This window comes from Shewanella chilikensis (assembly GCF_037953065.1).
GTDB classification, from domain to species: domain Bacteria; phylum Pseudomonadota; class Gammaproteobacteria; order Enterobacterales; family Shewanellaceae; genus Shewanella; species Shewanella chilikensis.
The window spans coordinates 1-57,671 of the sequence record NZ_CP149966.1; the positions used below are offsets into that span (position 1 = coordinate 1).

Consider the following 57,671-nt stretch of genomic DNA (forward strand, 5'->3'; position numbering starts at 1 on the left):
GTGGCGGTTTCACTTTGGCAGCAATGTATCGGACGACTGCAAGATGAGCTTTCTGCTCAACAATTCAGTATGTGGATCAGACCGTTACAAGCCGAAATGGATGGGGATACCCTGGTGCTTTATGCGCCAAACCGGTTCGTGCTTGATTGGGTTAGAGATAAATATCTCAACATTATCAATCAGTTTTTTACTGAGCATTTGGGCAATGATGCACCCAAACTCAGGTTTGACATAGGTAGTCGTCCGTCGGCCAAGCCTCAGGTACAGGCCCCAACAGCGACCAAGGCCTCTGTCAGCGCACCCAAGAGCGCAGCCGGCAAAGGTGCTACTTTTAATACTGCTGCCGAGCCGGCTGTAAACCACAGCTATCGCAGCAATATTAATCCTACTTATCAGTTCGATAACTTTGTTGAAGGTAAGTCCAACCAACTGGGTAAGGCGGCCGCATTGCAGGTGGCAGAAAACCCGGGTGGCGCCTATAACCCGCTGTTTTTGTATGGCGGCACCGGCCTGGGTAAGACTCACCTGCTGCACGCCGTAGGCAACGGCATTATCAAGAATAATCCCAACGCCAAAGTGGTCTATATGCACTCAGAGCGTTTTGTGCAGGACATGGTCAAGGCGCTGCAAAATAATGCCATTGAAGACTTCAAGCGTTACTACCGTAGCGTAGACGCCCTGTTTATCGATGACATTCAGTTTTTTGCCAATAAAGACAGATCTCAGGAAGAGTTTTTCCATACCTTTAATGCTTTGCTTGAGGGCAATCACCAGATCATTTTGACATCGGATCGGTATCCGAAAGAGATCGATGGTGTGGAAGATCGGCTCAAGTCGCGCTTTGGCTGGGGTCTTACCGTGGCCATCGAGCCGCCTGAGCTGGAAACCCGGGTCGCCATTTTGATGCGCAAGGCGCAGGAGAGTGGGATCAACTTGCCGGATGAAGTGGCCTTTTTCATTGCCAAGCGCTTACGCTCCAACGTGCGTGAATTGGAAGGGGCATTGAACCGGGTTATCGCCAATGCCAACTTTACCGGTCGGCCAATAACCATTGATTTTGTGCGCGAAGCCTTGCGTGACCTCTTGGCTCTGCAGGAAAAATTAGTCACTATAGACAACATTCAGAAAACAGTGGCTGAATATTACAAGATCAAGATGGCCGATATGCTGTCCAAGCGCCGTTCCCGCAGTGTGGCGAGACCGAGGCAGATGGCCATGGCGTTATCTAAAGAATTAACCAATCAGAGCTTGCCTGAGATAGGTGATGCCTTTGGTGGTCGTGACCATACAACTGTGTTGCATGCCTGCCGCAAGATTGCGCAGCTGCGGGAAGAGAGTCACGACATTAAAGAAGATTATGCCAACTTGATTAGAACCTTATCTTCTTAATCAGGGAACAGGACCATGAAATTTTCGATCGATAGGGATGCCCTATTAAAGCCGCTCCAGTTGGTCAGTGGCGCGGTGGAAAGACGCCATAACTTGCCCATTCTGGCAAACCTCCTGGTGGAAGTAAGTAATCACTCACTCAAGATGACGGGTACAGATCTTGAGGTGGAACTGGTTGGCAGTGCTGAGGTCAGTGGCGAAGTGCAGGAAGGGCGCACCACAGTGCCGGCCAAGAAACTGCTCGATATCGTCAAGTCACTGCCTGAGCAGAGCGAAATCAAAATCGAACAGCAGGAAAACAAGTGGCTGCTCCGCAGCGGTCGCAGCCGTTTCTCGTTGGCGACGCTACCGGCGGAAGAATACCCCAATGTCGAGAGTTTCCAGCCTGCCATCGAATTTAACCTCAAGCAGGGCACACTCAAGTCACTGATAGATGCCACTCAGTTTTCCATGGCCAACCAGGATGTGCGTTACTATCTCAACGGTTTGCTGCTGGAAACCGAGGGTAATGTACTGCGTGCCATTGCAACAGACGGCCACCGCTTGGCTCTGAGTCACAGAGAGATAGCAGCCTCTTTGCCGGAAAATCAGGTGATCGTGCCTCGTAAAGGGGTGATGGAGCTGGCTCGCCTGCTGGACAGTGAAGATCAGGATATCCATATTGCCATTGGTGATAACGCCATTCGTGCTACCACAGCCAGCGCCGTGTTCACCAGTAAGTTGGTGGATGGTCGCTTCCCGGATTATCGCCGGGTATTGCCCAAAGGCGGCGACAAGATAGTGCTGGCCAGTCGCAATCAGCTTAAACAAGCGCTATTGCGGGCATCTATCTTGTCCAATGAGAAGTTCCGTGGTGTCAGGGTGCAGCTGGAAAATGCGCTGCTCAAGATCACCGCCAACAACCCGGAACAGGAAGAAGCCGAAGAGATCATCGATGTGGATTATGCCGGTCAGCCGCTCGAAATCGGCTTCAACGTCTCTTATCTGCTGGATGTGCTCAATGGCCTCAAGGCCGATGAAGTCAGGATTACCCTCAGTGATGGTAACTCCAGCGCCTTGATTGAAAACCACGTCGAGGAAGACTCCATGTACGTGGTGATGCCGATGCGCCTCTAGGGGCGACTTTGGGCCATAAATGAGTCTAACTCGTCTCAATATCCAAGCTTTTCGTAATATCGATTCAGCCCAACTGCTCCCCGGCACTGGGCTGAATCTTATTTACGGCCAAAATGGCAGTGGCAAAACCAGTGTCCTGGAAGCGATTTACTTTCTGGGGATGGGGCGCTCGTTTCGCAGTCATCTGTCTCAGAGGGTGATCAATAATCAGCAGGACCAGTTGACCCTGTTTGCCAATTTGAGCCTGCCATCCGGTGACAGTAAGTTGGGACTGCGACGATTTCGCAGTGGCGAGACCGAAGTCAGAATGGATGGCGAGAAGATAAAGCGCCTGTCTGTGCTGGCCGACACCCTGCCTATTCAGGTAATAACCCCAGAGAGCTTTTCACTGTTGTTTGAAGGCCCCAAGGCCAGGCGCCAGTTTATCGACTGGGGTGCGTTTCATTGCGATCCGCAGTTTTATCAGGCTTGGGTTAATGTCAGACGAATTCTTAAACAGCGTAATCAGTTACTTAAGGATGGTGCTGCCTATCAGCAAATCGCATTCTGGGACCGGGATTTTGTCCGTTACACCGAGTTGGTCACCGAGATACGAAAGGCATATGTAGACTCGTTAAATGAACTACTTAAGGGTATAATCGGGGAGTTTCTACCACAGGTTGATATCAAGGTTTCTTTTACCCGTGGTTGGGATAGTAAAACTGAGTTTGCGGCCCTGTTGCAGGCGTCTTATTCCCGGGATCTATCCATGGGGCACACAGTCAGTGGCCCCCATAAAGCTGACTTGAGACTCAGAGTGGGTAATCTGCCCGCTCAGGATGCTTTGTCTCGTGGTCAACTGAAGTTGTTGGTGTGTGCATTACGAATAGCACAGGGAAAGTTGCTTAAACAACAAATAGATAAGAATAGTATCTATCTGGTCGACGATCTGCCGTCAGAGCTGGATGCGAAACACAGGAAGTTATTGCTGCGGCAGTTGAGCGAAACCGGGGCGCAAGTGTTTGTCACTGCGATTGACCCGGCGGCAATATCAGATTCATTAAGCACGCCCCCCAGCCGAATTTTTCAGGTGGAACAGGGGCGGGTAACGGTCATTGAATAACCGATGAGAGAATAATATGTCAGAGAACAGTTACGATTCTTCGAGTATTAAGGTCCTTAAGGGCCTTGATGCGGTACGTAAAAGACCTGGGATGTATATTGGTGATACCGACGATGGCACGGGTCTGCATCACATGGTATTCGAAGTCGTCGATAACTCTATCGATGAAGCTTTGGCGGGTCATTGCAGTGACATAGTGATCACCATTCATGTTGATGGTTCTGTCTCTGTAAAAGATGATGGTCGTGGTATTCCGGTTGCCATTCACCCTGAAGAAGGAGTTTCGGCGGCTCAGGTTATTATGACAGTACTGCACGCCGGCGGTAAGTTCGATGACAACTCCTATAAAGTTTCCGGTGGTTTGCACGGTGTGGGTGTATCCGTGGTTAACGCTCTGTCGGAAAAACTGCAACTGACCATTCGCCGCGATGGTAAGGTTTATGAGCAGTTTTACAAACATGGTGAGCCGCAAGAGCCTATCAAGGAAATCGGTGAAGCGACCAAGACTGGTACTGAAATTCGTTTCTGGCCCAGCCATGAAACCTTTACTGATACCGAGTTTCATTATGAGCTGCTGGCCAAACGTATTCGCGAGCTGTCATTCTTGAACTCAGGCGTGGGTATCCGTCTGGTTGACGAGCGCGATAATAAAGATGAATTATTCCATTATGAAGGCGGTATCAAGGCCTTCGTAGAGTACCTGAACCGTAATAAGACCCCGGTGAATAAGGATGTTTTCCACTTTTCTCAAGAGCGGGAAGATGGCATCACTGTTGAAGTGGCTATGCAGTGGAACGACGGTTTTCAGGAAAGCATTTTCTGTTTTACCAATAATATTCCCCAGCGTGATGGTGGTACTCACTTGGCAGGTTTCCGGGCGGCATTGACCCGTAACCTGAACAACTACATGGAGAAGGAAGGCTTCAACAAGAAGGGCAAGACCAACGCCACGGGTGATGACGCCCGTGAAGGCCTTACTGCGGTGGTTTCTGTGAAGGTTCCAGATCCCAAATTCAGCTCCCAGACCAAAGACAAGCTGGTTTCCAGTGAGGTCAAAGGTGCCGTGGAACAGACCATGGGTGAGAAGCTGAATGACTATCTGCTGGAAAACCCAGCTGATGCCAAGATGATTGTTGGCAAGATTATCGACGCTGCCCGCGCCCGTGAAGCGGCCCGAAAAGCCCGCGAGATGACCCGTCGTAAAGGAGCCCTGGATTTGGGTGGTTTGCCGGGTAAATTGGCAGACTGTCAGGAAAAAGACCCAGGTCTTTCTGAAATCTACATAGTGGAGGGTGATTCGGCCGGCGGTAGTGCCAAACAGGGCCGGAACAGAAAGAACCAGGCTATTTTGCCACTCAAGGGTAAAATTCTTAACGTAGAGAAGGCTCGCTTCGACAAAATGCTGTCTTCTCAGGAAGTGGCGACTCTTATCACCGCCCTAGGCTGTGGTATCGGCCGCGATGAATATGATCCGGACAAGACCCGTTATCACTACATCATCATCATGACAGATGCTGACGTCGACGGCTCGCACATCCGTACGCTGCTGTTGACCTTCTTCTTCCGTCAGATGCCAGAGCTGATTGAACGTGGCTTTGTTTATATTGCTCAGCCTCCTTTGTTCAAAGTGAAGAAAGGCAAGCAGGAGCAGTATCTGAAAGATGAACCTGCATTGACTGAATACTTGACCACTCAGGCTCTTGATGGCGGCAGCATCTATCCATCCAAGGATGCACCGGCCATGTCTGGTGAAGGTCTGGAGCGTCTGGTTTACCAATATCGTGAAGTGGAAGCTATCATTGAGCGCTTGGAAAAACGTTATCCAACCAATGTGACCAACCGCATGCTGTATCGTCCGCGGGTGACCGCCGAAATGTTGGCAGACGAAGCCGCTATGACCACTTGGTGCAAAGGCCTGCTGCAGGATCTCGAAGATGAAGAGAACGGCGGCGTTATCTACAAGATGGAAACAGTGCTGGATCCTGAGCGTAAGGTGTATCTACCGCAGCTCATTGTGCGCAAACACGGTATAGATACCCATTATCTGTTTGGTTATGACTTTTTCCATTCCAGCGATTATGAGCGCATTGCCAAGCTCGGTGAGCAGATCTGTGATCTAATTGAAGATGGTGGCTATGTTAAACGTGGTGAGCGGGTCAAAGAGGTCAGCAGTTTTGTTGAAGCACTTGACTGGCTGATAGCCGAGTCCAAGCGCGGTCTCTATATCCAGCGCTATAAAGGACTGGGTGAAATGAACCCCGAACAGCTATGGGAAACCACCATGGATCCCGAGAGCCGCCGCATGTTGCAAGTCACCATTGAAGATGCGATTGCGGCCGATCAGCTGTTTACCACTCTGATGGGCGATCAGGTTGAGCCAAGACGCGACTTTATTGAGGCCAACGCCCTCAACGTGGCTAACCTCGACGTTTAATCAAACTGCTTATTGTTTTTAAAAGGAAGGCTTCTGGCCTTCCTTTTTTATTGGATGTTCGCCGCGTTTACTTTGTTAAATAGTGATTATACTGAACCATCTTGGGTAAAATAATTGCGCAGGAAATCAATTGATAGGACTCTTCAGGAAACTGTTTAATCTCAGGGAAAACGTTGAAGTAGAGCGACCGAAAAGCTTCAACGAAGCACCGCCCAATATTCAGTATGAGCAGCAAATCTTGAGTCGCTCGCGGGAGATCACCGCCGAGAGCGATGAGCTGGTGGCCGCCGTCGATGCTACGGCTCTGTTTTACAGTTTACTGTTCTCCGTCAGCAGCCAAAATAACGGTGGTGTTGCCAATAAACTCGAAAAGCGGGTCATGAGCGACATTGAGCAGGCTCTGGCCTCACCGCAGCAGATAGCCGATTCTGTACTGCAGATCCCTGGCCGAATACTGGAGCTGGACAACAAACTCAGCGATCCTGAATTTGATAATCAGGATATAGTCGCGCTTATTCAGCAAGATCCCGTGTTGAGTGCCGAGGTTATCCGCATCTGTAACTCGGCGGCATTTCGCCGCAGCGAGCGGCAGATAACCAGTCTTCAGCAGGCTCTGGTTCAATTGGGTAGCAACAGACTGAGACGGATAGTGACTACCTGCATGATGAAAGAGATGATAGATATCAAACCCATCTACTTTCGCCGCTTTGGAGCCCATTTGTGGCGCCATTCACTGCAGGTGGCTTTCCTGGCGGGAGAACTGGAAACCGAAGAACCGGATACTGCTTTTATGGTGGGCCTGCTGCACGATGTCGGCAAGATAGCCATCTTCAAGCTGTTGCTCGATGCATTTATTCAAGTCGAGCCTGGCGAGCAGCCCAAGTCCTGGCTGTTTCGTCAGGTGATGACGGCGCGCTCCTTGTCATTGAGCAGTCTACTGGTGAGCTGCTGGCAGTTGCCCAAGGCATTTGAGACTGTATTGCAACCTTTGGCCAATGTCGGTGCCAAGCCGGAAAATCGTTTAAGCCAGCTGATTTGGCAAGCCAATCTGCTCAGTGAATGTTCTATGCTGGTGCAAGAGGATAAGTTGCCCCCGGAATTGCTGGACGCCTTGTTGAAAGAAGCCAATATCAGCCGGGAAATGTTTGAACAGTGGCATCAGAAACTGCTTGAAATAAAATGAAAAAACGCGCCTTTCGGCGCGTTTTTTAGCTGTTTGGCATCACTGCAACTGCCATCACTGCAACAGTGATATATCGGCCACCCGCAGGAACTGATTTCGCAGCTGGTTCAGCAGTGCCAGACGATTGCGGCGCAGCGCCTCATCGTCGGCCATTACCATCACATCTTCAAAGAAGGTATCTACCGGCTCTTTCAGCGTCGATAACAGGGTCAATCCCTGTTGATATTCCCCTTTGGCAAACAAGGGCTCAAGTTGTGGCTGAAGTGAGCTCAGAACTTGATTCAGGGCCTTCTCGGCATCTTCCTGCAGCAGGGCTGTATCGACTTCGCTTGGCAACTCACCTTCAACCTTGGCGAGAATATTGGAAACCCGCTTGTTGGCTGCGGCCAGAGAGGCGGCCTGTTCCAAGCTGCGGAAATGGCTGACGGCCTGGATACGGCTGTCAAAGTCGGCCGGACGAGTCGGACGACGGGCCAGAACCGCCAGAATGACATCGGTACTGATGCCTTTATCCTGATACCAGGCGCGGAAACGGCCCATCAGGAATTCCAGCACCTCTTCGGCGCAGTTCTGATTGCTGAGGTTGCTGCCGTGGGCCTTGATGGCGCTGGCAATCAGCTCGACCAGATCCAGTGGCAGTTTGTTCTCAACAATGATCCTCAGTACACCTATGGCCGCGCGGCGCAGGGCAAAGGGGTCGGCAGCGCCTTTAGGTGCCTGGCCGATACCGAATATCCCGCTCAGGGTATCCAGCTTTTCTGCCAGTGCAACGGCGCAGGATACCGGCGCTGTAGGCACAGTATCACCGGAGAACTTGGGCTTGTACTGTTCTTCCAGTGCCAGGGCAACCGCTTCGGTTTCCCCTTCGAGGCGCGCGTAATGCATGCCCATGGTGCCTTGGGTGTCGGTAAATTCCATGACCATATTGGTCATCAAATCGGCCTTGGACAACAGACCGGCACGCTTGGCATCGGCTTGGTTGGCATCGATTTTGGCCGCAATGGCTTCGGCCACACAGGAGATGCGCTCCACTCTGTCTTTAAGGGTGCCCAATTGTTTCTGGAATACCACGGTTTCCAGGCTGGCAATGCGGGACTCGAGTGATTGCTTTTTATCTGTGTTAAAGAAGAATTCGGCATCGGCCAGGCGAGGGCGGACAACTTTCTCATTCCCGGCAATGATTTGCGCCGGATCTTTGGACTCAATATTGGTCACAAAGATGAAGTTGGGCATCAGCTTATTGTTGCCATCAAATACCGGGAAGTATTTCTGATCGCCTTTCATTGTGTAGACCAGGGCCTCGGCAGGCACCTGCAAATACTTCTCTTCAAAAGCCGCTGTCAGTACCACTGGCCACTCAACTAAGGAGGCGACTTCTTCAAGCAGTTCGTCGGCGATATCGGCACGGCCCCCCAACTCGGCAGCGGCTTTTTCGGCGTCTGTCTTGATGATATCCATTCTGGCCTGATAGTCGGCAATCACCTTGCCGCGCTCTTTCAAGCTGCTGAGGTAGTTGTCGGCATGATCCAGCTCGAAGCTGGCTTCACCCATAAAGCGGTGACCACGAACGGTACGCGCCGAGGTGATACCCAGCAGCTCACCGGCAACCAGCTTGTCACCCAACAAGATGGTAACTGTGTGCACGGGGCGGATAAATTGAGTCTTGTTGCTGCCCCAGCGCATAGGCTTGGGGATAGGCAGCTTGTCCAGGGCGCGCTGTGCCATGGTCGGGATCAGGCTTTCAGTGGTCACACCTTCAACCTTGGCGCGGTGCAGCAGCCATTCCCCCTTGTCTGTCACCAGACGCTCGGCTTCGGCAACGCTGATACCATTGCCGCGGGCCCAGCCTTCGGCGGCCTTGGTTGGCTTGCCGTCGGCATCAAAGGCTGAACTGACCGCTGGGCCTCTTTTTTCAACCACTTTATCCTGTTGTGCCAGGGCCAGTTGCTCTACGTAGAGCGCCAAACGGCGCGGCGCGGCATACCAGTGTGCCTTGCTATAGCTGAGTTCGGCCTTGTCCAGCTCTTCGCAGAAGTTGTTTACAAAAGACTCTGCCAGAGTGCGCAGGGCTTTTGGTGGCAGCTCTTCGGTACCTATCTCTATGAGTAAGTTGTCAAAATTCATTAGTTTCTACCTCACTTGCACATTGGGAAGCCCAGGGCTTCACGCGCCTGGTAATAAGCTTCGGCTACCGCCTTGGCCATGGTGCGCACCCGCAGGATATAACGCTGACGCTCGGTCACAGAGATGGCGTGACGGGCATCGAGCAGGTTGAAGGCGTGTGAGGCCTTCATCACTTGCTCATAAGCGGGCAGAGGCAGAGGTTTTTCCAGTGAAAGCAGGTGCTGACAGGTTTTTTCGCACTGATCGAACAGACCGAAAAGGAAGTCGACATCGGCATGTTCAAAGTTGTAGGTCGACTGCTCCACTTCGTTTTGGTGGAACACGTCACCATAGGTGATCCTTCCCATTGGGCCGTCGGTCCAAACCAGATCATAGACGCTGTCTACGCCCTGAATATACATGGCAAGACGTTCTAGACCATAGGTGATTTCGCCGGTTACCGGGCTACACTCTAGGCCACCAACCTGTTGGAAATAGGTGAACTGGCTGACTTCCATACCGTTGAGCCAAACTTCCCAGCCCAGGCCCCAGGCACCCAGGGTAGGTGATTCCCAGTTGTCTTCAACGAAACGGATATCATGGATACTGGGGTCCACACCCAGGGCCTGCAGTGAGCCCAGGTACAGCTCCTGAATATTATCCGGTGAAGGTTTCAATACGACCTGAAACTGATAGTAGTGCTGAAGACGGTTGGGGTTTTCGCCATAGCGGCCGTCGGTAGGGCGGCGCGATGGTTGGACATACGCGCTGCTCATCGGCTCAGGGCCCAATGAACGCAAAAAGGTTTGCGGATGGAAGGTGCCGGCACCGACCTCCATGTCCAGGGGTTGAACTATGGCGCAACCTTGCTGCGCCCAGTATTCTTGCAGGGTTAAGATAAAACCCTGGAATGTCTTCACGTCGTGTTTCGTCGTCATATCTACTGCTGTCAGCTATTAATAGAAAATGGTTTCGATTATACCTTGTCGATATAGGCTTATGTAGGTTATTTTTTATCGGATTTAACGATTTAAGGGATTTTGAGTAATGGATATAGTTCGTTGTGGCTGGGTGACCGATGATCCTCTCTATCAGGAATATCACGACAAGGTATGGGGAAGGCCGGTTTATGATGCCAAGGAACTGTTTGCCAAGCTCTGTCTCGATGGTCAGCAGGCTGGTTTATCTTGGCTGACCATTCTCAAAAAGCAGGCCAACTATGAACGCGCCTTTGCCGGGTTTGATCCCCAAGTTATTGCCGGGTTCGACCAAGCCAAGATAGAGGAATTGCTACAAGACCCAGGGATAGTACGCAATCGAGCCAAGGTGAATTCCATAGTTCGAAACGCCAAGGCATATCTGGCATTTGTGGAACAAGGCAATGATTTTTCAGAATTTCTTTGGGGTTTTGTCGGCGGGGTACCCAAAGTGAATCGCTTTGAAACCCTGACTCAGGTTCCGGCTCAGACAACCGAGTCAGAGGCTATGTCCAAGGCGCTGAAAAAACTGGGGTTTAACTTCTGTGGCCCGACGATTTGCTATGCCTTTATGCAGGCTGTAGGCATGGTCAACGATCATCTGTTGGATTGCTGTTGTTATCCCCATGATTAAGTTTTCCCGGCGTCGCCGTTTTTTGCTGCTACTGTTTAGTTCTGGTCCGGGGCCTGGGCCCTTTGCGACGATAATCTATCTGCCATTGTGCATGCTATTCTGGATGTTTATCGCATTTGCTTTGGGTCGTTTATTGACGCTTAGTGATGGTGTTAGTGTGTTTATTGGAGCGCTATTTACATTGCCAACTCTGGCGCTGGTGAACTTGTGGGCCGTTCGGGTGGGTGATACTTTACTGCGACTCAGCTTTGGCAAACAAGCCATCATGCCTACACTCATCCGCTTCCTGTTGCCGGCGCTTGTTAGCTACCTATTGTTATCTTTGGTATTGCTACTGCTTATAAAATAAAAGGATGTTCCACGTGGAACATCCTTCCGTTTTACGTCGGGCTTAATCTTTTTTAAATATCTTCAAAGAAGAAGGGCTGGCGCTGCTTCCTATCACCATTGAGTTGATTCATGGTTTCGGCATCATAGAGTTTACCATTGACCATAGTATGAGTGACCCTGTCTGTGACCCTAATATCCTCCAGTGGGTTACCGTCGATAACAATAAGGTCGGCTAATTTGCCCGGCGTTATCGAACCAAGCTGATGGTCCATAGCGAAGGTCTTGGCGGGATAAAGCGTTGCTGTCTTCAGCACTTCCATATTGCTCATACCGCCCTGGGCAAACATCCACATCTCCCAATGAGCAGCCAAGCCTTCGCGCTGACCATGGGCACCAATGTTGGGATGAATCCCCAATTGATTCACCTCATTGGCGACTCTGGCCACATTGAAGTGGTTGTAATGTTCATCCGGTGCGGTAGGCCTTCTCATGGAGCGAGCCCGCAACAGATCGGCTGGAACATATTTTGACAATCGTGGATGAGCCCAGACATCAGTCTTGTCGTACCAATAGTTTTCACCCGAAATGCCGCCATAGGCCACCACCAGCGTGGGGGTGTAACCCACTTGGGTTTGGCTCCAGAACTGCTTAATATCGTTGTAGATTGCTGCTGCCGGCAGGGAGTGTTCCACTGTGGTGTGACCATCGGCAATCATGGTGAGATTATGTTGCAGCAGGCTTCCTCCTTCTGGAACCACCATCATCTCCAGTTCTCTGGCTGCGGCTATGACTTGTTGACGCTGATTGCGTCTGGGTTGGTTATAGCTCTTGACGCTGAAAGCACCGACTTTTTTAAGTCGTTCGAGGTGGAATTTGGCATCATCCAATGAGTCTATGTGGCTGGTGTAGCCAGGTAAGTTGGCACCATAGAGTATGGTGCCGGTTGAGAAGATTCGCGGGCCAACAATCTTTCCGGCTTTTTGTTGCTCGCTGGCAGCAAAAATTTCGGTAGTGTCATTGGAGGGATCATGGATGCTGGTAACCCCCAAGGCCAAGCCGGCATATAACTGCCAGTTCTGCTGGGGGATGATTTCGCTTTCACCTTGAGCGCCATGGGCATGGGCGTCAAACAGACCCGGCATCAGTGTCTTACCTGAGATATCCACTAGCATGGCATCATCCGGAATTTCCATGTCGGCTTCACCCACGGCTTGGATATGGTTATCTTTCACCAACACCACACCCTTATCTATGACCCTATCATTCTCCATTGTGATGATCTTACCGCCGACGAAAGCGATTGTTCCACGTGGAACATCCATCTCTGTCTGAAAACCAATCTCAGTAACTTGGACCTTGTTCTTAGCATTCTTCTCTCGATAGTCGTTATTCAGGCTCACTTGATAGAGTTCTGGGCCAAGGGTCCAATAGAGTTGATCGCTGTTGGCGCCCCAACTGATACTCTCACCGGCGCGGGTACTGAGCTGTGTTACTGGTAAATTAGTCGCCTTAGGCCCGATATCAACGGTTTCACCATGCTTGGCGAATGGGGTGACCCAAACACGGAAACGTTCGGCAAATGCGAGTTGCTTACCATCGGGAGATACCCTGAATTCTGTGGCGTGTTTGCTGGTGTAGTGTACCCGCTTATCGAAACCACTAAGCGATATAGAGGCTAGCTGCGGCGTTTCACCATTCTCCATAAAGTAGACTCTGTCGTTGTCGGCACCAAACTGTGGTTGGAAGCCCTGAGCTGAGAGTTTCTTTAGTCCTTTACCATTGCTGTCAACCAGGTAGAGCCCGGGATCCTGACTCCAAGTTTTGGGGGTAATATAGCCACCGGCAATTTTACGAAACACAACTTGTTTGCCATCGGGAGAGAAGGTGGGCTCGATATATTTCCCCGGCTCTTGGGTAAGTGTTGTGGTTTTTCCTCCTCGGGCACTGATGGTTCTAACGCTGCCTTGTTGCTGATCATTCCATGTGGTAAACACCACTCGCTTACCGTTACGGGACCATTGAGGGAATAACTCTTCCAACTGTTCATCCAAACGGGTCAGGCGTTTCGGTTTGCCGTCCGGCAGTTGCTTTACCCAGATTTTTCCCAGAGCTTCGTAGATGACTTTGGTTCCATCTGGCGACACCTGAGCCATGCGCAGCATTTTGACATCCAGTTGCTGCTGATCTATATCCTGCTTAAAGCGCACCGCCGGCTGCACAGCAAGCTCTGTGGTGACATTGAATGGGATCTCTGCCGCTTGCTTGGAAGCCAGTTCGAGCTTGTGGATTTTGCCTTTTGCCCAGAAATAGATCTCTGCACTATCTGGGCTCCAGGCCATAGTGGGATAAACACCGTGTATCGCCCAGGTTTCCTGCATGTCTCTGTCAAGGTCGCCATAGAGCTTTTGCTCTTTACCGGAAGCCAGATCCAACAGGTATAAGGTTGACTGAAAACCGTCGCGTTTGATGTAGGCCAACTGTTTACCATCCGGGCTCGGGGTCGGCCTGATGGCGCCACCAGTGCCCTCGACAAGCACTTCGATATTCCCGGTTTGGGTATCGTAGCGTTTTATCTTGTATATGCCTTTGACCGAGTCTTTGGAGTAGTGGAAGGTTTTACCCGGGGTGGCATCTTGGCTGAAATAGATATATCGGCCGTCAGGGGAATAGGCGGGTTCACCCAGGTCTTTCTGATCATTTGGCCGCTCGGTGAGTTTAACTCCTTCGCCACCGGCAATATGATAAAGCCAGACTTCACCGGCACCTAGACTGCGGCTGGCTGTGAAGTGCTTTCGCGCCACCAGATATTGGGAGTCTGGGCTCCAGGCCGGGCTGTTGAGCAGGCGGAATGTTTCATTGGTTACCGGACGCGGATTACTGCCGTCAGCATTCATTACCCAGATGTTGTCGCCGCCATCTTGATCCGACGTAAAGGCAATGTATTTGCCATCAGGGCTGTAGACGGGTTGCATCTGCCAGGCTATGCCTTGTGCCAGAGGTTTGGCTTCGCCGCCCTGAGCGGAAATTCTGTAGATGTCACCCAGCAGATCAAAAACCAGATATTTGCCATCCGGGCTCAGGCTCAGATTCATCCAGGTACCTTCAGATACCTGAATTTTGGCTTGTTCAAGAGGAGCATTCAGCGGGGCATTGACATCCCACTTGGGGGCTTGATCGTCACTGAATGCCGAAGCTGAAAAGAGCAATGAAACAGCTGTGTACAGAGGGGTTAGTTTAGGTCTCAACATGACAGCGGCCTTATTTTAGTTATCGGTTACCGACTGTCTGTTATCTCACAAATTTGTTAACAGTAAAACCTCAATACTGTATCAATTGGTTTTCTGTTTTTTATAAGTCTAAGTTGCGATTTGGCCAACTATCGAGTATCTGGACCGGGTCCTGAGGTCTGATTTTTCCCGGATTGATCACTTTGGCGGTACAGCCACCACGCCAAGCAGGCATTAATGCTGCTTCCAACCCTGGGTGTGCTCGCTCCATTTTGCCGCAAGGGTCTGTTTCTCCGGTAAGTTCAAGCACCAGATGCTCACCAATCTTCAGGTATTTCCCCACCAACTCAGGTGCAAACTCCAGACCATCCAGCAGCAAGTTGGCTCTGCGGCTCGTCCAGGGAAGCTCTGTCTGCAATTGAGCCAGGCTTGTTGCCACTGTTGTTGAGACAATAGTGTCACTTGACGCTTTCCCGGTTTACCGAAAATGTCGCCCTCTACACCTTGAGCCAAACTGACTTCGGCATAAGGTAATAAATCCATTGGGGCGTTTCTTTGCTTTTTATGGGCGATAGCGAGCAGGGTAATCATTAGGTTCCTTCCTGGTAAGTGGGTTAGAGACCTTTCTTAATCAAATATTGATAAGGTAGGTTATCCGTTTGGCTGGCCACCAAGGTGTGGTCCATAAACTGGCAAAAGCTGGGAATATCTCTGGTGGTAGCCGGATCATCGGCGATAATGAGCAGAGTTTCTCCCTCGGCCATATAACGGACTTTCTTGCGAACCATCATGACAGGCTCCGGACACCTCAAACCTAAAGCATCCAGTTGATGTTGGGCACTGGCAAAAACCTGACTCATATAACCTCTTACAACGAGAACAACAGAAGTGGCTAATATTACTCCAAGGCAGCGGTCAAACCAAGTTGGCAGCTATTTTTTGTGCTCTACCGCATTGTTCCACGTGGAACAATGTCTTACTCGTTATTCAGCTCGGGGTTCTACTTCTCATTCAATCAAAGCGCTTTATCGTCAGAGAGCTAACCTCGTATTTGTGGACATCAGGTTAATTAAAGGGGTATCTCTGTGATGGGGATAAACAGCTTTTACATAAAAAAACCGCTTAAGAAATAAGCGGTTTTTCATTGAGAAGGGCAGCTTTTCTATGCCCCTCTGTGTTGGCGATATTTACTCAGACACGCTCAAATACAGTGGCAATACCTTGGCCGAGACCAATACACATGGTTGCCAGACCCAAAGTCGCGTCTTTACTCTCCATCAGATTGATCAAAGTGGTAGAGATTCTGGCTCCCGAGCAACCCAGAGGGTGACCCAAAGCGATGGCTCCACCGTTGAGGTTAACCTTCTCATCGACCAACTCCATAAGACCTAGGTCTTTCACGCAAGGCAGAGACTGCGCGGCAAAGGCTTCGTTCAGCTCAACCAGATCGATATCCGCTATGCTGAGGCCTGCGCGAGTCAGTGCCTTTTGTGTGGCTGGAACCGGGCCATAGCCCATGATTGATGGGTCACAACCGGCAACCGCCATCGACTTGATACGAGCTCGGATAGGCAGTCCCAGCGCCTTGGCTTTCTCTTCTTCCATCACCAGCATGGCAGATGCGCCATCGGACAGGGCCGAAGAGGTACCAGCGGTAACAGTGCCGTTAGCCGGGTCAAACACGGGACGCAGGCCCGCCAGTGATTCCATACTGGTTTCAGGGCGGATCACTTCGTCATAATCTATTTTGATCAAGGCACCATTGGCATCATGGCCTTCGATAGCCTGGATCTCTCTGGCAAAACGGCCTTCAACTGTGGCTGCATGCGCACGTTTGTGCGAGCGAACGGCAAACTCATCCTGCATTTCACGGCTGATACCGTGCATGCGACCGAGCATTTCCGCCGTTAGTCCCATCATACCGGCTGCTTTGGCAACCCGGGTTGCCAGGCCAGGGTGGAAGTCGACCCCATGACTCATGGGAACATGACCCATATGTTCAACACCACCAATGATGAAGGTGTCACCCATGCCTGTCATGATGGCCCTGGCTGCTTGGTGAATGGCTTCCATGGAGGAGCCACAGAGACGGTTTACGGTAACTGCGCCAACCTGCTTGGGGATACCCGCGAGCAGAGAGGCATTACGGGCGATATTGAAACCTTGCTCCAGAGTCTGCTGCACACAGCCCCAGATAACGTCTTCTATGGTGCCGGGATCCAACTGGGGATTACGTACCAGCAGGGCCTTCATCAACTCGGCAGAGAGTGTCTCTGCACGAACATTTCTAAATACACCGGCCTTGGAACGGCCCATGGGTGTACGAATGCAATCTACGATAACTGCTTGTTTCATGGTTAAAATCCTTTCCGCAAATTAGGCCTGATAGTAAGAACCGTTGTTGGCTGCCAGTTCACGCATGCCATCGGTCACTTGGTAGAGTCCCCCCAGGTGGGCGTATTTGTCAGCCAGGGCGACAAAGTTGGCAACGCCCATGGTATCCAGATAGCGGAACACACCGCCTCTGAATGGTGGGAAGCCAAGACCATATACCAGACCCATGTCGGCTTCGGCCGGGGTGGCGACTATGCCTTCTTCCAGGCAGCGTACGGTTTCAATAATCATGGGGATCATGGTGCGGGCGATGATTTCATCGCTGCTGAACTCTTTGAGTTCACCGTATTCGGCCTGCAGTAATTCGTAGCTGACAGGATCCTTGTCTTTCTTCGGCTTACCACGCTTATCCACAGAATACTGGTAGAAACCTCTACCGTTCTTCTGCCCCAGGCGCTCATGACCAAACATGATATCTATGGCGTCTTTGCCTGTTTTGCCCATACGGTCCGGGAAGCCTTCGGCCATGACGGCCTGGGCGTGATGGCCGGTATCCAAACCGACTACATCCAGCAGATAAGCCGGGCCCATAGGCCAACCAAACTGTTTCTCCATCACCTTGTCGACGGCGATAAAGTCTGCACCATCGGCCAGCAGGCCGTTAAAGCCGGCGAAATAGGGGAAGAGTACCCGGTTAACAAAGAAGCCGGGGCAGTCGTTGACCACAATCGGCGTCTTACCCATCTTGCTGGTATAGGCCACTACAGAGGAGATGGTTTCTTCCGAGCTGTGTTCGCCACGGATCACTTCCACCAGAGGCATCTTGTGCACTGGGTTAAAGAAGTGCATGCCGCAGAAGCGGGAAGGGTCTTTCAGACTCTTGGCAAGCAGATTAATCGAGATGGTTGAGGTGTTGGACGCTATGATGGCATCGGCAGCTAGCTGCTGCTCGACTTCGGCCAGCACAGTCGCCTTAACCTTGGGATGTTCTACTACCGCTTCTACTACTATATTGGCGTCTTTGACAGCGCTGTAATCGAGCGATGGGGTGATGTTATTGAGCACTTTGGCCATCTTGGCCGGGGTGGAGCGACCACGCTCTACCTGGGCCGTCAGTAGCTTGGCCGCCTCGTTAAGGCCGAGATCCAGCGCCTTCTGCGCTATGTCTTTCATCACAATCGGTGTACCTTTGCTGGCACTTTGGTAGGCGATACCGCCGCCCATAATGCCTGCGCCCAATACAGCGGCTTGCTCTATGTTTTTCGCTTGTTTGGCGGCCTTCTTGGCTTTGCCTTTGACCAGTTGGTCATTGAGGAAGATGCCGATCAGCGCCTTGGCCACATCAGTCTTGGCCAGTTGAATAAAGGCTTGATGTTCTACCAATAAGGCTTCTTCGCGCCCCAGACCGGCTGCCTTTTCCACAACGTTAACCGCCGCCATTGGCGCCGGATAGTGCTTGCCGGCAACGGAAAAAACCATGCCCTTGGCTGTGGTGAACGACATCATGGCTTCTAGCTTTGGCAGTGTCAGTGGCGACTGTTTACGTTGACGGCGGCTCTGCCAGTCAAGTTTGCCAGCCAGCGCGTCCTGTAGCATCTGTAGTGCTGCGGCCTGGAGCTGCTCTGGAGCCACGACGGCATCTACTGCGCCAACTTTGAGAGCGGCTTCCGGGCGTTGGTCTTTGCCTGTGGTGATCCACTCCAGTGCATTGTCTGCACCTATCACTCTGGGCAGACGCACTGTGCCACCGAATCCCGGGATGATCCCCAGCTTGGTTTCCGGCAGGCCGATTCGGGCACTGGTGTCGGCAATGCGGAAGTCTGTGGCCAAAATGGTTTCGCAACCACCGCCCAAGGCAAAACCATTGATGGCAGAAGCGGTTGGGAAAGGCATGTCTTCCAGCTTGTTGAATACCGCATTGGCTTGCTGCAACCATGACAAGAGTACTTCATCTTCCTGAGCGAACAACCCGAGGAACTCAGTAATGTCGGCGCCGACTATAAAGGCAGCTTTAGCCGATGTCAGCAGCAGTGCTTTCACGCTGGATTCTGCTTTGATGGCGTCCAGAGCCTCATCCAGAGAGGTCAGGGTGGCGCGGTCGAATTTGTTTACCGATCCTTCGGCATTGAAGCAAAGGCGGGCGATATTATTCTCGAGTAACTCAACTTGAATCATCGAATTTTGGTAGATCATTGCTTGCATCCTTATTGCTTAGGAGTAGGGCAGCTCAGGCCATCATTTGACCAGTTGTTGCTCAGTGTGCTTCGAAAAAAGGAAAAATACAACACCCAATTTAAACGATCGTTTAATTGCTTGCCGGTTAGCTGCAAATTTCAGCTTTGTGATACACTGCACATTGGCTTTTGTTGTAACTGTGAACAGCGTCCAATGGCAAGGGGAACCTTGATTTCAGATAACAGGAACGGCTTATTATGCAACTGGCTCAGCATTATCAATCACATATAAATATTCTTAATCAAAGAGTTGCCGAGATTTGTGCCCGTGAGGGACTGTCTGGGTTGGCAATTCATTCGGGTCAACCCCACAGGCAGTTTCTGGACGATATCGATTACCCCTTTAAGGTGAATCCCCATTTCAAGGCCTGGGTGCCTTTACTGGAAACGCCTCACTGTTGGCTGCTGGTCAATGGTCGCGATAAGCCAATACTAATCTTCTACCGGCCCGAAGACTTCTGGCATAAGGTGACAGATCTGCCGCAAAGCTTCTGGTGTGACAGCTTTGATATCCGTATTTTGACCAAGGCCGATAAGGTGGCGGACCTCCTGCCTGTGGCAGAGGGTTGCTGGGCCTATATTGGTGAACACCTGGAAGTGGCTTCTGTGCTCGGATTTAACAACTGTAATCCAGAAGCCGTAATGAGTTACATGCATTTTTATCGTGCCTGTAAGACAGATTACGAGTTGGAATGTATGCGTCAGGCCAACCATATTGCGGTCGAGGGCCATCGCGCGGCCAAGAACGCCTTCTACAATGGTGCCAGTGAGTTTGAAATCCAACAGCAATATCTGAATGCCATAGCACAAGGGGAGAATCAGGTTCCTTATGGCAACATCATTGCCCTCAACCAAAATGCGGCTATTTTGCATTACACTGCGTTGGAGCATGAAAGCCCACAGCAGAGGTTGTCTTTTCTGATCGATGCCGGTGCTTCTTTCCACGGCTATGCCGCCGATATCAGCCGTACCTATGCTTTTGAAAAAAATAGGTTCCACGATCTTATCCTGGCGATGAATCAACTGCAGCTTCAACTGATTGAGCACTTGCGACCCGGCAAACGTTATACCGAACTGCATCTGCAGGCTCATCAACAGCTGGCGACTCTGTTACTTGAAGTCGGTCTGGCCAATGGCTCACAAGAGACGCTGTTGGAGCAGGGCATTACCCGGGCGTTCTTCCCTCATGGGCTGGGGCATATGTTGGGATTGCAGGTGCATGATGTCGGTGGTTTCTTCAATGACGAGCGCGGCACTCATGTGGCCCCTCCTGAAGATCACCCGTTTCTGCGCTGCACCAGGACTATGGCGCCCGGGCATGTAGTAACCATAGAACCAGGACTCTATTTCATCGATAGCCTGTTGGTGCCTCTTAAGCTAGATGGCCGTAAGAAGTTGGTGGATTGGGACCTCGTCGCCAGTTTACGTCCGTTTGGTGGGATCCGTATCGAAGACAATGTCATAATCCACGCCCATGGCAACGAAAATATGACTCGAGAGTCAGGTCTCATTGATTGAAAGTTATCCCATTGCGGCAGAAGAGCTGGAATATGAAGAAGAGATAAAGCACAGCCGCTTTATCTCTCTGGTATTTCCCTGTCATTCGCCGGAAGAGTTTAAACAGCAACTACAACAGATAAAGCTGCGTTATCCGGGGGCTAGTCATTATTGCCAGGCATTTATTTGTGGTGCAGCCATGGGGCAGTCGGCCATGGGTTCGAGTGATGATGGCGAGCCTGGCGGTAGTGCCGGTCGCCCCATGTTGGCGGTATTGCATGGGGCTGGCATAGGTGAGATTGGCGCGGTTGTCGTGCGTTACTATGGCGGCACCAAGTTGGGTGTGGGTGGGCTGGTTCGTGCCTACAGTAGTGGGCTCAAGCAGATGCTGCCACAGCTGGCGACCAAGACAAAAATGCTCAGGGAAAAAGGCCGTTTGGTTTGCCGTTACGACCAATTGGCCGATATCGAACATCTGCTGCAAAGGCTTGACGTGTTGATAGAGGAGCGGGAGTTTTCCGACCAGATTCGCCTGACTCTGGCTGTGCCCTTATCTGTTACCGAGAGTATCAATAACGAGTTGGCTCCCATGAGCCAAGGACAATTAAAGATAGATTTTTCACAGTGAACACTCTGATAACTTGTGCGACAATGCTGGGTTTTATTGGCCAATGGACTGATTGAAAAACGGCATGCATTACCGAACAATTACCCGTATTACCGGGTTACTGATAGGGCTTTTCTCCATCACTATGCTGCCCCCGGCATTGGTGGCCCTTATCTATGAAGACGGCGGTGGTACGGCGTTTATTAAAGCCTTCTTTATCAGTCTATTTATCGGTTTCTGGCTCTGGTATCCCAATCGCCACAATAAGGCAGAACTCAAGACCCGAGAGGGTTTTTTGATAGTGGTGCTGTTCTGGACCGTACTTGGTGCCATAGGTACCTTGCCCTTTTTGCTATCGAAACAGCCGGACTTGTCACTGGCCGACAGTATTTTTGAATCTTTTTCGGCGCTGACAACCACGGGGGCCACTGTGATAGTCGGCTTGGATAACCTGCCAAAGGCGATACTCTTTTATCGTCACTTGCTGCAATGGTTAGGTGGCATGGGGATCATTGTACTGGCGGTAGCTATTCTGCCGGTTTTGGGTATTGGGGGGATGCAGCTTTACCGAGCCGAGATCCCAGGGCCCGTCAAAGACTCCAAGATGACCCCAAGGATTGCCGAAACTGCCAAGACGCTCTGGTATATCTACCTGATGTTGACCCTGGCCTGTGCCGGCGCCTACTGGCTCGCTGGTATGAGTGCCTTCGATGCCATCAGTCATTCATTTTCTACTATCGCTATTGGCGGTTTCTCCACCCATGACGCCAGTATGGGCTACTTTCAAAGCCCAACCATCAATTTGATTTGCGTGGTATTTCTACTGATTGCGGCAGTGAACTTCAGCCTGCACTTTGCGGCGTTTTCCCGCCGGGGGATCAACTTCAGGGTTTATTTTCGTGATGCCGAATTCAAGGCGCTTATCGCTATTCAGTTACTGCTGACCGCCATCTGTTTCGCCACCTTGTATCACTCAGGCATCTATGACACACCGGAGCAAACTCTGGATCATGCGCTGTTTCAGGCAGTCTCTATTTCCACCACAGCCGGTTTTGGTACCGAGAGCTTCCATGTTTGGCCGCTGTTTCTGCCCATCCTATTGATGTTTTCCAGCTTTATCGGCGGCAGTGGCGGTTCTACTGCTGGCGGGATCAAGGTTATCCGCGTGGTGTTACTGCTGTTGCAGGGGTCGCGCGAGCTTAAGCGTCTAATTCACCCCAGGGCTATGTTCTCGATTCGTATCGGTTCCAAGGCGTTGCCGGATAGAGTTATAGATGCTGTTTGGGGCTTCTTTTCCGCCTATGCCTTAGTGTTTGTCATTTGTATGCTGATCCTGATGGCCATGGGAATGGATGCGATAACGGCCTTCAGCGCCACCGCAGCTTGCCTCAACAACCTGGGGCCAGGCCTTGGCGAAGTTGCCAGCAACTACGCCAGCATAGAAGATGGCGCCAAGTATGTGCTTGTGGTTGCCATGTTGTTTGGGCGCTTGGAAATCTTTACCTTATTGGTGTTGTTTACCCCGACTTTCTGGAAGAACTGATGAGCAAAACTCTGATTATTTATTCGACCGTTGATGGCCAGACCAAGGCGATATGCCAGACAATGGCTGATGAATTGAGCAAAGCGGGTGAGACAGTCTCTATGGTATCGCTGGCTGAGGCGGAAGCTGAGCCTCTGCAGACTTTCGATAAAATCTTGGTGGGTGCCAGCATACGTTATGGTAAGCATAGGCCGGAGCTGTATCGTTTCGTCAATAACCACCATGCGCTGCTGAACGCCAAGAAGAACGCCTTCTTTACCGTGAATGTCGTGGCCCGTAAGCCGGAAAAGAATACCCCGGAAACCAACCCTTATATGCAGAAGTTTTTGCAGTTGTCCCTGTGGCAGCCGCAATTGCAAGGCGTGTTTGCCGGCAAGATAGCCTATCCTAACTACGGCTTATTTGACCGTAGCATGATTCGGCTGATCATGTGGATAACCAAGGGGCCAACTGATATCAGCGGTACTTATGAATTCACCGATTGGCAGCGGGTGAAGGCCTTTGCCGCCGAGTTTGCCGAGCTTTAAGACCCAAGGGCGTGGCTTACAGGCCAGCCTGCTGTGTTGTGCTTCTTGCAAAGGACTAGGCCATTTGCTGCGAACCACGCCTTGCATCCAGGCCCGTAAGCCGACGCAGAGCACACATGGGACTTGTTCGCACCTTCCCTAAGCGCAGTACTTGCGGTGCAGGATAGAGATGACCTCTGTGACCTGCTGGTTCTTGAGCGAGTAGTAAACAACCTGCGAACTCTTGCGGGTTGCCACCAGATCTTCGGCGCGCAGTACTGCCAGATGTTGTGACAGAGCAGATTGGCTCAGGGGCACGGTTTCATTCAACTGAGTGACGCTCAGCTCTTGATCCAGTAGTAGGCAGAGGATCATCAGGCGGTAAGGGTTGGCGATGGCTTTGAGCCATTTGGCAGCATTTTCCGCATTGGAAAGCATGGCTGCGATATCAATATCTTTTTGCATCAGCTTGGAACCTCTTCGCCTTTTGATTAGGTTATTCTAATTGAATGGGGAGATGAGCACAATCATCAGTCTTTTATCTGGATCGCAATTCTAGCCTGAAAACTACCGATTCAGCGCAATTTGCGGCAATATTCTCAAGAGTTGAAGCCGATTATGTGATCTCTCAACTTGTTCAATCCGGGCGACAAGCTACACAATTTAAGTTACAGACACTCAATAGGCGAACTTATGAAATCCATTCTTGTGCTCTACTTCTCCCGTGGTGGCCACACTGCCAAGATCAGTCGCTGTATAGCTGAAAGACTACAGCAGTTGGGTCATGAGTGTGACAGCATGGATTTGGCTGCAGCCGAGGCGGAAAACATCGACTGGCAAAAATATGATGCCGTGGTACTCGGTGCCTGTGTGCTTTATGGCACCTACGACAAGAGTGTGTTCGCTTTTTGCAGCAAACACCAACAGGTGTTGACAGAGAAAGGACTCAGCTTCTTCTCTGTTAATGTGGTGGCCCGCAAGCCGGAGAAACGGATCCCGGAAAACAACAAGTATCTGCAGAAGTTCATTGCCCTGTCGGATTGGAAACCCAAGGATGTGAAGATTATCGCCGGTAAGGTGGATTACCCCTCTTGGGGCTGGCTGGATAGCTTTATGATCCGGTTGATCATGAAGATGACCGGCGGCCCAACCGATCCCAAGACGGTTATCGACTACACGGACTGGGAAGATGTAAAGCGCTATGCCGAGTATTTGAGTGATTTGGCATCCTGATAGAGCCGATGTTTTCCAAGCGCAGTCATGGTACTGCGCTTTTTTGTATGTGTGAAAAAGGTGGCTGCAAGGTCAGCACTGTGTGCCTGTTGCCCGCTTAATATGGGCGGCTTTATTGGTACGACTTTTAGGGGGTGTCATGAAAGACGGTGAGATTCGCCTGCGTGCGTTGGAAAGAACAGACCTGAGATTTATTCATCAACTAAATAACAATCGCATCATAATGGCTTATTGGTTTGAAGAGCCTTATGAATCGTTTGATGAGCTTGAAGAGCTCTACAACAAGCATATCCATGACAAGACAGAGCGGCGCTTTATCGCAGAAAATGCTCAGCAACAGACTATAGGCCTGGTTGAGTTGGTGGAGATCAATGACATTCATCGTAACGCCGAGTTTCAGATAATCATAGCGCCGGAGTTTCAGGGGCGAGGCTATGCCAGAGCTATGGTCAACAAGGCGCTCAATTACGCCTTTACCATACTAAACCTTTACAAGGTTTATCTGCATGTGGCACTGGAGAATGACAAGGCGTTACAGCTCTATCAAAAGTGCGGCTTTAAAGAGGAAGGCCATTTGGTACAGGAGATCTTTATCAACGGCCAATATTCGGATGTCAAACGTATGTATGTCTTGCAAGCCGATTATCTACAGTTGAATAATATTCATCTATAATGGGGTTGTCAGTATTTCCAGAAACTGGGGTGGAACAATACGGCGACGGTCAGGATCTCCAAGCGGCCCAATAACATGCCTATCGACAGCGCCCATTTGGCCAAGTCCGGCAGGCTGGAAAAGTTGCCTGCAGGGCCAATAACCGGACCAAGTCCTGGGCCGACATTGGTCACAGCCGTGACTGCACCAGACAGGCTGGTGATAGGATCCAGACCACAAAGTACCAATACCAGCGTCAGCATCACGATAACCAGCATAAACAGCAGCGCGAAGGTCACCAGGGAACGCACAATCTCTTCGTTGATAGGTCGGTTGTTGTAGCGCTCGCGGAAAATACCGTTGGGATGAAACTGCTGCTTCAATTGTTCACGCATGATGGCGCCGGCGATCTGGAAGCGGAATATTTTTATGCCGCCGGAGGTTGAACCTGAGCAGCTGCCGACAAACATCAGGAATAGAAAGGCGATATTTGCCAGCGCTCCCCAACTGCCATAGTCGGTCAGACCATAGCCTGTGGTGGTGACCACGGAAACCACGTTAAAGCTCGAGAGCCGCAGGGCATCAATAAAGGCTATTTCCCGCGAACTGTAGAGCCAATAGGCCAGAGAGAAAGACACTAGCAGCAGAAAAAGAATAAAGCCTTTTACTTGGGCATCATTCCACACCTTGATACTACGTTGTTGTAGACTCTGAACAAACATCAGTAGCGGCAGACCACCGGCAGCCATAAATACCACCCCGACCCAGTGCGCCGCCTTGGGAAAGGCCGCCATGGAACTATCCGAAGTCGAGTAGCCCCCAGTGGAGAGCGTGGTCATGGCATGGTTGAGCGCCTGAAACCAGTTCATCCCCGCCAGGTGATAAGCCAAACCGCAGCATACCGTCAGTCCCAGATACACCAGAAACAGGTATTTAGCCAAGCTCTGGGTGCGAGGGATGGCTTTCTCGGACCAATCTGAGGATTCGGTTCTGAACAGCCGCATCCCCCCTACGTTGAGAAACGGCAGAATGGCTACCGCCATCACAATAAAGCCTATGCCACCGAGCCACTGCAACAGCGAACGCCAGACGAGAATGCTGTGATCCATGCTGTCCAGGCCGGATAATACTGTGGATCCTGTGGTGGTGATCCCCGACATGGTTTCAAAGAAGGCATCGGTATAGCCAATACCGTGATACAAGGTAAAAGGCATGGCGGCGAATAAGCTGACAATAAACCAGGTGAGGCTGGTCAGCAGGAACATATCGCGGATATTCAGATTGAGTTTTTGTCCTTGCCCCCTATGCATACAAAGGCTGGAGATTGTGCCAGTGACCAGTGCCGATGCCATGAAGGCCGCCACTGTTTCTTCGCCGTAAAACAGGGCGAAGAAGAGTGGAATAAACATAAAGGCCGTCAGCATGGATAAAAACAGGCCTAGGATGAATAGCAGTGGGCGAAAATTCAGCATGGCCAGAGCCTTAGAAGAAAAACGCGCTCGGCTGGAACAGTTTTTCCACTTCACCGATAAACTTCTTGTTCACCAGAAAGAGAATGACATGGTCTCCCTGTTCAATAACTGTCTTATCGTGGGCCATCAAGACTTCATCATCGCGGACTATGGCACCTATGGTGGTGCCCGGCGGCAGCTTGATTTCGCCTATCTGTTTGCCGACGACTTTGCTGGTGCTGGAATCTCCATGGGCTATGGCCTCAATCGCCTCGGCAGCACCGCGACGCAGTGAGTATACGTTGCAGATATCCCCTTGACGGATATGGGTCAGCAGAGCCGAGATGGTGGCTTGTTGCGGCGAAATGGCAATATCGATATTGGCTTCCTGAACGATATCGACATAGGCTTCACGCTGAATAAGCACCATCACTTTCTTGGCACCCATACGTTTGGCCAACAGCGCCGACATGATATTGGCCTCGTCGTCGTTGGTGACGGCGATAAACACATCGGTTTGATCTATGTGCTCTTCCATCAAGAGTTCCTGATCGGAAGCATCGCCGCAGAATACCGTGGTATTTTCCAGCTTTTCCGACAGTGCCTCGGCTCTGTCCTGACGGTGCTCTATCAACTTGACCGAGTGATTACGCTGTAGCTTCTTGGCCAGTCCCAAACCTATGTTACCGCCACCGGCGATCATGATATTGCGGTAGCTGTTATCCAGCTTCTGCATCTCACTCATTACTGCCCGCACATGGCGACTGTCGGCGACAAAGAACACTTCATCATCGGCTTCTATGATAGTGGTTCCCCTGGGCATAATCGGCCGTCCCTGACGGAAAATAGCCGCCACCCGGGTATCAATATTCGGCATGTGTTCGCGCAGCGTTGCCAGCGCGTTACCCACCAAGGGGCCACCATAATAGGCGCGAACCGCCACCAGACTCAGTTTGCCTTCGGCGAACTCTAAAACTTGTAAAGCCCCTGGATAATCTACCAGACGCTGTATGTAAGCGGTTACTAACTGCTCAGGGGCTATCAGCTCATCTATGATGAAACCACCCCGGGTACGAGGTTCATTACTCTTGGTTTCACTATCGATAAACAGTTTATCCTGCATCCCCAAATACTGCTCTGAGCGAATACGGGCTATCTTGGTTGGTGTGCCAAACAGGGTATAGGCAATTTGACAGGCGGCCATGTTGCATTCGTCGCTGTTGGTTACAGCGATCAGCATATCGGCATCTTCGGCGCCGGCTTCTTTCAAGACGCCGGGGTGAGCTCCGTGACCGACAACCACTCGCAAGTCATATTTGTCTTGCAGAGCCCTAAGGCGGTTTCTGTCACTGTCGACTATGGTGATATCGTTGTTTTCACCCACCAGGTTTTCTGCAAGGGTGCCACCGACCTGACCTGCGCCCAAGATGATTATTTTCATGGCCTCGTCTTATCCCTGAAGTTTCGACTTAACGATTCGCGCGTAGTAAAACCCGTCCATATTGTCCTGTCCGGGCAAGATTTGCCAGCCTATCGCATCTGGCTGGTCTGCCTGAGTGATAGTCTCCAGCCGTGCATCCGGCGTACGTTCCAGAAAGGCGGCAACTTGATCGCGGTTTTCCTGGGGCAGGATAGAGCAGGTGGCGTATAACAGCACACCGCCTGGCTTTAACCACTGCCAGCAGTGATCCAATATCTGTTGCTGCACCTTAGCCAACTCCTCAATATCCTGCGGCTTACGCAGCCACATGATATCCGGATGGCGCCGAATAACGCCGGTAGCCGAGCAGGGAGCATCCAGTAATATGCGATCAAACTTGCCACCCTGCCACCATGAAGCAATATCGGCGGCATCGCCGTGCACCAACTTGGCATTTAGCTGCAACCTTTGCAGGTTCTCGGCAACTCTCTGTAACCGCTTGTTGTCGTTGTCGACCGCCACCAGCTCTATGTCCGGACACAGCTCCAGCAGATGGCAACTCTTGCCTCCCGGAGCGGCGCAGGCATCGAGAATGGTTTCGCCCGCTAGAGGTGCCAGCAGGGCGGCGGCCCATTGAGCAGCACCATCCTGCACAGACACTGAGCCCTCGCCAAAGCCGGGCAGAGTGGTGACATCGCAGGCTTGCTCGAGCAATATACTGTCTTCCCCCTGACCTGGAGTGGCGACAATTTCGGCGTCAGTCAAGAGTTGCAGATATTGCTCACGACTTTGGGATAAACGGTTGTTGCGCAGCCACAGGGGCGGTCGCTGGTGACTCTGTTGCACCACCTGCTGCCAGTTTTCCGGATAGGCAGCAGCGAGCGCCTTGAGGATCCAGTTGGGCGTATTGTATTCCAGCACAGGGTTATCTGTGGCCAGTGGACTATTGTCTCGCTGGATATTGCGTAAAACGCCGTTGACTACCTTGACCAGGTTTTCAAACTTCAGCTGACGACAGGCTTCGGCAGTTTCCGAAATAGCTGCATGGGCCGGTATCCGGGTGAAATACAGCTGGTAACAACCCACAAGAAGCAGCTGGTGGACGATACGCTGTTTCCCTTTGAATTGTTTACTGAGGCAGTCGCTGACTCTCTTGTCCAGTTGTGGCAGGGTGCGCATTACGCCATAGCAAAGCTCGGCCAAAAGCGCCTTGTCTTTGCCGCTGTGAAGTTGCTGCTGTTGTTCGGGCAAGGCAACCGAGAGGGACATGCCCCGCTCCAGCACCTGAAAGATGGCCTTGGCGGCAAGAGCTCTGAGATTCTGCCTCATGATGCTTGAGCCAAATTTTTTCCGGGCTGGAACCATTCGCCCCTGGCGTTGAGAATATCGGCGATATCCAGCGGTTTTTTCCCTGGCAGTTGTGCCTTTTTCAACACCAATAGGCCATCGGCAGTGGCAATGGCTAATCCTCGCTTGTCGGCGCGCACCACAGTGCCAGGCGCAAACTGCTCGGCTGACTCTTCCACTTCGGCCTGCCAGACCTTGATATTTTGTCCCTGGCATTCAAAGTAGCTCACCGGCCATGGGTTAAAGGCGCGGATCTCCTGCCACAGATTGCGGGCAGCTTTATGCCAGTCGATGCGGGCTTCCTCTTTACTGAGTTTTTCGGCGTAGTTGGCCAGTGATTCGTCCTGTGGCTCGGCGGTGAGTTTGCCTTCGGCCAGACCTTGCAGAGCTTGGATCAGTGCCACCGGTCCCTGCTGAGCCAGCTTTTCATACAGGGTTGCTGAAGTGTCGTCATCGGCTATCGGTAGCGAAGTCTTGAGCAACATGTCGCCGGTATCCAAACCGACATCCATCTGCATTATGGTGACCCCGGTTTCTTTGTCCCCGGCCCATAATGCCCTTTGGATAGGCGCCGCACCGCGCCAGCGCGGCAGAATAGAGCCGTGAACATTGATGCATCCCAGGCGAGGAGCCTGCAACACTGCCAATGGCAGGATCAGGCCATAGGCGACCACCACCATGATATCAGCTCCCAGATCTGCCAGCTCCTGCTGGGCTTCTTCATTGCGCAGTGATTTGGGTTGATAGACGGGAATATCGTGTTCCAACGCCAGTGCCTTGACCGGGCTGGGTGTTAGCTTTTGGCCTCGTCCGGCGGGCTTGTCCACTCGGGTATAGACGGCGATGACTTGATGCTCTGAGTCCAGCAGCGCCTGCAGGTGGCGCGCTGCAAAGTCCGGAGTTCCGGCAAAAATGATCTTCAGTGGTTTCAAAATAGATCCTAATGATTCGGGATTAATTCAGGCTTTAGCTTCCTGACGTGCTGCTTTTTCCAGCTTTTGTCTGATCCGCTGACGTTTCAGTGGTGACAGATAATCAACGAAAAGCTTGCCCTTTAGATGATCCATCTCATGCTGAATACAGATGGCAAATAAACCGTCTGCTTCAATAGTAAATTCATTGCCATCGCGGTCGAGTGCCGTCACGGTAATAAATTCGGCTCTGTCCACCTTGGCATAAATACCGGGTACAGACAGACAACCTTCTTCATTACAGAAGTCGCCGCTGGCACTGATAATTTGGGGATTGATAAAGACTTTTGGACGTTCAACGTCATCCTGCAAGTCCATCACTATCAGTTGCTTATGAAAATCGACTTGAGTCGCGGCCAGACCAATACCCTTTTCTTCGTACATGGTCTCGAACATATTATCGATTTGCGTCTGCAGGTCAGAATCAAATTCTGTCACTGGTTGGGCAATCGTGCGTAATCTCTCGTCTGGGAATCGTAATACTTTTAACAGGGTCATAGATAAACTCTTAACAAGTCTGTCAAATCCGTGCCAGTTGGTTATACTGACTTGTGCTATTGCGTTAATTTTAATCCTTAGCGGCTATCAATAACAGCAAAAGCTCTCACTAATGAGCCAGACAACATGGAAGCCCCCATGAAACGGTTAATTTTACTCGCGTTACTGACATTTAATTGCACCTTCGCTGCTGCAGATACCCTGACATTAAAACCCGGTCACCCTGATACTTACGTGGTCAAGAAAGGCGATACCCTTTGGGATATATCGGCTCTGTTTCTCAAAGACCCCTGGCGCTGGCCGAAACTTTGGGGCGCCAATCCCCAGATAGCCAATCCACACCTTATTTATCCCGGCGATCGATTGACATTGGTGTTTATCGACGGTGAACCCAGGCTGGTCAATAAACCCCATGTTCGCAAGAGCCCCGCAGGAAGAGCTCAGCCCAAAGGCGGTGCCATTCCCGCGGTGGATTTGGCCTTGATTCAACCTTACCTGGTGCAAAACCGGGTAGTTGACCCTGAGTGGTTCAAGGAACAACCTATGGTGCTGGGGGGAGAAAGAGATTCCCGTCACCATGTGATGGACGACATCATCTATATCCAGGCCAATCTGCCACAAGGCGATAAGGTCGGGATGTATCAGCCCGGGCGTGAATTTACCAATAAGGAAAGCGGTGAGTTGCTGGGTCAGGAAGTAATCCTCAGTGCCAGTGGCCGAGTGGTGGAGTCGGGTGAAATCTCCAAGGTGAAGCTGCTCAACAATTTCCGCGAAACCAAAGCCGGTTTCCGAGTGTTGGCGATAGAAGATGACTCCTTGTTGTCTGCCTACTTTATTCCCAAGGCCAGCGATTTAGAGGGCGCCAAGGTGTTGGCATCTGAGCGTAAAATTCGCGCCATGGGTAAACTGGATGTGTTTTATCTGGACCGGGGCAACCGAGAAGGTGTTGAGCCCGGCGATGTGTTCTCTATCTATAAGGACGGTGCCGAGGTGGTTATCAACGGCGAGGGTATCCCGGTGCCGCCGACCGAACGCTCTGCTTACGACAACCTGATGGCCAAGATGGGTTCAGACAATGCCGTTAAGCTGCCCGACCTCTATCGCGGTCAGGTCATGGTGTTTAAGGTATTCGACAAGACAGCTCTCGGGCTCATCATGGTGAATGAAAGCCCTGTCAGGGTAGATGACCTTTTGGTCAGGCCTGACACATTATTGAAAGGTGAATGACGCATAATAGTCTGGTTGATTGGTTGGTTGTCGCTGCGGTATCTGGACTGGGACCCCTCCGGATAAGGCAATTGCTCTTGCACATGGATGTGGCTGAGTTGAGACAGAGGCTGGAACATGAACCCCGGTCTTTGCCAATAAACCAGACACAGCTCCAGCGCTTGGAGTTGGCTCCTGAAAAAGTTGACCAAGCCTTGCAATGGCAGCAGGGTGCCGAGGGTAGATATCTAATCTGCCCCGACGATCCTTTTTATCCGCCCCTCTTGAAACATATTCCTGATTTTCCTCCGATTTTGTTCCTCAAAGGACAGGTTGAAACCCTGCTGCAACCTGCGCTGGCCGTTGTTGGCAGTCGCGATGCCAGCCGAGCCGGTTTATCACTTGCCTGGCAGTGGGGCGCCGAATTGGATGCCTTGAACATCAGCGTATGCAGCGGCATGGCTGCCGGCATAGATGGCGCTGCTCATCGGGGAGCTTTGTCGGCAACCGGCAAAACCATTGCGGTACTGGGTACCGGAATTGACGAAATTTACCCTCGAAGGCATAGGGTTCTTTATGATGATATTCAAGTACATGGTGCAGTTATCAGTGAACTTTGGCCCTCTGTCGGCGTATTTTCCGGGAATTTTCCCAAGCGAAACCGTATAATCAGCGGCCTTGCAATGGGAACCTTGGTGGTAGAAGCTCGTCGGCGCAGTGGCTCACTGATCAGTGCACGCCTGGCAGCAGAGCAAGGTCGAGAGGTTTTTGCGGTTCCAGGTTCAGTCATGGGCGATGAACATCAGGGATGCCACGATTTAATTCGCAATGGGGCAAAACTTGTGGAGTCGGTGGCCGATATAATGGAAGAGTTGGCGCCTTTATGTAGCTGCCACCTTGAAGACTTGCGCAAGAGTCACCATATAAAACCAAGTGAGAACTCTGAGTTGCCATTTAAAACGCTGTTAGCTAGTGTAGATTATGAGACCACACCTTTGGATGTGGTGGTTGAGCATAGTGGAATAACGTTGGATCTGGTGTTGGAACAATTGCTTGAACTTGAGTTGCAAGGTTGGGTTGCCGCAGTACCCGGTGGTTACGTTAGACTTAAGAGGAAATAGCCATGTTTGATATCCTCATGTATCTGTTTGAAAACTATGTTCATAGTGAAGTTGAAATGTTGGTCGACGAAGATGAGTTGACCAAAGAACTCACCCGTGCCGGTTTCCATCAGTCCGAAATCATCAAGGCGCTTTCCTGGCTTGAGCGGTTGGCCGAACTACAGGAGAGCGATACTCCCTACCTTAGAGGGCATACTCAACATTCCTTTCGCATCTACACCAAAGATGAAATGGAAAAACTGGACGTCGAGTGCCGTGGTTTCCTATTGTTCCTGGAGCAGATTCGGGTATTGAATGTGCAAACCCGGGAAATGGTTATTGATAGGGTGATGGAATTGGACGAGCCAGCTATGGTGTTGGAAGACCTCAAGTGGGTGATTCTGATGGTATTGTTCAATGCGCCCGGTAATGAGTCTGCCTATGAGCAGATGGAAGATCTTATCTTCGAGCAACCAGAAGAAGGTCGATTACACTCCTGAACGGCAGTTTACATTCGACAATCTCAGCACGGATAGTATGGCTAATGTGAGGTGGTTTTATATCGCTCTGGCGCCAAACGAGATGTGCTGAGATTCTTGAGCAAAAAGAGAAACTGCAAGATGTATGTGCCGTTATTGCCTGTCTTGGCCGGTATCTATTTAATTTGCTTTCAGGATATTCTCAGAAAGTTGGGCAATCTTTTTTGGCTGCGGTGATCTTCATTTCCCCATTGTCTGGATACTTCAATTTTTATCATTTCGCAAACGAGAGCGATAAGCCTTTCTGAAAAAGACCACGACAGTTTCCAACCTATGTAACTTTTTCCTGAAGTGAAGGCTATTTTACTATCTGTTCTTGCCGGCTGAGTCTTTCAGTGAGTGTGGTCATCAACTCGACTCCCTTTATCCGTGTGGCGCTGGTAAAATGTTCGCCTAACTCTTTTAACAGCGAGATGTGTCATGGCCAAGATAGACCAGCAGTTGTTCAATGCTCGGGCGCACGCGCTCGAAAAAGAATATGAACTTTGTCCCAAGTGCGGCAGTGAGCTCTCCGTGCGCCACAGTAAGCATGGTGGCTTCATTGGCTGCAATAATTATCCAGCGTGTGATTACACCCGACCTTTGGTGCAGCACGAATCCATCGACTCTCAGCCTATTCCAGGCTCCGAGTGTCCCCAGTGTGGCCACGAGTTAGCGGTCAAATCGGGGCGCTTTGGTATTTTTATTGGTTGTACCCAGTATCCACAATGCACCCATATCGAGCGACACGATCAGCAGGAAGAGGCTGAAAAAGTGCCTTGTCCTCAGTGTAATAGCGGAGTGCTTGAGCATAGGACCAGCAAGTTCGGCAAGAGCTTCTATGCCTGCAGCAACTACCCCAAGTGCAAGTTTCTGGTGAATTTTCCTCCTCGGGCAGAAGCTTGCCCTGAATGCGGTTTCGGGATTCTGGTAGAGCGCAAGGGCGCTGCCGGCGACAGACTGGAATGTCCCCGTAAGGAATGTAAGTACAAGCGAACTCTGTGATCCGGCTCAATATGTGACTATAATCACCTCCGCTGTCGCCGAGGGCGTTCAGCCGTCTTTGTCTCTATAAAAGGTACACTCAATGCTGCACTTGCTCGCCGCCGGGAGTAAGCAACTGCTTCTGGATGGAGGGGTCATAGCATATCCCACCGAAGCTGTTTATGGTTTGGGATGCGATCCCGATAATGAAGCCGCCGTTTCCCGAATTCTCGACATCAAACAGCGTCCCTGGCACAAGGGGCTTATCATGGTCGCCAGTGACTATCGGCAGTTGCAACCCTATCTGGACGAGTCTCAACTGAGTGATGAGCAACTGCAGCAGGCGTTTGCCAAATGGCCCGGACCTTACACCTTTGTTATGCCGGTGCGTCAGGGGATGAGCCAACTGCTTTGTGGCCATTTTGACTCTATAGCCGTCAGGGTGTCGGCTCACCCTATTGTCAGGGAGTTGTGTGATACCTTGGGCAAGCCGCTGGTATCCACCAGTGCCAACTTGGCGGGTGAGTCGCCGGCTCTGACAGTGAATGATATTGAAACAACGTTTGCCGGGCAGATAGATGCCCTTATCGAAGGAGAGTTGGGGCAGCAGCGCCAGCCTTCCACCATCATAGATATTCGCAGCGGCCAGATCCTGCGTAATGGCTAATAATTCCAAGCAAGAAGGAGCGAGCATGACGGCACCAGATTCCCACCAGGTAAAAACATTCTTGATGCAACTGCAACAACAGATTTGTGAAGGACTGGAACGACTGGACGGCAAAGCTGAGTTTGCTACTGATTCTTGGAAACGGGCCGAGGGCGGTGGCGGTATCAGTAAGGTACTTAACGGCGGTGAGGTGTTTGAACAGGCCGGGGTGAACTTCTCCCATGTAGAAGGCGCGGCCATGCCGGCCTCGGCTACGGCGCACAGGCCTGAGCTGGCCGGACGAAGCTTTGAAGCCATGGGGGTTTCACTGGTTATCCACCCGCGTAATCCCTATATCCCAACCACTCATGCCAACGTGCGCTTTTTTATTGCCCGCAAAGAAGGCGCCGATCCCGTCTGGTGGTTTGGTGGTGGCTTCGACCTGACCCCCTATTACCCCTTCCTCGAGGATGTGCGCGAATGGCATCAGCAAGCCAAAGCGATTTGTGAGCCTTTCGGCGAAGCGGTATACCCCGAGTACAAAAAATGGTGTGATGAGTATTTCTTTCTGCCACACAGAAACGAAACCCGTGGTGTCGGCGGCCTTTTCTTCGATGACCTCAATCAAGGTGGCTTTGAACACTGCTTTGCTTTCATGCAAGCGGTCGGAAATGGTTTCTTACCTGCCTATGCCCCCATTGTTGAGCGGCGTAAGGATACCGAATATGGCGAGCGTGAACGTGAGTTCCAACTTTATCGCCGTGGTCGCTATGTAGAGTTCAATCTGGTCTATGACAGAGGAACGCTGTTTGGGCTGCAAACCGGCGGCCGAACCGAGTCAATACTCATGTCGATGCCGCCCTTGGTTCGCTGGCAATACGCCTATGAACCCGAAGCCGGCTCTGCCGAAGCCAAGCTCTACAGTGACTTTTTGCACCCCAGGGATTGGCTCACTGAATAGTTAGTGAGGGTAACCAATAAGCCTTAATCTGGCTTATTGGTTACGCATATGGTCTGCTAACTGAGCGATAGCATTGAAAATCACCTTCCTGTGCTCTGGATCCTTCAGGTTGGCCTCCAGCGAGGCCCTCATGCATAACAGCCACTGATCGCGCATTCTTTCATCAACGGCAAACGGCATGTGTCTGGCTCTCAGCGCCGGGTGGCCATATTTGGCTTGATACAGCTGAGGCCCTCCCAACCAACCGCTGAGAAACTCATATAGTTTCTGCTCCGATTGTGCCAGCGGAGCCTGATGTATGGACAGGAGTTCCTGAGTATCCGGCCGCGTTTGCATCTGCTGATAAAAGCTCTTGGCTATGGCGCGTATCGTCTCGTCGCCACCAATCAGATCATAGGCGTTGGACTGGGTGGGGTCCCGCTCGGCCTCGGGTTTGCGATTGATTATTTTCTTTAGCCAGTTCATTTTCGTGTTGAATCTTGTTGTCGATTTTGGCGCCAGTATACAATGAAAACCCCATAGGTCGGCAGCCTTGCCTGGCCTAGGGCCGCTGAGTAGACTGATATATCTTCCATTGCTCTGGAGCACAGATGACCGACAGCTATGCCGTCTTTGGCAATCCCATTCATCACAGTAAATCACCGGCTATCCATGCAGCCTTTGCCGCTCAGACCGGGCAAGCCCTAAGCTATCAAGCGATTCTGGCACCAATCGATGACTTCAGCGGCAGTGTCATGGCTTTTTTTGCTGCCGGGGGGAAGGGCGCTAATGTCACTGTGCCTTTCAAGGAACAAGCCTTTCAACTCTGTGATGAGTTGAGCCAGGAAGCCGAAACCGCCGCCGCAGTGAACACCCTGATTAAACTGGATGATGGCAGAATTCGGGGCGATAATACCGATGGCTACGGCTTGGTGGCCGATCTCAGTCGTTACCTGACGCTGCAAGATAAAAAGGTCTTGCTGCTCGGCGCTGGTGGGGCTGCCAGAGGTTGTCTGCTTTCTCTGTTGGCGGCCGGTGTCGGCCATATTGATATCTATAATAGAACATACAGTAAGGCCGAGGTGCTGGCGGCTATTGCGCCACAGCAATTGCAGGCGTTGAGGCGAAATGAACTCTATGAGGGTTATGATCTCATTATCAATTCCACCTCAGCCAGTTTGCATGGTGAGCTACCGGATATTCCCGTAACCGTGGTTGCCAATCATAGCTATTGCTACGACATGATGTATTCGGCACAAACAACTACGTTCAATCGCTGGGCTGCCGAGCAAGGGGCGGCAAAAACACTGGATGGCTTAGGAATGTTGGTGGGGCAGGCGGCTAGAAGTTTCTATTTATGGCGAGGTGTCATGCCCAAAGTTGAGCCTGTACTCGAGAGTCTGCGGCAAGAATTAAAAGGAGAGGCCTCATGAATCAGGGGATCATCTTCAGCGACTTGTGTCAGTGGCAAGCCGAATCAAACAGGCTCAAGTTTATGGCCCAGCAGCAAGGGGTCAATATTCCTTGCTATGTTGGCTTACAACGTATGCAGCAACTAAGTGGCAAGGTTTTTCTCGAAGAGCAAGAGATCCTGAGCCTGTTTGAACAGTGGCGCTTCGACTTCGAAGATGAAGCCGAGGCGCTGATTGAGCAGGAATGCTTCAATGACTCAGGTGAGATAGAGTTACCTGAGTCAGTATAACTTTCTTAGTCAGTACTACTTTGCTCGGCCAGGTACTCATCTTTAAGGCGGACATAGTTGTCTGCCGATTGTGGCAGAAATTGGCGTTCGGCTTCGGTCAAGGGGCGAGCCTGCTTGGCCGGGCTGCCTATATAGAGAAAGCCACTCTTTAGCACCTTGCCGGGAGGCACCAAGGAACCAGCACCTAAAATCACATCGTCTTCGATGATGACGCCATCCAAAATAATGGCTCCCATGCCAACCAATACACGATTACCTACCTTGCAACCATGAAGCATGGCTTTGTGGCCTATGGTGACATCATCGCCGATGAGCAATGGGTGTCCCTCTGGGTTGGCCGGCGACTTACGGGTAACATGCAAGACAGTGCCATCCTGAACACTACTGCGTTTGCCGATGCGAATATGATTGACGTCACCCCGGGCAGCCACCATGGGCCAAACGCTGGCGTCCTGATCCAAAAAGATGTCACCTACCAGAACCGCAGCTTCATCAACATAGACGCCTTCGGCCAACTTTGGCTTGGTACCTTGGTAAGATCTGAGAGAATTGGCCATAAAAAGTCCTTATATGATTGGTTTTCGCCATTATAAAGATTAAAAAGTGGCAGGTCAGGACAAATTCTCAGCAAGTAAGCCAAAAACAGCAGTTTTCTTTTAAAAAGCCCTTGCACAAAAGTTCAGGCTCCCTATAATGCGCTCCCACTGACACGGCACAGCGACAACGCGAAAGACGTGGCAGGGTCGAAGAAAAGAGGCTCTTGAGTCCTTTCAACGACAGGCGAAAAAAGATGGTAAATACCTCTTGACGCCGCAGCAGGAAAGCGTAGAATACGCAGCCCTGACCCGATGGCCGCAGCGCCTAGGGGATTGCTCTTTAACAAGATAAACAAGCAAATCTGTGTGGACACTCACAGGCATTGAGAAATCGACAAAACGATTTAACTCGATGAAGAGTGTTCATACGAACAGAATTCATTGAGTCGAACCTTCGGGTTCAACCAAAACTTTAATTGAAGAGTTTGATCATGGCTCAGATTGAACGCTGGCGGCAGGCCTAACACATGCAAGTCGAGCGGTAACATTTCAAAAGCTTGCTTTTGAAGATGACGAGCGGCGGACGGGTGAGTAATGCCTGGGAATTTGCCCATTTGTGGGGGATAACAGTTGGAAACGACTGCTAATACCGCATACGCCCTACGGGGGAAAGCAGGGGAACTTAGGTCCTTGCGCTGATGGATAAGCCCAGGTGGGATTAGCTAGTAGGTGAGGTAATGGCTCACCTAGGCGACGATCCCTAGCTGGTCTGAGAGGATGATCAGCCACACTGGGACTGAGACACGGCCCAGACTCCTACGGGAGGCAGCAGTGGGGAATATTGCACAATGGGGGAAACCCTGATGCAGCCATGCCGCGTGTGTGAAGAAGGCCTTCGGGTTGTAAAGCACTTTCAGCGAGGAGGAAAGGTTAGTAGTTAATACCTGCTAGCTGTGACGTTACTCGCAGAAGAAGCACCGGCTAACTCCGTGCCAGCAGCCGCGGTAATACGGAGGGTGCGAGCGTTAATCGGAATTACTGGGCGTAAAGCGTGCGCAGGCGGTTTGTTAAGCGAGATGTGAAAGCCCCGGGCTCAACCTGGGAACCGCATTTCGAACTGGCAAACTAGAGTCTTGTAGAGGGGGGTAGAATTCCAGGTGTAGCGGTGAAATGCGTAGAGATCTGGAGGAATACCGGTGGCGAAGGCGGCCCCCTGGACAAAGACTGACGCTCAGGCACGAAAGCGTGGGGAGCAAACAGGATTAGATACCCTGGTAGTCCACGCCGTAAACGATGTCTACTCGGAGTTTGGTGTCTTGAACACTGGGCTCTCAAGCTAACGCATTAAGTAGACCGCCTGGGGAGTACGGCCGCAAGGTTAAAACTCAAATGAATTGACGGGGGCCCGCACAAGCGGTGGAGCATGTGGTTTAATTCGATGCAACGCGAAGAACCTTACCTACTCTTGACATCCTCAGAAGCCAGCGGAGACGCAGGTGTGCCTTCGGGAACTGAGAGACAGGTGCTGCATGGCTGTCGTCAGCTCGTGTTGTGAAATGTTGGGTTAAGTCCCGCAACGAGCGCAACCCCTATCCTTACTTGCCAGCGGGTAATGCCGGGAACTTTAGGGAGACTGCCGGTGATAAACCGGAGGAAGGTGGGGACGACGTCAAGTCATCATGGCCCTTACGAGTAGGGCTACACACGTGCTACAATGGTCGGTACAGAGGGTTGCGAAGCCGCGAGGTGGAGCTAATCTCATAAAGCCGGTCGTAGTCCGGATTGGAGTCTGCAACTCGACTCCATGAAGTCGGAATCGCTAGTAATCGTGGATCAGAATGCCACGGTGAATACGTTCCCGGGCCTTGTACACACCGCCCGTCACACCATGGGAGTGGGCTGCACCAGAAGTAGATAGCTTAACCTTCGGGAGGGCGTTTACCACGGTGTGGTTCATGACTGGGGTGAAGTCGTAACAAGGTAGCCCTAGGGGAACCTGGGGCTGGATCACCTCCTTACCTAAGCGATAATTGGTGCTTGGTCGAAAACTGCTCCTGCATTTTCGACATTCGGTACATCCGTGTACCTTTTGAGTGTTCACACAGATTGCTTGTTCATAGAGCAGGCCGTTGACCCTGGTAGGTCAATGAGTTCTTTAACAATTTGGAAAGCTGATAGTAGACATCAAGACGACTCTCAGGAGTAGGAATTGATGAATACAAAATTGAGTTCTCAAACACTTCAATCAAGTGTTTTGGAAATTCTTCAAGGCGAGTCCACTTCCTTAACCCGGAGGTGAGACAAGTAAACCTAAGCTGGTTGCAATACAATCCGATGAAAACTCATCCGGGTTGTATGGTTAAGCGACCAAGCGTATACGGTGGATGCCTTGGCAGTCAGAGGCGATGAAGGACGTAGTAACTTGCGAAAAGCGTTGGTGAGCTAGTAACAAGCATTTGAGCCAGCGATGTCCGAATGGGGAAACCCGGCAGCATAAGCTGTCATCAATACGTGAATACATAGCGTATTGAGGCGAACGAGGGGAACTGAAACATCTAAGTACCCTCAGGAAAAGAAATCAACCGAGATTCCCCAAGTAGCGGCGAGCGAACGGGGATTAGCCCTTAAGTCTTTGGGGTGTTAGTGGAATGTGTTGGAAAGCACAGCGGCACAGGGTGATAGCCCCGTACACGTAAACTAACCAGAGATGAAATCGAGTAAGGCGGCACACGTGACATGTTGTCTGAATATGGGGGGACCATCCTCCAAGGCTAAATACTCCTGACTGACCGATAGTGAACCAGTACCGTGAGGGAAAGGCGAAAAGAACCCCTGTGAGGGGAGTGAAATAGAACCTGAAACCGTATACGTACAAGCAGTGGAAGCGGTCCTTGAGACCGTGACTGCGTACCTTTTGTATAATGGGTCAGCGACTTACATTTAGTAGCGAGGTTAAGCGAATAGCGGAGCCGTAGGGAAACCGAGTGTTAACTGCGCGTTTAGTTGCTAGGTGTAGACCCGAAACCCGGTGATCTAGCCATGGGCAGGTTGAAGGTTGAGTAACATCAACTGGAGGACCGAACCGACTAATGTTGAAAAATTAGCGGATGACTTGTGGCTGGGGGTGAAAGGCCAATCAAACCGGGAGATATCTGGTTCTCCTCGAAAGCTATTTAGGTAGCGCCTCGGACGAACACCTTTGGGGGTAGAGCACTGTTAAGGCTAGGGGGTCATCCCGACTTACCAACCCTTTGCAAACTCCGAATACCAAAGAGTGCTATCCGGGAGACAGACGGCGGGTGCTAACGTCCGTCGTCAAAAGGGAAACAACCCAGACCGTCAGCTAAGGTCCCAAAGTAATTGCTAAGTGGGAAACGATGTGGGAAGGCTTAGACAGCTAGGATGTTGGCTTAGAAGCAGCCATCATTTAAAGAAAGCGTAATAGCTCACTAGTCGAGTCGGCCTGCGCGGAAGATGTAACGGGGCTAAGCAATTCACCGAAGCTACGGGTACTGATGCTTGCATCGGTGCGGTAGAGGAGCGTTCTGTAAGCCGTTGAAGGCGAAGGGGTAACCCACGCTGGAGGTATCAGAAGTGCGAATGCTGACATGAGTAACGATAAAGGGGGTGAAAAACCCCCTCGCCGAAAGACCAAGGGTTCCTGTCCAACGTTAATCGGGGCAGGGTGAGTCGACCCCTAAGGCGAGGCTGAAAGGCGTAGTCGATGGGAAACGGGTTAATATTCCCGTACTTCTGCTAACTGCGATGGAGAGACGGAGAAGGCTAGGCCAGCGCGGCGTTGGTTGTCCGCGTTTAAGGTAGTAGGTGGTGTGCTTAGGCAAATCCGGGCACACATACACTGAGAGCTGACGACGAGTCCCCAAGGGGATGAAGTGGTTGATGCCATGCTTCCAGGAAAATCTTCTAAGCTTCAGGTTAGCAGGAATCGTACCCCAAACCGACACAGGTGGTCGGGTAGAGAATACCAAGGCGCTTGAGAGAACTCGGCTGAAGGAACTAGGCAAAATGGTACCGTAACTTCGGGAGAAGGTACGCTGCCGGCGGTGAAGACCTCGCGTCGTAAGCTGCTGGCAGTCGCAGATACCAGGTGGCTGCAACTGTTTATCAAAAACACAGCACTGTGCAAAATCGCAAGATGACGTATACGGTGTGACGCCTGCCCGGTGCCGGAAGGTTAATTGATTGGGTTATCTTCGGAGAAGCTCATGATCGAAGCCCCGGTAAACGGCGGCCGTAACTATAACGGTCCTAAGGTAGCGAAATTCCTTGTCGGGTAAGTTCCGACCTGCACGAATGGCGTAATGATGGCCACGCTGTCTCCAGCCGAGACTCAGTGAAGTTGAAATTGCGGTGAAGATGCCGTATACCCGCGGCTAGACGGAAAGACCCCGTGAACCTTTACTATAGCTTGGCACTGAACATTGACCCTACATGTGTAGGATAGGTGGGAGACTATGAAGATGAGACGCCAGTCTTGTTGGAGTCAACCTTGAAATACCACCCTTGTAGTGTTGATGTTCTAACCTTGGTCCCTTATCGGGATTAGGGACAGTGCCTGGTGGGTAGTTTGACTGGGGCGGTCTCCTCCCAAAGAGTAACGGAGGAGCACGAAGGTTGGCTAAGTACGGTCGGACATCGTACGGTTAGTGCAATGGCATAAGCCAGCTTAACTGCGAGACAGACACGTCGAGCAGATGCGAAAGCAGGTCATAGTGATCCGGTGGTTCTGAATGGAAGGGCCATCGCTCAACGGATAAAAGGTACTCCGGGGATAACAGGCTGATACCGCCCAAGAGTTCATATCGACGGCGGTGTTTGGCACCTCGATGTCGGCTCATCACATCCTGGGGCTGAAGTCGGTCCCAAGGGTATGGCTGTTCGCCATTTAAAGTGGTACGCGAGCTGGGTTCAGAACGTCGTGAGACAGTTCGGTCCCTATCTGCCGTGGGCGTTGGATGATTGAGGGGAGCTGCTCCTAGTACGAGAGGACCGGAGTGGACGAACCGCTGGTGTTCGGGTTGTCATGCCAATGGCATTGCCCGGTAGCTACGTTCGGAATCGATAACCGCTGAAAGCATCTAAGCGGGAAGCGAGCCCCAAGATGAGTCATCCCTAGGTCCTAGAGACCTCTGAAGAGCCGTTCGAGACCAGGACGTTGATAGGCAGGGTGTGTAAGCGTTGCGAGGCGTTGAGCTAACCTGTACTAATGACTCGAGAGGCTTAACCATACAACCCAGATGGGTTTTACGGACTTGAAGAAGTTAGATACTTGATTGAAGTTTGAACTCAGGCTCTGAAAAGAGCACAGCCAAGAATACCGGTCGCTTAGCTCAGCCGGGAGAGCACCTCCCTTACAAGGAGGGGGTCACTGGTTCGATCCCAGTAGCGACCACCATATTTCAAAGCAACAGCTTTCTGAATTGAAGAACAAAGGTTAATGACGCAGGTAATTGTTTGGCTGACAAAGCCGTGACGAGCGAGCCGCGCAGTGTACTGAAGTACATGAGCAGCGTAGCGAGGAAACAATACCGTCAGACGGACAATTAACCAGTAAGAATATGTCTGGTGACAATAGCATTGTGGTCCCACCTGATCCCATCCCGAACTCAGAAGTGAAACGCAATCGCGCCGATGGTAGTGTGGGGTCTCCCCATGTGAGAGTAGGTCATCGCCAGACGCCCAATTTTAGTAATGCGCCAAGGCGTGATACTAAAGGAGCGGTAGTTCAGTTGGTTAGAATACCGGCCTGTCACGCCGGGGGTCGCGGGTTCGAGTCCCGTCCGCTCCGCCAACTTAAAGAGAAAGCCTCATCGAAAGATGAGGCTTTTTTCGTTTTGGTTCTTTTCTGCAAATTTACAGAGTTATCCTTGTAGGTCTGGAGTATCCCGGTTCTTGAGGTTGACGACAGAGAATATATAAGTGCTATCGTTATATTCGCTTTGGCTGTAGGATTCGTTTGAGTCTGTGACTTGAGTACTTACCCGAAAATTTTTTGTCGTTATAATAGTCATATTCTATTACAGGTGATGATTGTGGATTGTCGTATCGGTTGCGGTGCCTGTTGTATAGCACCCTCCATCAGCAGTGCCATTCCTGGGATGCCGGGAGGTAAACCCGCTGGGGTTCGTTGTGTGCAACTTGATGACAACAATCTATGTCGCCTCTTTGGTTCCCCTAAACGTCCTGATGTGTGTAGTGATTTCTCTGCATCGGTGGATGTATGTGGTAACAGCAACGAAGAGGCGCTCTGGCTGATAGGCTCTTTAGAGGTGGAAACCTCTTTCTGAAGGTGAAAGATGCAGTTAACGCGTTATACAGATTTTGGAATAAGAACTCTTATGTATCTGGCGATTCAACCGGAGCGAGAGACTTTGTTTCGAATCGCAGAGATCACAGAGGTTTTTGATCTTTCACCTAATCATGTCTCCAAGATAGTACATCACCTGGGTAAGCTGGGTTATTTGCAAACAATACGCGGCAAGAGCGGTGGTTTTCGTTTGGGGATGGCTCCGGAGAAGATCAATGTCGGCGAATTGGTGCGGGCACTGGAAAATTCACTGGCGCCAATTGATTGCAGCAAGCCTTATTGTCGACTGACCCCGGCTTGTCAGTTGAAAGGGGTCTTGGCCCAAGCTGTGGATGCTTATCTGGCTGTGCTCGATCGTTATACCCTGGCAGACATTGTCAGCAACCAACAGGAGTTGCGAGCCTTGCTGCCGGATCTGGAGATCCCTGTACTGCAACTCTAGTTAGAGTTTTTCACCGCTGGTATTCTGCTTCTGGGCCAATGAGATTGGTAGTAAGTTGGAAGCTGGCACCAGAGTGACCCCTATCTTTGCCAGTTCTGGCAGTTTCTTCTTGAGGAACTGCATACTCTCTGGGTAAGGGTGAGCTATCATCAAGGCTTCACCTTCGCTTTGGGCCTTGGCTATTGCCAAGTCCAATTGTCTTTCGAAAGCCTGCTCGGTTAGCTGATTATCCAGAAACACCTGACGTCTTAGCAACGGAACACCCAAGGCATCGGCCTTCTCGCCAGCTTTAGTGTAACGGGTAGTAACGCTGTCGATAAAGAAGTGCTCTTCCTGTTGCAGTACTTCCATTAACCAGCCCATAGGTTGTTCGAGTTGAGTCAACAAACTCCCCATATGGTTGTTACTTCCCCTGGCAAAGGGCACGCTCTGCAGGGCTTGTTTGAGAGTTGCTTTAAACTCGGTTTCTGACATCTGGTTGTTGAGTCCACCTGGTCCCATGGCCTTGCCGTTAAGTGCCTGCATAGGGAGGTGTACCATAATTTCATGGCCCTTGTTGTGAGCCTGGCGAGCCAGTTGTTGCCCGAGAGGGGTATGTGGCAATACAGACAAGGTCACGGCTGAAGGTAAGGATAGGGCGGCTTCATCTGTATGGCGGTAGCCAATATCATCGATGACGATTGCCAGTTTTGCTCCCCATGCAGGAGAGCAACTTACGACCAGCAGTAGTAGGTAGAAACAATAGCGCACGTTTGATATTAATTTTATTTATTTGATTGTATCCATGCCACTGCCGAGTTTATGGCTCTATCGCTGGCGGTATCTGCATGGGGAGATATGAGGTCGATTATAGGCACAGTTTTGTTATCGGAAACAGTATTGGGTGCGATTTTTATATCGGGTTCCACTCCTTTGGCGTTAATATCCTGGCCCTTGGGGGTGGTATAGCGGGCTATGGTCAGCTTGATGGTATTACCATCGATAAGTGTTGGGATCAGGCTTTGTACTGTGCCTTTACCGAAGCTGGTTTCACCTATCACCTTGGCACGGTTGTTCTCCTGCAGCGCCGCCGCCAGTACTTCAGATGCTGAAGCTGAACCACGATTGATCAGCACTAATAGGGGCACGCCGGCCAGCATGGTTTGCGAAGATGCATAGTAATCCGAATTGGCATCGAAGAAGCGTCCTTCGGTGGCGACGATGCGACCCTTATCCAGAAACAGATCGGCAATTCGAATCGCTTGATCCAGCAAGCCGCCAGGATTGTTGCGCAAATCCAGAATCAAACCATTCATTGGCTGCTGTTGCCATTCGCTCAATAGTCGCACTATGTCGCGGGTAGAGTCCTCCTGAAAACTTGCCAGGCGAATATAACCAATGTCGTTGGTTAGCATTTTCCCAAGTACAGAGTGGACGCTGATAGTGGCTGGTTTAAGACTGACTTCAAAGCTGACATCTGAGTGAGCATGATGTAGCTGCAGCGATAACTCGCTATTGCTGCTGCTGAATTGCTTTATTTGGCTAAGTACCTCTTCCATGGACTGCTTGGCAATACTCTTACCGTTGACAGCGGTAACTATATCGCCGGCCATGATCCCGGCTTGTTCGGCTGGAGAACCGGGAAAAGGCGCGATAATTCTGAGCTTTTCCCCTTCCGTGGACACTTCAAAGCCGTAGCCGAAGTATTCCCCACGGTTGCTGTCTCTGAGGCTGTTCATCTGCTCAGGTTTCAGAAAACTGGAATAAGGGTCGAGTCGTTGAAATATGCCTTCAATAGCGGCGTCGACAAGCTCCCTGCGGCTGATGTCCCTGACGTAGTAGGTTTCCACTGTATCCATCACATCCAGCAGTAATGAAAGCTCGTGGGTGTGACTGGGTTTGGGGAAGTTTTCATGGCTAGCCAGGCTGAGAGAGACTCCCATGATGATACCAAGGCCGATATACAGCAGGTTACGAATAGAGTTGCCCATGTTGCCCCCTTTGAAGTGCCGGGGGCTGTTGACTAACGCCGACAGTAATTTGTCGGGTCGACAGCTTGCCCCTTATGCCTTATTTCAAAGTATAGGCCAGGCTCGGTTTGTCCTCCGGAACGTCCTACCAGTGCCACGGCTTCGCCAGCCTTGACTGTATCGCCTGCGTCTTTCAGCAACGCCTGTGCGTGGCCATAGAGGCTCATATAACCTTTGCCGTGATCGACAACTAACACCATACCAAAACCGCGCAGCCAGTCGGCATAGATCACCTTGCCGGCGGCTACAGCACTGACAGACTGGCCCTCCGGAGCTGACAGCATGACACCTTTCCAGCGCACACTGCCGGAACGCTGACTGCCAAAGCTGTTTTTGATCCTGCCCTTGGTGGGCCAGTTAAGGGCACCACGGGACTTGGCCAATCCATCCATGCTGGGGCTATCGCGCATGGCGGCCAGGGCTTGCTCGACAACCCGTTTCAGAGAGGCCTCTTCTATCTGTAGTTGTTCCAGCTCCGAGGCTTTACTGCTGATGGTGCGTTGCAGTTCCTTCAGTGTTTGCTGTCGTTGATCCTGTTCTTGATTGAGGCGCTTGGATTGAGCCTTCTGATCCAATACCAGCTGGTTGAGTCGATTGCGTTCCTGCTGCTCACTTTGCTGCACTGCCGACAATTCCTGGCGGGTCTGTTTCAGTTGTTCTATGGCCTGCATTCTGGCCTTGTTGAGGTATTCATAGTAGGCCAGCATTCGCTCTATGGTGGCCGGGTCCTGCTGGTTGAGCAGCATCTTGCTGTAGTCATGATTCCCGGCGAGATAGGCGCTGGTCAGTTGCTTGGCCAGGGTTTGCTGCTGGCTTTCTTTGAGTTTGTCCAGCTGTGCGGCTCTTTGTTTCAGCTCAGCAAGGCGTTTTTCGGTATTGCTGAGGGCATTTTCCGTTTGGTTGACCTTACGGGCAGCATTGGCGATAGCCTGCTCGTCTTTTTTCAGCAGTTGCAGTAGTTTTTCCCGCTGCTTGCCTGTGTCTCTCAGGGCATTTTGCTGCGCGGTGATCTGGGATTGCAGTGCCTTTAACTCGGACTGACGCCGCTCCAGATCAGATGCCTGCAGCTGAGAGGAAAACACGAGAAAGCCAGCAAGTATGCTGGCTTTGGCTAAAATACGCTTCTGCACCGGGTCAGTGTTACTCTTTTGTATGGATTAACGGACGCCCTGTCATTTCGTCAGGAATGCTCTGTCCCATCAACGTTAGCATAGTGGGGGCGATATCACTCAGGCGGCCACCTTCATCGATAGTGGCCTCGCGACCGACATAGATAAAGGGCACCAGCTCACTGGTGTGAGCGGTATGAGCCTGACCTGTGGTTTCATCCACCATCTGCTCGGCGTTGCCGTGGTCGGCAGTGATAATGCACTCACCATCTACCTTGGCCAGAGCGTCCACTACTCGGCCTATACAGGCATCCACGGCTTCGCAAGCCTTGACCGCAGCATCAAACTTGCCGGTATGGCCTACCATGTCACCGTTGGGGTAGTTACAGATAATGACATCATATTGAGTTGATTCAATAGCTTCAACCAACTTATCTGTCAGCTCTGTCGAACTCATCTCAGGTTGCAAGTCATAGGTAGCGACTTTGGGCGAGTTGATCAGAATACGGTCTTCACCCACGAATGGCTGCTCTTTGCCGCCGTTGAAGAAGAAGGTTACGTGGGCATATTTCTCGGTTTCAGAAATACGCAGCTGGGTCAGACCGCGATTTTGCAGTACTTCGCCCAGAGTGTTGACCAGGTCTTCCGATGGGAAGGCTACCGGAGCCTTGATATCGGCGGCATACTCTGTGAGCATGACAAAGTTGACCTTGGGCGTTACTGCGCGTTCAAAACCATTGAAGTCCGGATTGACGAAGGCGCGGGTGATCTGTCTGGCGCGGTCGGCACGGAAGTTCATGAAAATCAGCGCATCGCCATCGTGCAGTGTTGTGGCCTTACCCTGATCCAGAATCGCAGTTGCGGCAACAAACTCATCGTTTTCATCTCGGTCATAGGCAGCTTCCAACGCGGCCACGGCGGAGTCGGCGCTGTATTTCCCCTGACCTTGAGTGATCAGATCGTAGGCTTGGGAGACTCGGTCCCAACGGTTGTCCCTGTCCATGGCGTAGTAGCGGCCAACGATGGAGGCTATGCGGCCTCGGCCTAATTCGGCAAACAGCTTGTCGAAGCGTTCCAGGCTGGCTTTGGCACTGCGTGGCGGTGTATCACGCCCATCAAGGAAGGCGTGCAGGTAAACCTGCTTGGCACCCCGCTTGACGGCCATGCGGCACATGGCTTCAAGATGATCTTCATGGCTGTGAACACCGCCGGGTGACAGCAGTCCCATGATGTGTACTGCGCCGTTTGCTTTGATGGCGGCGTCGACTGCCTCGATAAGTGCTTGGGTTTGCTCAAATTCGCCATCTTCAATGGCCTTGCTGATGCGGGTCAGTTCCTGATAAACGATACGGCCGGAACCAATATTGATATGGCCCACTTCAGAGTTGCCCATCTGCCCGTCGGGCAAACCAACATCTTTACCTGAGCCGGAAATCAAACTGTGGGCGTATTCGGCGTTGAGTCTGTCGAGAACCGGAGTATTGGCATGATGGACGGCATTCATATGCGTCCCTTCACGATAACCCCAGCCGTCCAGAATTAGCAGTGCCAAAGGACGTTTGCTTGTCTTCATGTTGATACCTGTAAAGTTGAAAGAATCGGTCAAATCTGAAATTGGTTAAATATTACTACGTCTGCCCTGAGGGCAAAAGCCATTTACCCGATTGCGACAATAGGAAGGGCCGCGATTTAACGCCGATTCAAGGGGCAAAACTGCAGCGAAACAGCTGCAATCTGCCTGGCCTCTGGGTATACTCTGCGCTTGTCCTAAATGGCCCAATAGATAACAGGCAGTAAAAAATGCAGGAATATATAGAGTTTCTTAAAGCCCACCCCATGCTGAGCCTGGCCTGGGTGGGTTTGTTTATCGCCGTGATTGTAACCCTGTTCAAATCCGGTTTTTCCAAGGTTAAAAGCGTCGATCATCAGCAAGCGATTTTCTTGATGAATAAGGAAGATGCCAAGGTGGTCGATGTGCGAGCCAAGGACGATTTTCGTAAGGGACACATTCTCAATGCCTTGAATGTGCCTATGGCCGATATCAAAAATAATCAGACCACGAACCTTGAAAAGTACAAAACCACACCCATTATACTGGTATGCAACGCTGGCATGACCTCATCTCAAGCGGCTCAGATATTGGTTAAGCAAGGCTTTGAAAAAGTCTTTAACCTCAAAGGTGGTATGGGTGATTGGCAGGCAGCAAATATGCCTGTATCCAAAAGCAAAAGATAATGAGTGTCGGCGGTTGTCATTGCATTTGGCGCCGCTCTGTTAGTAGAGTGGCCATACTGAAGTGGCAACCGGCATCCTGAGTTCTGTTCCGGCGCTGAACAGATGAATAGCAGGGATGATGACTGGGAGTCGCAATTGACCCGAGTAACATACACCCTAAACACCGGCTCATTGCAAGCCGAGACTAAATGGATAGGTAGGAATTATGGCTGAAGTAGCAAACAACGAACAACAAGCCCCACAGTTCAACATTCAACGCGTGTATATCAAGGACGTTTCTTTCGAAACCCCTAACAGCCCAGCGGTATTCCAGAAAGAGTGGAATCCTGAAGTTAAGCTGGATCTGGATACCCGTAGCGCCAAGCTGGCCGACGACGTTTTTGAAGTAGTACTGTCACTGACTGTGACTGCTAAAAATGGTGAAGAAACTGCTTTCCTGTGTGAAGTACAACAAGCCGGTATCTTCTCTATCTCTGGTCTGAGCGATCCTCAACTGGCTCATTCTCTGGGGGCTTACTGCCCTAACATTCTGTTCCCTTATGCCCGTGAAACCGTGGCAAGCCTGGTATCCCGTGGTACTTTCCCACAGCTGAACCTGGCACCTGTGAACTTCGACGCCCTGTTCGCTCAATATGTGCAGCAGCGTCAAGCCGCCGCCGAGCAAGCTCCGGCCGAAGAAGCGAACGCGTAATCAGCCGATGAAAGATACTGCCGAAATAACGGTATTGGGGGCGGGCTCTTATGGCACCGCCCTTGCCATTTCTTTGGCCAGCAATGGACACAGCACCCTGTTGTGGGGGCATGAGCCCGAGCATGTGGCCAAACTCGCTGCCGAGCGCAGTAACCAAGCCTTTCTTCCCGGAATTGCCTTTCCCGAGTCCTTGGTAATGGAAGCCGACTTGGCCAAAGCATTGGCGGCGTCGCGAAACATTCTGGTGGTGGTGCCAAGTCATGTTTTCGCCGAAGTGCTGGCTCAGGCCAAGCCTCTGCTGCGTGATGATGCTCGCATCATTTGGGCTACCAAGGGGCTGGAGCCGGAAAGTGGTCGCCTGTTGCAGGATGTTGCCCGCGATGTGTTGGGGGAGAAATATCCGCTGGCGGTATTGTCCGGACCGACTTTTGCCAAAGAGCTGGCGGCAGGTTTACCAACCGCTATCTCTGTGGCCGGTACCGATGCCGAGTTTACCGAGGATCTGGTGGAATTGTTGCACAGCCCCAAACGCCTGAGGGTCTATGCCAATGACGACTTTATCGGCCTGCAACTCGGTGGCGCGGTCAAGAATGTCATCGCCATCGGCGCCGGTATGTCCGACGGTATAGGCTTTGGTGCCAACGCCCGTACAGCCCTGATCACCCGTGGTCTGGTGGAGTTGAGCCGTCTGGGGGAGGCCTTGGGTGCTCATGCTTCTACCTTTATGGGAATGGCGGGTCTTGGGGACCTGGTGCTGACCTGTACCGATAACCAATCGCGCAACCGTCGCTTTGGTTTGGCATTGGGTAAGGGTTGTGATGTCGATACTGCCCAGGCTGAAATCGGTCAGGTGGTTGAAGGGTACCGCAACACCAAAGAGGTCTACACCCTGGCCAAGCGCTTGGGGGTAGAGATGCCGATCACCGAGCAGATCTATCAGGTGCTGTATCAGGGTAAATCGCCTCTGGATGCTGCCAAAGAACTGCTGGCCAGAGAGAAGAAGTCGGAAACCTCGGCAGACTGAGCCATCTCCAATCCCGGAAAAGGATGCTAGAATAGCGTCCTTTTTTATTGCCCCTTGTTGGGCCCGAGAGTGAGCGTTATGTCAGTTAAACAGCATCAGGTGATCATTATCGGCGCTGGCGCCGCAGGGTTAATGTGTGCCCTCACTGCCGGGTATCGGGGCCGGGATGTCCTCTTGCTGGATAACGCCAAACAACTGGGGCGCAAAATTCTGATCAGTGGCGGTGGTCGCTGTAACTTCACCAATCAGAACATTGAACCGGGCGCCTACCTCTGCAGTAACCCACACTTCGTTAAGTCGGCGCTGGCTCGTTTCAGCCAGTGGGACTTCATCGCCATGGTCGAGCGGCACGGCATCGATTATCACGAGAAGACCCTGGGACAGCTGTTTTGTGATGGCTCGGCCAAAGATATCGTCGATATGCTGACCACTGAGTGCGATTGGGCCGGGGTCAAAATTCAGCTGCGTACCGAAATTCTGTCTGTGGCAGCCACAGATGACGGTTACAGCCTGCAAACCAGTGAAGGAGAATATCGCTGTGAATCTCTGGTGATAGCCACTGGTGGCTTGTCCATGCCCAAGCTCGGGGCTACACCGTTTGGATTCCGCATTGCCGAGCAGTTTGCCATCAAGGTGCTGCCTACCACAGCTGGGTTGGTTCCTTTTACTCTGCAACCTGAAGACAAGGCCAGATTTGAAGGCTTGTCTGGCATCAGCTTGCCGGTTATCGCCCAAGCCGAGTGCGGCAGGCAGTTTAGAGAGGCCATGTTATTTACCCACAGAGGTTTGTCCGGGCCGGCTGTGCTGCAGATCTCCTCCTACTGGCAGCCAGGCCAGAGTGTGCGGTTTGATTTACTGCCGGACCTGGATTTTGTCGACTGGTGCAAAACAATTACTGCTGAATCACCAAAATTGTCGCTTAAAAATGGACTATCTCGGCTGTTACCTAAGCGCTTGGTTGAGAGGCTGCTCGAGCTGGGCGAATTACCCAACAAGAACCTCAACCAACTGTCCAAGGCCGATGTGGCTGCGCTGGACAGCTATTTCCACTGCTGGCAGATCCAACCCGGCGGCACCGAGGGTTATCGCACCGCCGAGGTGACTCTGGGCGGAGTGGATACCGATGAGTTATCCTCCAAGACCATGGAGGCCAAGCGTCATCCCGGACTCTATTTTATCGGTGAAGTGGTGGATGTTAGTGGCTGGCTTGGCGGCTATAACTTCCAGTGGGCCTGGAGTTCCGGCTACGCCGCCGGTGAAGTGGTGTAATTGTGTTTAGGAACAATAAAGTTTGTACATAGCTAAACGGGAATTGAGGACCCGACTCTTTGGGCTCAGGTGGACTTTACAACCTTAGATCACATAGCTTGCTTTGTTGATCTGTCTTGGTTTAAATCCGATCATGCTGCCTGGGCCTGGTACATCGGAGAACCGCTCTTATCATTCGGGCAACTGACACCTGCCGAGGTTGTCAGGCTCTTTCAGGAGTCGGGCATCGTATCGCTAAACGATTGGGTCACCGAGCGTGAACTTGGTGGCTTCCAATAGTGTAGTCCTTTACTGACTTGCTCAGTAATTTTATTGTTATGGACACAGTTGAGTATTCGGGTGTTGTGTTGCGGATGTACAATCCTGCCTTTGGTTAGGGCCTCTTAGCATGGAAAGGGCAAAGATCACCGGGGCAGCTTCAATCCCAAAGGTTGTTCCGCCTTTTATTTAGGATTATTAGTAGCTGGTTATTAAGCAGAGGCCACCAGTGGTGCCACCTATGCGTTTCTCACGCCGCAACTATTCTGCGCCTATCAAATTGCAATCGAAGGCACTCTGGCTCTGAGAGGTCAATATCAGCATGTATTTGATAGCGAGATTAATCAGCATCAAATCAATGACATTTTAGTCGATAGTTGTGTCTCGCCCGGATAGAGTCATCTCGTACTATTTCGGATGCCGGAAGGCAGTGTTTGACTGTTTAATCCCATAACGGATTGGCACAGATTCATAGTGAACACCTGACACTGTTTATTCGATGGCCCCTATATCAGGTTATGGTTTCAGCGACACCAAAATGGCTGCAGACTCAAGCGGGCGGTTTGGTCTCAGTTCATCGCCGCTTTGACATAGACATCGAAGCGGTTTTTCTTGGTGGCGATAACAGTGCTGGGTTTAACTCCGGCCAGGTCTTCGGCGTAGTCCGGCCGTTTGACCACTACCCGCTTGCTCGCCAGTGCCAGCGCCGGAGCCAGCAAGCCGTCGGCATCGGTATCGGCACCGACCAGGGTCTGAAATACCCGCATCTCTTTTTTTACCAATGCCGACTTGTCTCTGTGGGGATACATGGGGTCCAGATAGACCACATCCGGTTGCGGACTTATCTGGCTCAACGCTTCCAGACTTGAGTCGTGCAGCAGCGTCATTCTTTGCTGCATCCAGGGGCCGATTTCGCTGTTCTGATAACCGCGGCTAAGACCGTCTTCCAGCAGAGCCGCCACCAAGGGGTTACGTTCAATCAGCGTCATTTGGCAGCCAAGGCTCGCCAGCACAAAGGCATCACGGCCTAGACCGGCCGTGGCATCTACCACAGAGGGGCAGGCGCCTTGCTTGAGACCGACCGCCTTGGCTATGGCCTGGCCGCGGCCGCCGCCGAACTTACGTCTGTGGGCCACGGCGCCGCCGACAAAATCGACACAGATACCGCCAAGCTTGGGTTCGTCACGCTTGAACAGGGTCAGCATCTCCTGCTCAAACCCCAAGGCAAACACAGAGTCTTCTGAATGCTTCAGGCCCCAGCGCTCGGCAATGGCGCACAGACGCGGCTCCCGGGTATCAAAATAAATGCTATGGCTTGGTTGCTTCACTGTGTTTGAGTCCTTGGCTGAATTGGCGCCATTATGCCAAATGCCAACCTGACTGAATACGTTCAGCTGCAACTCGCAGGCAGAGCAGCTATAATGCCGCGGTCATTTACCCGTCAGTCATTGGGGAACCCATGCTCAGCTATCGTCACGGTTTTCATGCCGGCAACTATGCCGATGTGCTCAAACATTCCATCTTGTTGCAGGCGCTGAGCTTGTTGCAGAAGAAAGATAAACCTTTGGTTTATATCGATACCCATGCCGGTGCCGGTGGCTATGCGCTGGAAGATGATTTTGCCCAAAAGACAGGGGAATATCTGGAAGGTATAGGCAAGCTCTGGCAGGAAACGAGTGTGCCGCAGGCGATGACAGCCTATCTGGAGGCGGTACGCCATTTCAATGAAGGCAACGAGGAGCAGGCCACTGATGAGCTGGCCTGGTATCCCGGATCTCCGGCGATAGTGGATATGCACCTTAGAGAGCAGGACAGAATGTTGCTGCACGAGCTGCACAATACCGATGTTGAATTGCTGCAGGAGTATTTTGAAGGTGCCCGTCAGGTGAAGCTGGTTCACGGCGACGGTCTGCAGGGCCTGTTGGCCGCGGTGCCTCCACTGGAGCGTCGGGCACTGGTGCTGGTGGATCCCAGCTATGAGCTCAAGAGTGACTATCAGGATGTGGCCGATACCCTGATCAAGGCCCATCGCAAGTTTGCCACCGGAGTGTATCTGCTCTGGTATCCGGTCGTTAACCGAGCCCAGACTGAAGCCATGCTGACGAAGCTGAAAGACAGCGGTATTCGGCGCCAGTTACGGATAGAGCAGAGTATCAAGCCTGACTCGGATGAATTCGGTATGACGGCGGCGGGTCTGTGGGTCATCAACCCGCCATGGCAGTTGGATACCCAGGCCGAAGAGCTGCTGGCCTGGCTTCACCCCAGGCTCAATCAGGGTGGCGGCAGCGTCACTGTCACCTGGGAAGTGGGCGAGTAAGCTAAGTTCCATCATAAAAAACTGTTGGCCGGGTCACTGGGTATTAATTGGGTACTAAGTCGGATATTAAGCTGTGTACTAACGGCCCGGCCTGTTAACCGTGGCCTTTACGGCGTCTAAGCGACTGTGTGATAGCGACTGTGGTGATAAGCGGCTGTGGTGAATTATTCCGACAGTGCTTTCAGCTCGGCCAGCGTCGCCTCATCTATGAGCCCTAGCGCCAGCGCCTGCTGCGGATTGGTCTCTATCAAATAGGCGCTGATACTCATCATATTGCGCAGTGCCATGCCGTTGGGGCTATCGTAAGCCGACTGCTCGTTCCACTGGTCCTGAGCCCAGGCAGCCCAAGTGGCCTTGAGGCTGTAGCCCGCCTCACAGAAGATGGTACGGGTCAGTTGGCTGCCCTGATCCAGCATCTCCTCGTCGTTCATGCTGTTGTCTAGCTCGCCCTTGTGGCTTTGCATGACTTGCTTTACTGCGGCTATCGCTTCGGCGGTTGCGGGAACCGGCCCAAGTTGGCTGTCATCACAGGCTATTACGCTGGAAAAGGGTATCAGCAGACAGGCACAAAGGCCGAGGGACTTGAGGTTAAACATCTTCACTTCTTTGTTTTTTCGCCTCTCAGGCACGGCTCAAATTGCGGTAGCGCTCCAGTAAAATTTTCACCCGTTTCACATAGGCGCGAGTTTCCGGGTAGGGTGGCACGCCGCGATATTGGCTCACTGTGGTCGGTCCTGCATTGTAGGCAGCCAGCGCCTGGGTCATGTCGCCATCGAAACGGGCCAGCATCTGCGCCAGATAGCGACTACCGGCGTCGATATTCTGTGATACCACAAAGGCATTGCTGACACCGAGCTCTTTGGCGGTATCCGGCATCAACTGCATCAGCCCCATGGCGCCGGTACGGGACAAGGCCTTGGCGTTGAAGGCCGACTCGGCGTGGATCACCGCCCGGATCAGCGCAGGATCCAGATTGTAGGTTTGGGCGGCGAGGGTGATTTCGGCGGCATAGTCACTGCCAAACAGGGGGATTGCTTGCCAGTTCACCTTGGAGTCAGGTCGGCAGGCGAAGCAATCATAGAGAATGATCTGATATTCCTGACTGCCGGGGGGCTTGTCACTGAACGCCATCACGCCGTTGGCCTGGCGGTACTGATAGATTTTTCGCTTCGGCAGACTGCTGTCACTGATGCCGTGTTCGGAGTAACGCGCCACTATACGGGGTTTGGTCGAAGGCTCTTTAGCTATAGCTGAAGGGTTTTCACTCATGACGGAGGGCTCTTTACCCATAATAGCTGAAGGCTTTTTTCCTACGGCTGAATGCTCTTTATCCATAGCTGAGGGCTCTTCACCCATGGTGGCCTTTTCCGAAGGCATAGGTATCTCGGTGCCGGCAAGCGCAGCAAAGGGCAGCGCCGAGCTCAGCAGCCAGAGTAGCAAAGAGATGAGTCCTTGGCCGGAAGTGTGCTTCACGCCTGATAACCCGTCCGTGTTTCCAGTTTCAATATGTCAATGATAGCAAAGAGTTGCTGCATTTCACTGTGGATCTGGCTGAACTCCTTTTCGAAG

The 57,671-nt window shown here is 51.6% G+C and carries 50 protein-coding genes, 2 tRNA genes, 3 rRNA genes and 1 pseudogene (1 of these 56 running past the window's edge); 33 read left to right on the forward strand and 23 right to left on the reverse strand.

What is annotated here, in order from left to right; all coding sequences use genetic code 11:
- The 5 genes from dnaA to WKR14_RS00025 all read left to right on the forward strand — a co-directional run bounded on the left by dnaA (nucleotide 1) and on the right by WKR14_RS00025 (nucleotide 7,224).
- A complete protein-coding gene (dnaA, locus tag WKR14_RS00005; RefSeq protein WP_039035678.1) occupies nucleotides 1–1,389 on the forward strand; it encodes a chromosomal replication initiator protein DnaA in 1,389 nt (462 codons plus the stop codon).
- 15 nt (nucleotides 1,390–1,404) lie between these two features.
- Nucleotides 1,405–2,505 (forward strand): DNA polymerase III subunit beta, encoded by a 1,101-nt coding sequence (dnaN, locus tag WKR14_RS00010; RefSeq protein ID WP_025011717.1) that lies wholly within the window; start codon nucleotides 1,405–1,407, stop codon nucleotides 2,503–2,505.
- A gap of 19 nt (nucleotides 2,506–2,524) precedes the next feature.
- A complete protein-coding gene (recF, locus tag WKR14_RS00015) occupies nucleotides 2,525–3,607 on the forward strand; it encodes a DNA replication/repair protein RecF (RefSeq protein ID WP_101056530.1) in 1,083 nt (360 codons plus the stop codon).
- A 16-nt stretch (nucleotides 3,608–3,623) separates the two neighbouring features.
- Nucleotides 3,624–6,041, forward strand: a complete 2,418-nt coding sequence (gene gyrB, locus WKR14_RS00020) for a DNA topoisomerase (ATP-hydrolyzing) subunit B (RefSeq protein ID WP_165564221.1) — start codon at nucleotides 3,624–3,626, stop codon at nucleotides 6,039–6,041.
- A gap of 130 nt (nucleotides 6,042–6,171) precedes the next feature.
- A complete protein-coding gene (locus tag WKR14_RS00025) occupies nucleotides 6,172–7,224 on the forward strand; it encodes an HDOD domain-containing protein (protein WP_229839786.1) in 1,053 nt (350 codons plus the stop codon).
- Between the two features lie 54 nt (nucleotides 7,225–7,278).
- Here WKR14_RS00025 and glyS read toward each other — a convergent pair whose 3' ends face one another.
- Nucleotides 7,279–9,348 (reverse strand): glycine--tRNA ligase subunit beta, encoded by a 2,070-nt coding sequence (gene glyS / locus WKR14_RS00030; RefSeq protein WP_339087174.1) that lies wholly within the window; start codon nucleotides 9,346–9,348, stop codon nucleotides 7,279–7,281.
- 11 nt (nucleotides 9,349–9,359) lie between these two features.
- Nucleotides 9,360–10,265 (reverse strand): glycine--tRNA ligase subunit alpha, encoded by a 906-nt coding sequence (gene glyQ, locus WKR14_RS00035; protein WP_028780936.1) that lies wholly within the window; start codon nucleotides 10,263–10,265, stop codon nucleotides 9,360–9,362.
- A 109-nt stretch (nucleotides 10,266–10,374) separates the two neighbouring features.
- Here glyQ and WKR14_RS00040 point away from each other — a divergent pair, with 109 nt between their 5' ends.
- Together WKR14_RS00040 and WKR14_RS00045 are read left to right on the forward strand one after the other, a co-directional pair.
- Nucleotides 10,375–10,938: a DNA-3-methyladenine glycosylase I gene (locus WKR14_RS00040; RefSeq protein ID WP_101056533.1), complete on the forward strand. Its 564-nt coding sequence runs from the start codon at nucleotides 10,375–10,377 to the stop codon at nucleotides 10,936–10,938.
- Nucleotides 10,939–11,041: 103 nt separating this feature from the next.
- The gene (locus tag WKR14_RS00045; RefSeq protein WP_165564223.1) at nucleotides 11,042–11,287 is read left to right on the forward strand and encodes a hypothetical protein; all 246 of its coding nucleotides are present in this window, start codon (nucleotides 11,042–11,044) and stop codon (nucleotides 11,285–11,287) included.
- Between the two features lie 52 nt (nucleotides 11,288–11,339).
- Here WKR14_RS00045 and WKR14_RS00050 read toward each other — a convergent pair whose 3' ends face one another.
- The 5 genes and pseudogenes from WKR14_RS00050 to fadB form a co-directional block, all read right to left on the reverse strand.
- Nucleotides 11,340–14,516, reverse strand: coding sequence for an amidohydrolase family protein (locus WKR14_RS00050; RefSeq protein ID WP_339087175.1), 3,177 nt, complete (start codon nucleotides 14,514–14,516; stop codon nucleotides 11,340–11,342).
- Between the two features lie 100 nt (nucleotides 14,517–14,616).
- A pseudogene (locus WKR14_RS00055) lies at nucleotides 14,617–15,086 on the reverse strand (MOSC domain-containing protein).
- A gap of 23 nt (nucleotides 15,087–15,109) precedes the next feature.
- Complete coding sequence (tusA, locus tag WKR14_RS00060) at nucleotides 15,110–15,355, reverse strand: sulfurtransferase TusA (protein WP_101056537.1); 246 nt, start codon at nucleotides 15,353–15,355, stop codon at nucleotides 15,110–15,112.
- Between the two features lie 331 nt (nucleotides 15,356–15,686).
- A complete protein-coding gene (gene fadA / locus WKR14_RS00065) occupies nucleotides 15,687–16,850 on the reverse strand; it encodes an acetyl-CoA C-acyltransferase FadA (protein WP_044735608.1) in 1,164 nt (387 codons plus the stop codon).
- 21 nt (nucleotides 16,851–16,871) lie between these two features.
- Entirely contained in the window at nucleotides 16,872–19,022 is a 2,151-nt protein-coding gene (fadB, locus tag WKR14_RS00070; protein WP_339087176.1) for a fatty acid oxidation complex subunit alpha FadB, read from the reverse strand.
- A 236-nt stretch (nucleotides 19,023–19,258) separates the two neighbouring features.
- On the opposite strand from fadB, the gene pepQ reads away from it, so the two are divergent.
- From pepQ to hemG (WKR14_RS00090), 4 genes are all read left to right on the forward strand, one after another.
- Nucleotides 19,259–20,581 (forward strand): Xaa-Pro dipeptidase, encoded by a 1,323-nt coding sequence (pepQ, locus tag WKR14_RS00075; protein ID WP_101056540.1) that lies wholly within the window; start codon nucleotides 19,259–19,261, stop codon nucleotides 20,579–20,581.
- A complete protein-coding gene (locus WKR14_RS00080; RefSeq protein WP_339087177.1) occupies nucleotides 20,574–21,188 on the forward strand; it encodes a YigZ family protein in 615 nt (204 codons plus the stop codon). Before pepQ ends, WKR14_RS00080 begins: the two co-directional genes overlap by 8 nt.
- 64 nt (nucleotides 21,189–21,252) lie before the next feature.
- The gene (locus tag WKR14_RS00085) at nucleotides 21,253–22,710 is read left to right on the forward strand and encodes a TrkH family potassium uptake protein (RefSeq protein ID WP_339087179.1); all 1,458 of its coding nucleotides are present in this window, start codon (nucleotides 21,253–21,255) and stop codon (nucleotides 22,708–22,710) included.
- On the forward strand, nucleotides 22,710–23,237 hold the full coding sequence (gene hemG / locus WKR14_RS00090; RefSeq protein WP_101056543.1) for a menaquinone-dependent protoporphyrinogen IX dehydrogenase: 528 nt from the start codon (nucleotides 22,710–22,712) through the stop codon (nucleotides 23,235–23,237). Before WKR14_RS00085 ends, hemG (WKR14_RS00090) begins: the two co-directional genes overlap by 1 nt.
- A gap of 138 nt (nucleotides 23,238–23,375) precedes the next feature.
- Here the strand turns inward: hemG (WKR14_RS00090) and WKR14_RS00095 are convergent, their stop codons facing one another.
- The gene (locus WKR14_RS00095) at nucleotides 23,376–23,681 is read right to left on the reverse strand and encodes an ArsR/SmtB family transcription factor (protein WP_039035694.1); all 306 of its coding nucleotides are present in this window, start codon (nucleotides 23,679–23,681) and stop codon (nucleotides 23,376–23,378) included.
- A 228-nt stretch (nucleotides 23,682–23,909) separates the two neighbouring features.
- Between WKR14_RS00095 and hemG (WKR14_RS00100) the strand changes: the two genes are divergently transcribed.
- Both hemG (WKR14_RS00100) and speG read left to right on the forward strand, forming a co-directional pair.
- On the forward strand, nucleotides 23,910–24,449 hold the full coding sequence (gene hemG, locus WKR14_RS00100; RefSeq protein WP_039035695.1) for a menaquinone-dependent protoporphyrinogen IX dehydrogenase: 540 nt from the start codon (nucleotides 23,910–23,912) through the stop codon (nucleotides 24,447–24,449).
- A 139-nt stretch (nucleotides 24,450–24,588) separates the two neighbouring features.
- The gene (gene speG, locus WKR14_RS00105) at nucleotides 24,589–25,122 is read left to right on the forward strand and encodes a spermidine N1-acetyltransferase (RefSeq protein ID WP_165564227.1); all 534 of its coding nucleotides are present in this window, start codon (nucleotides 24,589–24,591) and stop codon (nucleotides 25,120–25,122) included.
- Between the two features lie 8 nt (nucleotides 25,123–25,130).
- On the opposite strand, the gene WKR14_RS00110 is transcribed toward speG, so the two are convergent.
- The 5 genes from WKR14_RS00110 to def are packed head-to-tail and all read right to left on the reverse strand — an operon-like array spanning nucleotide 25,131 to nucleotide 30,788.
- Nucleotides 25,131–26,573: a TrkH family potassium uptake protein gene (locus WKR14_RS00110; RefSeq protein ID WP_101056545.1), complete on the reverse strand. Its 1,443-nt coding sequence runs from the start codon at nucleotides 26,571–26,573 to the stop codon at nucleotides 25,131–25,133.
- 10 nt (nucleotides 26,574–26,583) lie between these two features.
- The gene (trkA, locus tag WKR14_RS00115; protein WP_039035698.1) at nucleotides 26,584–27,993 is read right to left on the reverse strand and encodes a Trk system potassium transporter TrkA; all 1,410 of its coding nucleotides are present in this window, start codon (nucleotides 27,991–27,993) and stop codon (nucleotides 26,584–26,586) included.
- 9 nt (nucleotides 27,994–28,002) lie between these two features.
- Complete coding sequence (gene rsmB, locus WKR14_RS00120) at nucleotides 28,003–29,301, reverse strand: 16S rRNA (cytosine(967)-C(5))-methyltransferase RsmB (RefSeq protein WP_226685162.1); 1,299 nt, start codon at nucleotides 29,299–29,301, stop codon at nucleotides 28,003–28,005.
- Nucleotides 29,298–30,251 carry a methionyl-tRNA formyltransferase gene (gene fmt / locus WKR14_RS00125; protein WP_101056546.1) on the reverse strand — a complete coding sequence of 318 codons (954 nt, stop codon included), beginning with the start codon at nucleotides 30,249–30,251 and terminating at the stop codon, nucleotides 29,298–29,300. Before fmt ends, rsmB begins: the two co-directional genes overlap by 4 nt.
- 27 nt (nucleotides 30,252–30,278) lie before the next feature.
- Nucleotides 30,279–30,788 carry a peptide deformylase gene (def, locus tag WKR14_RS00130; RefSeq protein WP_101056547.1) on the reverse strand — a complete coding sequence of 170 codons (510 nt, stop codon included), beginning with the start codon at nucleotides 30,786–30,788 and terminating at the stop codon, nucleotides 30,279–30,281.
- Between the two features lie 126 nt (nucleotides 30,789–30,914).
- On the opposite strand from def, the gene WKR14_RS00135 reads away from it, so the two are divergent.
- The 6 genes from WKR14_RS00135 (at nucleotide 30,915) to hemF (ending at nucleotide 36,203) form a co-directional block, all read left to right on the forward strand.
- The gene (locus tag WKR14_RS00135; protein WP_039035702.1) at nucleotides 30,915–32,015 is read left to right on the forward strand and encodes a LysM peptidoglycan-binding domain-containing protein; all 1,101 of its coding nucleotides are present in this window, start codon (nucleotides 30,915–30,917) and stop codon (nucleotides 32,013–32,015) included.
- Nucleotides 32,016–32,098: 83 nt separating this feature from the next.
- Nucleotides 32,099–33,115, forward strand: a complete 1,017-nt coding sequence (gene dprA, locus WKR14_RS00140; protein WP_226685170.1) for a DNA-processing protein DprA — start codon at nucleotides 32,099–32,101, stop codon at nucleotides 33,113–33,115.
- 2 nt (nucleotides 33,116–33,117) lie between these two features.
- On the forward strand, nucleotides 33,118–33,594 hold the full coding sequence (locus WKR14_RS00145; RefSeq protein WP_025889803.1) for a DUF494 family protein: 477 nt from the start codon (nucleotides 33,118–33,120) through the stop codon (nucleotides 33,592–33,594).
- A 459-nt stretch (nucleotides 33,595–34,053) separates the two neighbouring features.
- On the forward strand, nucleotides 34,054–34,617 hold the full coding sequence (locus WKR14_RS00150) for a type I DNA topoisomerase (RefSeq protein ID WP_025889805.1): 564 nt from the start codon (nucleotides 34,054–34,056) through the stop codon (nucleotides 34,615–34,617).
- 82 nt (nucleotides 34,618–34,699) lie between these two features.
- Nucleotides 34,700–35,263: an L-threonylcarbamoyladenylate synthase gene (locus tag WKR14_RS00155; RefSeq protein ID WP_101056549.1), complete on the forward strand. Its 564-nt coding sequence runs from the start codon at nucleotides 34,700–34,702 to the stop codon at nucleotides 35,261–35,263.
- Nucleotides 35,264–35,288: 25 nt separating this feature from the next.
- Complete coding sequence (hemF, locus tag WKR14_RS00160; protein WP_101056550.1) at nucleotides 35,289–36,203, forward strand: oxygen-dependent coproporphyrinogen oxidase; 915 nt, start codon at nucleotides 35,289–35,291, stop codon at nucleotides 36,201–36,203.
- A gap of 33 nt (nucleotides 36,204–36,236) precedes the next feature.
- On the opposite strand, the gene WKR14_RS00165 is transcribed toward hemF, so the two are convergent.
- Nucleotides 36,237–36,668 (reverse strand): group II truncated hemoglobin, encoded by a 432-nt coding sequence (locus WKR14_RS00165; RefSeq protein WP_025011814.1) that lies wholly within the window; start codon nucleotides 36,666–36,668, stop codon nucleotides 36,237–36,239.
- Nucleotides 36,669–36,793: 125 nt separating this feature from the next.
- Here WKR14_RS00165 and aroE point away from each other — a divergent pair, with 125 nt between their 5' ends.
- Together aroE and WKR14_RS00175 are read left to right on the forward strand one after the other, a co-directional pair.
- Complete coding sequence (aroE, locus tag WKR14_RS00170; protein ID WP_101057787.1) at nucleotides 36,794–37,615, forward strand: shikimate dehydrogenase; 822 nt, start codon at nucleotides 36,794–36,796, stop codon at nucleotides 37,613–37,615.
- Nucleotides 37,612–37,884, forward strand: coding sequence for a DUF1488 domain-containing protein (locus WKR14_RS00175; RefSeq protein WP_062793974.1), 273 nt, complete (start codon nucleotides 37,612–37,614; stop codon nucleotides 37,882–37,884). Before aroE ends, WKR14_RS00175 begins: the two co-directional genes overlap by 4 nt.
- Before the next feature lie 5 nt (nucleotides 37,885–37,889).
- Here WKR14_RS00175 and WKR14_RS00180 read toward each other — a convergent pair whose 3' ends face one another.
- Nucleotides 37,890–38,441: a gamma carbonic anhydrase family protein gene (locus tag WKR14_RS00180; RefSeq protein WP_025011812.1), complete on the reverse strand. Its 552-nt coding sequence runs from the start codon at nucleotides 38,439–38,441 to the stop codon at nucleotides 37,890–37,892.
- 452 nt (nucleotides 38,442–38,893) lie between these two features.
- Here WKR14_RS00180 and WKR14_RS00185 point away from each other — a divergent pair.
- The 7 genes from WKR14_RS00185 to WKR14_RS00215 all read left to right on the forward strand — a co-directional run bounded on the left by WKR14_RS00185 (nucleotide 38,894) and on the right by WKR14_RS00215 (nucleotide 45,190).
- A 16S ribosomal RNA gene (locus WKR14_RS00185) occupies nucleotides 38,894–40,438 on the forward strand.
- Nucleotides 40,439–40,777: 339 nt separating this feature from the next.
- Nucleotides 40,778–43,669, forward strand: a 23S ribosomal RNA gene (locus WKR14_RS00190).
- A gap of 91 nt (nucleotides 43,670–43,760) precedes the next feature.
- Nucleotides 43,761–43,836: transfer RNA gene (locus WKR14_RS00195), tRNA-Val, on the forward strand.
- A gap of 166 nt (nucleotides 43,837–44,002) precedes the next feature.
- Nucleotides 44,003–44,118, forward strand: a 5S ribosomal RNA gene (gene rrf, locus WKR14_RS00200).
- Together the 16S, 23S and 5S rRNA genes with 2 tRNA genes alongside form the textbook arrangement of a ribosomal RNA operon.
- A gap of 37 nt (nucleotides 44,119–44,155) precedes the next feature.
- Nucleotides 44,156–44,232, forward strand: a tRNA-Asp gene (locus WKR14_RS00205).
- Between the two features lie 241 nt (nucleotides 44,233–44,473).
- Entirely contained in the window at nucleotides 44,474–44,728 is a 255-nt protein-coding gene (locus WKR14_RS00210; protein WP_101057222.1) for a YkgJ family cysteine cluster protein, read from the forward strand.
- Nucleotides 44,729–44,737: 9 nt separating this feature from the next.
- Entirely contained in the window at nucleotides 44,738–45,190 is a 453-nt protein-coding gene (locus WKR14_RS00215; protein ID WP_101057193.1) for an Rrf2 family transcriptional regulator, read from the forward strand.
- On the opposite strand, the gene WKR14_RS00220 is transcribed toward WKR14_RS00215, so the two are convergent.
- Genes WKR14_RS00220 through gpmM form a run of 4 tightly spaced genes read right to left on the reverse strand, consistent with a single transcriptional unit; the run spans nucleotide 45,191 to nucleotide 49,881 of the window.
- Nucleotides 45,191–45,940 (reverse strand): divergent polysaccharide deacetylase family protein, encoded by a 750-nt coding sequence (locus WKR14_RS00220; RefSeq protein ID WP_101057195.1) that lies wholly within the window; start codon nucleotides 45,938–45,940, stop codon nucleotides 45,191–45,193.
- A gap of 14 nt (nucleotides 45,941–45,954) precedes the next feature.
- Nucleotides 45,955–47,160 (reverse strand): S41 family peptidase, encoded by a 1,206-nt coding sequence (locus tag WKR14_RS00225; RefSeq protein ID WP_226565783.1) that lies wholly within the window; start codon nucleotides 47,158–47,160, stop codon nucleotides 45,955–45,957.
- Between the two features lie 32 nt (nucleotides 47,161–47,192).
- Nucleotides 47,193–48,329 carry a murein hydrolase activator EnvC family protein gene (locus WKR14_RS00230; protein ID WP_101057199.1) on the reverse strand — a complete coding sequence of 379 codons (1,137 nt, stop codon included), beginning with the start codon at nucleotides 48,327–48,329 and terminating at the stop codon, nucleotides 47,193–47,195.
- A gap of 10 nt (nucleotides 48,330–48,339) precedes the next feature.
- Nucleotides 48,340–49,881 (reverse strand): 2,3-bisphosphoglycerate-independent phosphoglycerate mutase, encoded by a 1,542-nt coding sequence (gene gpmM / locus WKR14_RS00235; protein WP_339087180.1) that lies wholly within the window; start codon nucleotides 49,879–49,881, stop codon nucleotides 48,340–48,342.
- A 227-nt stretch (nucleotides 49,882–50,108) separates the two neighbouring features.
- Between gpmM and WKR14_RS00240 the strand changes: the two genes are divergently transcribed.
- The 4 genes from WKR14_RS00240 (at nucleotide 50,109) to WKR14_RS00255 (ending at nucleotide 53,527) form a co-directional block, all read left to right on the forward strand.
- Complete coding sequence (locus tag WKR14_RS00240) at nucleotides 50,109–50,543, forward strand: rhodanese-like domain-containing protein (protein ID WP_101057203.1); 435 nt, start codon at nucleotides 50,109–50,111, stop codon at nucleotides 50,541–50,543.
- A gap of 205 nt (nucleotides 50,544–50,748) precedes the next feature.
- A complete protein-coding gene (gene secB / locus WKR14_RS00245) occupies nucleotides 50,749–51,234 on the forward strand; it encodes a protein-export chaperone SecB (RefSeq protein ID WP_025010842.1) in 486 nt (161 codons plus the stop codon).
- A gap of 7 nt (nucleotides 51,235–51,241) precedes the next feature.
- A complete protein-coding gene (gene gpsA, locus WKR14_RS00250; protein WP_101057205.1) occupies nucleotides 51,242–52,258 on the forward strand; it encodes an NAD(P)H-dependent glycerol-3-phosphate dehydrogenase in 1,017 nt (338 codons plus the stop codon).
- A gap of 78 nt (nucleotides 52,259–52,336) precedes the next feature.
- Nucleotides 52,337–53,527 (forward strand): NAD(P)/FAD-dependent oxidoreductase, encoded by a 1,191-nt coding sequence (locus tag WKR14_RS00255; protein ID WP_101057206.1) that lies wholly within the window; start codon nucleotides 52,337–52,339, stop codon nucleotides 53,525–53,527.
- Nucleotides 53,528–54,354: 827 nt separating this feature from the next.
- Here the strand turns inward: WKR14_RS00255 and WKR14_RS00260 are convergent.
- The gene (locus tag WKR14_RS00260) at nucleotides 54,355–55,113 is read right to left on the reverse strand and encodes a class I SAM-dependent methyltransferase (protein ID WP_101057224.1); all 759 of its coding nucleotides are present in this window, start codon (nucleotides 55,111–55,113) and stop codon (nucleotides 54,355–54,357) included.
- A gap of 131 nt (nucleotides 55,114–55,244) precedes the next feature.
- Here WKR14_RS00260 and WKR14_RS00265 point away from each other — a divergent pair, with 131 nt between their 5' ends.
- Nucleotides 55,245–56,102: a 23S rRNA (adenine(2030)-N(6))-methyltransferase RlmJ gene (locus WKR14_RS00265; RefSeq protein WP_045283956.1), complete on the forward strand. Its 858-nt coding sequence runs from the start codon at nucleotides 55,245–55,247 to the stop codon at nucleotides 56,100–56,102.
- 164 nt (nucleotides 56,103–56,266) lie between these two features.
- On the opposite strand, the gene WKR14_RS00270 is transcribed toward WKR14_RS00265, so the two are convergent.
- The 3 genes from WKR14_RS00270 to WKR14_RS00280 all read right to left on the reverse strand — a co-directional run.
- A complete protein-coding gene (locus WKR14_RS00270; protein ID WP_339087182.1) occupies nucleotides 56,267–56,698 on the reverse strand; it encodes a hypothetical protein in 432 nt (143 codons plus the stop codon).
- A 25-nt stretch (nucleotides 56,699–56,723) separates the two neighbouring features.
- On the reverse strand, nucleotides 56,724–57,392 hold the full coding sequence (locus WKR14_RS00275) for a lytic transglycosylase domain-containing protein (RefSeq protein WP_224866872.1): 669 nt from the start codon (nucleotides 57,390–57,392) through the stop codon (nucleotides 56,724–56,726).
- A gap of 179 nt (nucleotides 57,393–57,571) precedes the next feature.
- Nucleotides 57,572–57,671, reverse strand: partial view of a DUF3137 domain-containing protein gene (locus WKR14_RS00280; RefSeq protein WP_101057210.1) — the end only. Its footprint extends 935 nt past the window's final position; the window shows 100 of its 1,035 coding nt (coding positions 936–1,035); its start codon lies beyond the right edge, outside the window; it ends in the stop codon at nucleotides 57,572–57,574.

Coding starts and splice junctions, on each gene's coding strand:
- def (WP_101056547.1), bottom strand. CDS start 30,788: ATGACCCTGTTAAAAGTATTACGATTCCCAGACGAGAGATTACGCACG.
- WKR14_RS00110 (WP_101056545.1), bottom strand. CDS start 26,573: ATGCTGAATTTTCGCCCACTGCTATTCATCCTAGGCCTGTTTTTATCC.
- gpmM (WP_339087180.1), bottom strand. CDS start 49,881: ATGAAGACAAGCAAACGTCCTTTGGCACTGCTAATTCTGGACGGCTGG.
- WKR14_RS00045 (WP_165564223.1), top strand. CDS start 11,042: ATGTTTATCGCATTTGCTTTGGGTCGTTTATTGACGCTTAGTGATGGT.
- WKR14_RS00255 (WP_101057206.1), top strand. CDS start 52,337: ATGTCAGTTAAACAGCATCAGGTGATCATTATCGGCGCTGGCGCCGCA.
- dprA (WP_226685170.1), top strand. CDS start 32,099: ATGGATGTGGCTGAGTTGAGACAGAGGCTGGAACATGAACCCCGGTCT.
- WKR14_RS00225 (WP_226565783.1), bottom strand. CDS start 47,160: ATGGGCAACTCTATTCGTAACCTGCTGTATATCGGCCTTGGTATCATC.
- aroE (WP_101057787.1), top strand. CDS start 36,794: ATGACCGACAGCTATGCCGTCTTTGGCAATCCCATTCATCACAGTAAA.
- dnaN (WP_025011717.1), top strand. CDS start 1,405: ATGAAATTTTCGATCGATAGGGATGCCCTATTAAAGCCGCTCCAGTTG.
- WKR14_RS00085 (WP_339087179.1), top strand. CDS start 21,253: ATGCATTACCGAACAATTACCCGTATTACCGGGTTACTGATAGGGCTT.
- secB (WP_025010842.1), top strand. CDS start 50,749: ATGGCTGAAGTAGCAAACAACGAACAACAAGCCCCACAGTTCAACATT.
- hemF (WP_101056550.1), top strand. CDS start 35,289: ATGACGGCACCAGATTCCCACCAGGTAAAAACATTCTTGATGCAACTG.
- rsmB (WP_226685162.1), bottom strand. CDS start 29,301: ATGAGGCAGAATCTCAGAGCTCTTGCCGCCAAGGCCATCTTTCAGGTG.
- recF (WP_101056530.1), top strand. CDS start 2,525: ATGAGTCTAACTCGTCTCAATATCCAAGCTTTTCGTAATATCGATTCA.
- gyrB (WP_165564221.1), top strand. CDS start 3,624: ATGTCAGAGAACAGTTACGATTCTTCGAGTATTAAGGTCCTTAAGGGC.
- WKR14_RS00180 (WP_025011812.1), bottom strand. CDS start 38,441: ATGGCCAATTCTCTCAGATCTTACCAAGGTACCAAGCCAAAGTTGGCC.
- WKR14_RS00150 (WP_025889805.1), top strand. CDS start 34,054: ATGGCCAAGATAGACCAGCAGTTGTTCAATGCTCGGGCGCACGCGCTC.
- trkA (WP_039035698.1), bottom strand. CDS start 27,993: ATGAAAATAATCATCTTGGGCGCAGGTCAGGTCGGTGGCACCCTTGCA.
- WKR14_RS00050 (WP_339087175.1), bottom strand. CDS start 14,516: ATGTTGAGACCTAAACTAACCCCTCTGTACACAGCTGTTTCATTGCTC.
- gpsA (WP_101057205.1), top strand. CDS start 51,242: ATGAAAGATACTGCCGAAATAACGGTATTGGGGGCGGGCTCTTATGGC.
- WKR14_RS00265 (WP_045283956.1), top strand. CDS start 55,245: ATGCTCAGCTATCGTCACGGTTTTCATGCCGGCAACTATGCCGATGTG.
- WKR14_RS00175 (WP_062793974.1), top strand. CDS start 37,612: ATGAATCAGGGGATCATCTTCAGCGACTTGTGTCAGTGGCAAGCCGAA.
- WKR14_RS00135 (WP_039035702.1), top strand. CDS start 30,915: ATGGAAGCCCCCATGAAACGGTTAATTTTACTCGCGTTACTGACATTT.
- hemG (WP_101056543.1), top strand. CDS start 22,710: ATGAGCAAAACTCTGATTATTTATTCGACCGTTGATGGCCAGACCAAG.
- glyS (WP_339087174.1), bottom strand. CDS start 9,348: ATGAATTTTGACAACTTACTCATAGAGATAGGTACCGAAGAGCTGCCA.
- WKR14_RS00270 (WP_339087182.1), bottom strand. CDS start 56,698: ATGTTTAACCTCAAGTCCCTCGGCCTTTGTGCCTGTCTGCTGATACCC.
- WKR14_RS00240 (WP_101057203.1), top strand. CDS start 50,109: ATGCAGGAATATATAGAGTTTCTTAAAGCCCACCCCATGCTGAGCCTG.
- WKR14_RS00165 (WP_025011814.1), bottom strand. CDS start 36,668: ATGAACTGGCTAAAGAAAATAATCAATCGCAAACCCGAGGCCGAGCGG.
- speG (WP_165564227.1), top strand. CDS start 24,589: ATGAAAGACGGTGAGATTCGCCTGCGTGCGTTGGAAAGAACAGACCTG.
- WKR14_RS00275 (WP_224866872.1), bottom strand. CDS start 57,392: ATGGGTAAAGAGCCCTCCGTCATGAGTGAAAACCCTTCAGCTATAGCT.
- WKR14_RS00040 (WP_101056533.1), top strand. CDS start 10,375: ATGGATATAGTTCGTTGTGGCTGGGTGACCGATGATCCTCTCTATCAG.
- tusA (WP_101056537.1), bottom strand. CDS start 15,355: ATGAGTCAGGTTTTTGCCAGTGCCCAACATCAACTGGATGCTTTAGGT.
- WKR14_RS00155 (WP_101056549.1), top strand. CDS start 34,700: ATGCTGCACTTGCTCGCCGCCGGGAGTAAGCAACTGCTTCTGGATGGA.
- glyQ (WP_028780936.1), bottom strand. CDS start 10,265: ATGACGACGAAACACGACGTGAAGACATTCCAGGGTTTTATCTTAACC.
- WKR14_RS00215 (WP_101057193.1), top strand. CDS start 44,738: ATGCAGTTAACGCGTTATACAGATTTTGGAATAAGAACTCTTATGTAT.
- fadA (WP_044735608.1), bottom strand. CDS start 16,850: ATGAAACAAGCAGTTATCGTAGATTGCATTCGTACACCCATGGGCCGT.
- fadB (WP_339087176.1), bottom strand. CDS start 19,022: ATGATCTACCAAAATTCGATGATTCAAGTTGAGTTACTCGAGAATAAT.
- WKR14_RS00095 (WP_039035694.1), bottom strand. CDS start 23,681: ATGCAAAAAGATATTGATATCGCAGCCATGCTTTCCAATGCGGAAAAT.
- WKR14_RS00145 (WP_025889803.1), top strand. CDS start 33,118: ATGTTTGATATCCTCATGTATCTGTTTGAAAACTATGTTCATAGTGAA.
- hemG (WP_039035695.1), top strand. CDS start 23,910: ATGAAATCCATTCTTGTGCTCTACTTCTCCCGTGGTGGCCACACTGCC.